Origin of the sequence: Limosilactobacillus pulli, assembly GCF_947381555.1 — a bacterium.
Lineage (GTDB): Bacteria > Bacillota > Bacilli > Lactobacillales > Lactobacillaceae > Limosilactobacillus > Limosilactobacillus pulli.
Map to the genome: position 1 here is coordinate 1 of NZ_CANCWQ010000004.1, position 55,813 is coordinate 55,813.

The window sequence follows — 55,813 nt, forward strand, 5'->3', positions numbered from 1 at the left end:
ACTGGCGAACTCCAATTGAGATCTTCTTGCTTAATCTGCGTCATTAAATTTGTTCAAGTTATTTATTGCAATCTGCCCCTCTTAAAAGATTGTCTTGTTGATTAGTCGAACCGAATTATAGCCGCTTGACATAATAAAGCAATAGCAATCTGGTAAAAAACGTGTAAATTTATTGGCAATGAATCTAATCAACAGAGCTTGTCGTGATCAACGGCTGGATTGAAGAGCTCCTCATCCTTGCCACGCTGACATTCGGCTTGCAGCGTGGTATGGCTGATTTGATACTTGTCATGTAGAATTTTTTCAACCTGTAGATAGATCTTTTCAACTTCGCTAAGCATCATATCATGGCAGTTTAAGTGAGCCGAAAAAACGATGCGGTGCTCATCGATTGTCCAGGCATGCACGTGATGAACGCCAACGACTCCAGGAACCTGCAGCAGATCGTGCTTGATGGCGTCATAATCCAGATCAGGTGATGACTGCATCAGAATGTTTAAAGTCTGCTTAATGATTGGCAAGGCTTCTTTGGCGATGTAGAGTGCAACTAGGATCGTCAGGGTTGGATCAAGCCAGGTGACGTTGAAAAACATTAAAATAATCCCGCCAAAAATTACGGCAATTGAAGATAAGGCATCACTTAAGACGTGCAGATAGGTTGCCTTGACGTTTAAGCTGTCGTGACTGCCACTGTGCAAAAGCAATGCCGAAACCAGGTTGGCAGTCAAACCGATAATAGCCACGATCAGCATGATGCGGCCGTTGATGTGTTCAGGATGGCTGAAACGCTTAACGGCTTCTACGATCAGAGCAATCGAAACCACCACTAAAAAGATGCTGTTGGCCATGGCAGAGAGAATTTCAGCGCGGCGATAGCCATAAGTACGATGTTGATTTTCAGGCCGACTAGAGATGGCCTGTGCAAAATAACCCAATACGATTGAAATTGAATCACCCAAGTTGTGAAAGGCATCTGATAAGAGGGCCAGACTGCCTGATACCAGTCCACCGATGATTTCAACAACGGTAATCAATACATTGAGTAGCGTGACGATCAAGAAACGCTGCTTGGAAACGTTTGGTCGTTCCATAAATTATTCCCCCACCTTAAAAAAACAGCTAAAAATAGATTTAGGTATTCCAAATTGCATTTTTATGATATGTTATAATCTAATTAGTTTCAATATGGAAAAATACATGGTTAAATGCTCAACGACACTTACTGCCGCTGATTTTTAGGAGGAAGCTGCACAAAACATGACCCCGATGAAAGAAGACTATCTAAAGATTATTTTTGAGCTGGGTGGAGGCTATAAAAAGGTTTCCAACAAGGAAATTTCACTGGGATTGGGCATCGCAGCCGGTTCAGTTACAGAAATGATCACCAAGCTGACGGAAGAAGGGCTGGTATCTCATGAACCATATGATGGGATCGCTCTGACGCCGGAAGGGATTAAGCATGCGGCTGAATTGGTTAGAAAGCACCGACTTTGGGAAACGTTTCTGGTTGATGATCTGCACTACAGCATGACCGACGTTCACCCCGAAGCTGAGGTTTTGGAACATAATACCAGTGATCGCTTGGCAACGGCATTGGATGCCTTTTTAAATCATCCCAAGTACTGTCCACATGGGGGCGTAATCCCAGCAGCCAATGGCAAGTTTGACAATGTCAGCCATCGACTGTTAGCCGACGCCAAGGATGGTGAGACGGTTGTCATTGAGCGCTTCTTGGACAATCATGAGCTGCTGATTTACTTAAATGAAGTTGGCCTTAAGCTCCATGCCAAGGTAAAGGTCATCAAGCACGAGCCGTTTGAAGGGCCGATTTTGGTTGAGTGCCTGGATAACGGCAAACAGCTGAGTATCTCATATAAGGCTTCGCATAATATTTTCGTTAATCAGGAATTTTTGCAGAACTAGACAAAACGGATCTTTGAGTCTGGGTTTGATGCGGCAGTATCCGCATTGAACCCTTTTGTCATTTTATTCGTGATTATGCATCAAATCAGAAATGGATGGTTGAAAGTGGAAAGCAAGAATGAAAAAAATCTTGCCATTACTGCATGTCTGCTAGCGGGAAGGTTGTTGATCGAAAATGGCTCAAACATGGAGCGCGTCAATGACACGATGCGGCGAATGGCACAAAGCGCTGGCTTGAAAAAATTTGAGGCTTTTACAACGATGACGGCGATCGTTACCTGTGCTGAGCATCGGCCTAATACGCAGGTAATCGATATTCACCAGCGAAAATTGAATCTTAATAAGGTAGCGGCCGTCAACAGCTTATCAAGGCAATTTGCGGATCATAAAATTGATCTGATTGAGCTTTACGATGGCTTAAAAAAGGTTGATCACCAGCCACAGCAGACCTCAGATTTTATTCAATGCGTTGCGGCCGGTGTATTAAGTTGGGCCTTGACGATTGTTTATACCGGTAATGTTCATGATTCGCCATTTGCAGCACTGATCGGTTTTTTGAGCTATCTGGTCTATCTGATGTTGGGTAAGCATTCTAAGGCAAAGTTCGTCAACGAGTTTTGTACCTCATTGGTGATTGCGATTTTTGCCGTAGCCTTCGTTAAGCTGCATTGGGCCAATGATATCAACGACATTATCATTGGCTGCGTCATGCCGCTGGTTCCAGGCGTACCATTAACCAATGCAGCCCGCGATCTGATGTCGGGGGATCTGATCAGTGGCACGTCGCGAGCGGTTGAGGCCACTTTGACGGCAATTGCCATTGGCTGTGCGATTGTTTTGGTGCTGCGCTATGTTTAAGAGGTAGAATCAATCATGGAAAATTTTTGGATTCGATTGGTCTTTGAATTTGTCTTGGCCGATCTTTCGACGATCTGTTTTGGAATCTTGCTAAACGTTCCCAAACGAGCTTATCATTCTGCCGGTGCAATCGGTGGAGCCAGCTGGGCCTTTTATTGGATCATCTATTATCAGCTGCATCTTGGCCTGGCATTGAGCAATCTATTGGCAGCGATTATGATTGGTATCTTGAGTATGGCAGCAGCTCGCTGGCAAAAAATGCCGATGATCATCTTTAACGTTCCAGCACTGGTGCCATTGGTTCCTGGTGGCCAAGCCTATAAAATGGTGCGTTATTTTGTATTAGGCAGCAATTCAACAGCGTTGGTTTATCTTTATCAAGTGTTGGTGATTGCCGGTGCGATTACCTTGGGCTTTGGCCTGGGCGACCTGATCAACCGATTGATATTTTCGGAACGTCACTTAAGTAATCGCTAGAATGTGATATAATAAAATTTATTGTGGCTGATGCCATGACAAGATCCTACAAAGGGGCTTTAAAAATGCTGATAGGACAAGATCCGAATCGTTGGAAACGATTCATGGTAAGCTTTGTGTTATTTCTGATCATTGCTGGCATGGTAATGAGCAATTCGATGATCCTGCAGGTACTGGACTCGGTTTTTCAGGCCTTATTTGGACCCAACCCTAATCACACGCCGAATATGACCTATCACTTGATGGTTGTGGTGGCATTTTTGGGGAGTCCAAAGATGGATATTGTCTGGATGCTGATTATTACTTTCTTTTTGTGGGGATTTAAGTATAAGGTGCCGGCACTTTGGGCATGGATGACTTTAATTGTTGGTGATCTGTTGAGTTTGATCATCAAGTACGTGGTCAAAAGAGATCGTCCACTGCAGCATCTGAGCCATGACAAGGGTTATAGCTTTCCTAGTGGGCATGTCGTGAGCTTTTTTTTGATAGCAGCAGTGCTGTTTTTGATTGTGGTGCCATTGATCAAAAAATCTGCGGTGCGGGTGATCTGCCAGCTTCTGCTGATTTTAGCCGTTTTTTTGGTGGCTGTTTCGCGCATCTATCTGTATGCCCACTATCCATTTGACACGGTGGGGGCAATGCTTTTGACTTATGCTTGGCTGCAGATTTCAGAAACGCTTTATCTGACGTTTGCTGGCGACGTTAAAAATCGCTGGAAAATGACGTCCAATTCGAAACTTTAAAATAAAAAACCCAGTGTCGTCCAAAATCGACACCGGGTTTTTTGATATATTTCCCAGGAAATGCTATTCAAAAAGATCATCGATCCATTCACAAGCCAGTTCAACCCAGTGAGCGACATGGGGTTGGTCAACATCATCATGATGGGCGACAATGGCATTGGCAATATCCATGCCGTGTGGTCCGTGCGCAAACACGTGCAGCTCTTGGGGAATCTGATGCTCTAGCAAGGCCTGACTATAATTGAGAGTATTTTGAACCGAAACGACTTGATCGGTAAAAGTCGTCCACATAAAGGTTGGGGCATTTTGCGCGTTAACATGCATCGAAGCGTTATAGTGTTCCGGCTCATCGGTCCATTGATTGCGAGTAGCTACGTCTTTGGGGAAATTGAGATTAAGATCAATAACTGGATAACCCAAAATAACGGCATTTGGTTTTAGAGTAGTACCGGGCATGTTGCTAGCTTTTCTCAGCCATTTTTCATGCCAGTAATCATTGTACAGTGCAGCAACGTGACCGCCGGCAGAAAATCCCATGATTGTCAGCTGATCGGCTTTGAGATGCCATTTTTCGGCATTATTTCTGATCATTGCCACAGCAAGTGCTAAATCAATCAAAGGATTTGGATAGACTGGCTGCCGTTCACTGGTGAAAGTATAGCGCAGAATGAATACTTGAAAACCGCTTGCTGAAAAACTCAGGGCAGTTTTTTCGGATTGCTCAACCGGAATGTGGGTCATTGAACCGCCTGGAACAAAGATCAGCGGCCGAAACTGCTGTACTGGCGACTTGGGAACCGGCGTCTGCAGATAGCCAGTTAGAGTCGCCTTGGTTTGATATTTATTGGTGCTTAGATTTTTTTGAATGATTTTCATTAAAAAAGACTCCTAAAAAGATCTTGGTAGGTGAAATTATAATGCAGAAACGATTACTTTGGTCAATTAAGACCCAACGTCTGCAAATTTATCAAGGTAGTAATGATGATTTGCAGGCAGTTTTAAAGCTGTTGAAAGATGATGAACTGGTTAGACTAAGCGGGCTGCAGCTGCCCAACGATCAGATGATACGCAGCTGGGCAGTCAGTAATTGGCTTAGTCAAAAGCAGCTTTTGCTGATTAACGATCAAAATAATCAATTAATTGGTTTGATTGGCTTATTCTCGATATATGCAGATGATGGTCAGCTGTGTTCAAAAATGGCAGCGCTGGGATATCTGCTGAAAAAAAGCTGCTGGGGAAATGAAATCATGACTGAGGCGTTGGCAAACGTCTTACCAGCATTGGCAAAAAATAGCGAGTTTAAGCTTTTGCATGCGGATGTGGCCAGCGAAAATATTCGCTCGCAATCTTTATTGAAAAAGCTCGGTTTCGATCAGGTCGGTAATGAAAACGGTTATTTAAAAATGGTTAAAGCTTTGTAATTACATGCATAAACTTGTTTAAATATTTACTTTAGTGTATAATCTTTTCGTTGTCGCAAATAAGCCAATTTGGGCAGATAGTCCAATCAATATGGTTTTTTTGCTTGAAATGCGCTAAAATGTTTAATCATGTTAAGTATACACACCTTATACTTTATCCATGAGAAATGTATAATAGGCGCTCGAAATTGTCATAGAGGAGGAATCCATTTACGATGAGTGGAGAGGCAAAGAAAGGCGGCGCGGAAAGTCAGACAATGCCTGGCAATTCCGGCCATATGAAACGGACGCTGCAGACTCGGCATCTGTCGATGATTGCCCTGGGTGGCTCGATTGGTACCGGGATGATGATTGCCAGTGGCTCGGCAATCTCAACGGCCGGACCTGGTGGGGCTCTGGTAGCCTACAGCATGATGGGGATCATGGTTTACTTTTTGATGACCAGCCTGGGTGAGATGGCTACCTACATTCCGCTGACGGGATCGTTTGCCACTTACTGTACCAAATTTGTTGATCCGGCGCTGGGTTTTGCCATGGGCTGGAACTATTGGCTGAACTGGGTGATTACGATTGCTGTTGATGCCGTTACTTCAGGGGTCATTATTCAGTTCTGGTGGCCTAAGTTTCCCGAGTGGATTTTTAGCGGCTCTGTTTTGCTGGTAATCTTTTTAATCAATTATCTGTCAGTACGCTCCTATGGTGAGACCGAGTATTGGCTGTCAATCATCAAGGTCGTAACGATTGTAGTCTTCTTGATCGTTGGTTTCATGATTATTTTTGGGATCATGGGCGGTCAAGGACCAATCGGCCTAAGGAACTTCCACTATAAGAAAGCGCCATTTGTCGGCGGCTTCCCAAGCATTCTGACCGTCTTCTTGGTGGCTGGGATGTCATTTCAAGGGACTGAGCTGGTTGGGATTACGGCTGGCGAGTCCGCAACGCCGGAAAAATCCGTGCCGAAAGCCATTCACTCGACTTTCTGGCGGATCTTGCTATTCTATATCCTGTCAATTTTTGTGATGGCCTGCATTTTGCCATATACTGACAAGAACCTGTTGAGCAGCAACGTTCAGGACGTGGCAATGTCGCCATTTACGATTGTCTTTAAGCGGGCAGGTTTAGCGGCTGCTGCCAGTGTGATGAATGCCGTTATTCTGACGGCCGTGATCTCGTCAGCCAACTCAGGCTTGTATGCTTCAACGCGGATGCTATTCTCACAAGCACGTGAAGGTTATGCTTGGAGAGGCTTTGGCTACGTTAATAAGCGGGGGATTCCAATCTACGCGCTGCTGGGGACGATGGCGGTTTCGTTGGCTATCTACCTGTTGCATTTTGTCAGTACCAACGCCTATAACTACCTGATCGATGCTTCCGGGCTATCTGGTTTTATTGCCTGGCTGGGAATTGCAATGGCTCACTATCGGTTCCGGCGGGCCTTTGTTGCCCAGGGACATCAACTGAGTGAATTAAAATACCATGCCACGCTGTTCCCGTTTGGGCCAATCTTTGCTTTCATATTTTGTATGATCGTCATCGTTGGCCAAAACATCCCAGCCTTCATCCATCTGGATTGGGATAACATTTTAATCACCTACATGGCAGTTCCGATCTTTTTGATTTTGTTCATCTACTACAAGGTTCGCTACAAGACGCGTCTGCTTTCGTTGCAGGAAGCTGATCTATCACGTAGTTCGCGTGGTGAAAAGTACATTACTGCTGACGGTAAGGAAATTAAATAGAAAAATTAAAACTTGCTTAAAATCAAAAGTGAGTTATAATCAATTAATATGTAAAAGAGAAGAGGTGCGAGTCTCATTAGTAGACTAGGCTGGATGCTTCAGAATCAATGCCTGGCTGAAAGGGTTGCTCGCCGAAACGCGCTTTGACTGAAGACCTTGCGCGTTGGGCCGTAGTCAAATAGATTACGGACTGTCGCAGAAAATTCTGCGGGGCGCTTCCATGATTGATTCAACAATTACGAAGTCAAGTTGAGTCGACAAGCAGGGAAGACCTTGCTTGCCGGCTCTTTTTGTTTGCCTTTCTCGCCAGTAAATTTGAGGAGGATTTTTTCATGAGTGAAAACGGTCATGAAGGCAATACGGGTCATATTCAGCGAACGCTGCAGACTCGGCATCTGTCAATGATTGCTCTTGGCGGTACGATTGGGACGGGGCTTTTTATTGCCAGTGGTTCGGCGATCTCAACAGCCGGGCCAGGTGGTGCATTGGCCGCCTATGCCATTATGGGGATCATGGTTTATTTTTTGATGACCAGTCTAGGAGAAATGGCCACCTACATTCCGGTATCAGGCTCATTTGCCACTTATTCAACTAAGTTCGTTGATCCGGCACTAGGCTTTGCTATGGGCTGGAACTACTGGTTTAACTGGGCAATTACGATTCCAGTTGACGTTACGACGGCTGGGCTGGTTTTCCAATACTGGCTGCCTCATTTCCCAAGTTGGCTGTTCAGTACGTTTGTCTTGATTGCTATTTTTCTGATCAACTATCTGTCGGTGCGCTCTTATGGTGAGACTGAGTATTGGCTGTCTTTGATCAAGGTCGTAACGGTCATGATTTTCTTGATCGTTGGGGTCTGCATCATCTTTGGAATTATGGGCGGTCAAGGACCAGTTGGTTTAAAGAATTTCCATTACAAGGATGCACCATTTGTTCATGGTTGGTCAGGCATTTTAAGCGTGTTCCTGGTGGCTGGTTTCTCATTTCAAGGGACTGAATTGATTGGGATCACGGCAGGTGAAGCCGCTACGCCAGAAAAGTCGGTCTCCAAGGCGATTCACTCAACTTTCTGGCGGATTTTGCTGTTCTACATCTTTGCCATCTTTGTGATTGCCTGCATTCTGCCATACACCAACAAGAACCTGTTGAACTCAGACGTACAAAACATTACGATGAGTCCATTTACGATTGTCTTTAAGCGAGCAGGGATGGCGGCTGCTGCCAGTGTTATGAACGCGGTTATTTTAACGGCTGTAACCTCAGCGGCCAATTCTGGTTTGTATGCCTCAACGCGGATGCTGTTCTCACAAGCACGAGAAGGTTACGCTTGGAAGATCTTTGGTTATGTTAATAAGCGGGGAATCCCGATCTATGCACTGCTTGGTACCATGGTTGTTTCTTGTCTGGCTTATCTGACACAGTTTATCGGACCAGAAGCTTATAACTACCTGATTGGTGCTTCTGGGCTGTGCGGCTTTATTGCCTGGCTGGGGATTGCTATTTCGCATCTGCGGTTCCGGCGTGCTTTCATCGCACAAGGCCACAAGGTCAGTGAGCTGAAGTATCATGCCACGCTGTTTCCATTTGGCCCGATCTTTGCGTTGATTTTGTGTGTGATCGTTATGTGTGGTCAAAACATCGATGCCTTTATCAAGATGGACTGGTCAAATATTGCCATTACCTACATGGCTGTACCACTGTTTTTGATCTTGTTTATCTACTACAAGGTTCGCTATAAAACACACGTGATTCCGCTCAAAGATGTTGATTTATCGCGGAGCAACAATAGCGAATCATTTGTTCCTGAATCTGAAAACGAAGCTAAGTAGTCAAAAAATCCTCGTCAAATTGGCGAGGATTTTTATACGTTGCTTTAAAAAATATTTTATAGAGTAAAATCCTTGATCAGATTGCTTTTACGATGCAGGACAACATTAATGATAGTTTGTTGAAAAATATTTTACTCACGATTACGGTCCAAAGATGATACAATGTAGCTCGTGTCTTTTTAGAAAAACAAAGCAAAGGGGTAAATGGAATGATTGTACTGGCGGGAACCATTGGTGCAGGTAAGACCAGCTTGACGCGGATGCTGGCTGACCATTTAGGAAGTCAGGCTTTTTATGAGTCGGTTGATGACAACGAGATTTTACCGCTTTTTTATAAAGATCCTAAAAAATATGGCTTTTTGCTGCAGATCTACTTTTTAAACAAACGGCTGGCCGAGATTAAGAATTCGTTTGATAATGACTTAAACGTCTTGGATCGCTCCATCTTTGAGGATGCCTTGATGTTTCGATTGAATGCGGATCTTGGCCGGGCCACTCAGACCGAGGCCGATATCTATGCCTCATTGTTGAATAATATGATGGAAGAGCTGCCGCAAGAAGTGCATACCAAGGCGCCAAGTCTTTTGATTGGGATTCAGGTATCGTTTGAGACGATGCTTAAACGGATTAAGAAGCGCGGTCGTTCGTTTGAACAGCTCGAAAATGATCCTAGTCTGTATGAATACTATCGTGAGTTGAATCAACGCTATGTTGACTGGTATGCCAGTTATGACGAAAGTCCCAAGATGCTGATTGATGGTGATCAGCTTGATTTTGTTGAGGATCCCAAGGCTGCTGAACAGGTTTTGACGATGGTTGACGACAAGCTGGCGGAGCTGCAGCTAAAATAAAGCAGCTTGACAAAGCTAAGTTGGACATATATAATAACTTTGTTAGTTATATGTCTGGCATGGAGGATTAGCTCAGTTGGGAGAGCATCTGCCTTACAAGCAGAGGGTCACAGGTTCGAGCCCTGTATCCTCCATTTTTTATGCTTTACTTGCGGATGTGGCGGAATTGGCAGACGCGCAAGATTTAGGTTCTTGTATCTTATGATGTAAGGGTTCGAGTCCCTTCATCCGCATTATTATCAAACGGCTGTCCCGAAGCAAGGTACAGTCGTTTTTTGATTTATTTTGCATCTAATCGCTGATATAGTTGTTCTTAGAAGTTTTAATCGGGAAAGGAAGCCATAAAAATGATCACGTTTGGTCGTTATCGCCTTTCATTCTCAAAAGCCTTGACGTTTGGGTTCTTGATCGTGATTGCGATCGGTACGCTGCTTTTGATGCTGCCGATTGCCGTCAAGCCTGGCGAGGATTCATCGTTTATGACGGCATTTTTTACCGCAACCAGTGCAACCTGCGTGACTGGTTTGACGCTGGTTGATACGGCGACTCATTGGTCCTTATTTGGTCAACTGGTAATTACAGCTTTGATTGAGATTGGCGGATTGGGTTTTATGACGTTTGCGATCATGATGTTTTTGTTTGCACGTCAAAAGATTAGGCTTTCAGCACGTCTGTTGGCTCAAGAATCACTGAACTTGCAGTCGCCAGCACAGATTACTATTGTAAATCTAATCGTTGGCCTTTCACTGATTATTCAGGTTTTAGGCGCGCTATTGCTGTGGCCTGATTTTGGTCGTCGGTTTGGCTTGGTCAAAGGGTTATGGTACAGTATCTTTCATTCAATCTCAGCTTTTTGTAACGCTGGTTTTGATCTGTTTGGCAACAGCCTGGCATTATTTGCTGATGATACCTATGTCTTATTTATCATGGCAGTTTTGATTATTGCCGGCTCATTTGGTTTTTTAGTTTGGCGAGATCTATTGCTTTATCGAAAAAAGCATCGGTTGTCGCTGCATACTTCACTGGCATTGTCGACTGGCGTAATTATCCTAATATTATCGCTGATGAGCTATCTTTTAACTGAAGATAATCTGGCGGCCCAGTTTCCGCACATGTCGGTTGAGTACCGTTTTATTAATACTATTTTTATGGCAATCACACCGCGGACAGCTGGTCTGACGACTTTTTCCTATCGAAATCTTTCACCAGCTGGCATTGCGGTCACGGTGATTCTGATGTTTATTGGCGGTACGCCTGGTTCAACGGCTGGCGGGATCAAAACGACTACGGTTGGGCTATTGACGCTGCAGAGCATTGCCACTTTAAAAGGTCAGCGCGATACGGTTTTTGGTAGACGACGCTTTAAAGAAGAAAATATTTTTCGGGCACTGACGCTGGTTTTTGTTGCTTTTGCAATTCTTGCCGCGGCCATCTTATTGTTGTGTCTGACGCAGCATTTGCCAGCTGATTTTACTTTGGAAGACATTATTTTTGAAGTTATGGCTGCTTTTGGAACGACAGGTATCAGCATGGGGGTCACGCCACATTTGAATTTATTTGGCAAACTGATCATTATGGCATTGATGTTTATCGGTCGGGTTGGAATTTATACCGTAATGTTTACGATTTTAAATGCTCATCCAAAGCAAAAGAACTATCGCTATCCGGAAGAAGGGGTTTTGATTGGCTAATAAAAACAACTATGCAGTAATTGGCATCGGCCAGTTCGGCAGTTCGGTCTGTGAAACTTTGGCCGAGGCACATCAGGACATTTTGGCAATTGATAAAAACGAAGATGTCGTGAATGAATATGCCAATATGGTAACGCGAGCAGTCATTGCCGATGCTCAAGATGAAGAAGCGATGCGCGAGCTTGATCTGGGCAGTTTTGACAACGTCTATATTTCAGTAGGCAATATCCAGGCCAGTATCATGGCAACCTTGATTGTTAAGGAATTAGGTGCCAGAAACATTATCTGCAAGGCTGAAAATGAAAATCACGCGCGGGTGCTGGAAAAAATCGGCGCTGACTATGTCGTACGGCCAGAGCGTGATATGGCCAGACGAATGGTGTTTCATCAGTTGCATTTAAATATTGCCAACTATTTGATCTTGAATCATGAGCTGACGCTGGCTGAAATCGAAGTTAAAAGCAGTGATTTTTGCGATCATACGCTAAAAGAGCTCAATTTGCGCGATACGTATCAAGTCAACGTGATTGCCATTGTCAGTGGTGAGCAGGTCAACAAACTGCCACAAGCCGACGACATGCTTCGTTATGGCGATCATATCTCAGTCGTTGGGGATGTCGGAGCAATTCAAAAGCTCAGTTCGGTAATCGCTGATGAATAATCAAATCATAAAAATAGCGTTGCGAAGGCTTTATAGTCCAACACAACGCTGTTTTTTGATATTAATCATCAATACCGGATATTCCGTGACGAGCTTTTAATGCCCAAAGAATCGAAACGGTATCGATCACTTCTTGCAGCATTGCCCCAATAAAGGCAGGAATGATGCCAAATGCGGCAATCAGCATCAGGGTTGTACAAATACCGATACCGATCAAGACGGCCTGTTGAGCGATACGCATGGTTTCTTGTGAGATCGTAACGGCAATGGCAACCCGGTTCAAGTCATCTTTAACGATTACCAGATCCGCTGATTCACTGGCTGCAGTAGATCCGTGAGCACCCATGGCGATCCCAACATCGGCAGTTGCCAGCGCGGGTGCATCATTGACGCCATCACCGACCATTACGACAGGACGACGATCTTCAGGAACGTTTTTTAAAGCGGCAATTTTTTGTTCGGGCAATAGGTCAGCTTTCACCTCATGGATACCGACCAGCTTAGCAACATGCTGAGCAATAGCTTTTTGATCGCCAGTCAGCATAACCAGGTGCTTAACGCCTAGCTGACGCAGCTGTTCCATAGTACGTGGCGCTTCAGGACGAATCTGATCTTGGAAAATTACACAGCCCCAGTACTGATCATCTACACTAACATAGATTGCGGTCTGTGACAGCGGCTTGTGGGTCGTATCCGGGTCAGCAAAGAGCAGCTTGCCGACCTTGACTTGTCGGCCGTCAACGATTGCTGAGATACCGTTGCCGACGACTTCTTTTAGCTCACTGGCAGAACTAAGCGGAATCTGGTGTTCTTGGGCATAGGCAACGGTTGAACGGGCAAGGATATGTGGCGACTGTTCCTCGGCGCTGGCGGCAAAGTGCAACAGTTCCTTAATGTCGACTCCCTCGGCAGGCTCAAGATGATCAACGGTCAGCTGGCCGCTGGTAATCGTACCGGTTTTGTCAAAGGCCATTGTTTTTGGATGCGCCATTTTTTCCAGGACGCTGCCAGTTTTGATGATGATCCCGCTGCGTGAGGCCCGACTCATCCCCGAAACGATGGCAACCGGAGCAGCTAAAATCAGCGGGCATGGTGAGGCGACAACCATTACTTGAGCAAAACGGCTGGGATCTTTGCTGATGATCCAAGCAATGCCGCCAATTACAAGTGCTGCCGCAGTAAAGGGAACGGCATAGCGGTCTGCCAAACGGACAAAGTGAGCAGGGGTGTTCTCCGCTTCTTTAACCAGGGCCACCAGCTTTTGATACTGACTGTCACGCGCTAATTTAACTGCTTTAATGACGATTGCCTGATCGCCGTTTAGCGAGCCTGACATTACCTGATCGCCAACCTGCTTATCGATTGGCTTTGATTCACCGGTCAGCGATGATTCGTTGACTTGTGTATTGCCTTTAATGATCTCACCATCAATTGGCACCAGCTCGCCAGGCTTAACGATGATCGTATCGCCAACCTTAACCTGGTCGACATGCACGTCTTCGATCTGCTCGTTTATCAGCCGGTGAGCAGACTGCGGTGAGTTGTCAAGCAATGCCTTAAGCTCAGAGTTGGCCTTACGAGAGGCATAGTCTTCCAAAGCATCGCCGCCGACCAGCATTACTAATATCACCATGGCGGCCCAATACTCACCAACGCTTAGGGTGGAGACAACGGCAATGATTGCCAGCAGGTCAACGCCATAGCGACCATTTTTGAGAGTGTGGATCATCTCAATCAGCATCGAAAGCGCGATCCCCGCCCCCACGATGGTTACCAAAATCTGGGCAGCAAGCGCCTGCTTAAAAACGTATTGCAGGAGAACTGCTACTAAGGCGACAGCTAAAATCATGAACAATTTCTGTCGATGCGAAAATTTTTTCATAATTTTCAGCTCCTTTCTCCAAATTTTGTCTTAATTATAACGCTGTTTAGTAATCGCTTCCAGATGTCAGCCTGAGTGAATATGCTGAATTGGTTTCATAAAAGAAGGAATTAATAAATATCGGAATAATTAACGAAAATATCAAATTAGTATTGACATTAAACGTTTTTATCGGTAATATATATAACTGTTGATACGATATCAGCAAAATTAAACAGCAGTTGCGGAAGTAGTTCAGTGGTAGAACATCACCTTGCCATGGTGGGGGTCGCGGGTTCGAATCCCGTCTTCCGCTTGATTCCATTATTTTTATGCACCCATAGCGCAATTGGATAGAGTGTCTGACTACGAATCAGAAGGTTGAAGGTTCGACTCCTTCTGGGTGCATTGATCGGGAATTAGCTCAGCTTGGTAGAGCGCTTCGTTCGGGACGAAGAGGTCGCAAGTTCAAATCTTGTATTCCCGATTCATATAAACATTATGCGGAAGTAGTTCAGTGGTAGAACATCACCTTGCCATGGTGGGGGTCGCGGGTTCGAATCCCGTCTTCCGCTTGAATTGAATATTCATTATGCACCCATAGCGCAATTGGATAGAGTGTCTGACTACGAATCAGAAGGTTGAAGGTTCGACTCCTTCTGGGTGCATCTCTTGCGGAAGTAGTTCAGTGGTAGAACATCACCTTGCCATGGTGGGGGTCGCGGGTTCGAATCCCGTCTTCCGCTTTTTTTGTTGCGTGAAATAAAAACTCCAGTCTCAAGGCATGAGATTGGAGTTTTTTCTCACTCTTTTTTGTGTTTTGAGTCAAGAAACTATTACTCGAGATCGTTTGAATTGGTAATCAATTGTCAAAGTAAAGTGGACTCAAACAAGATGATGGTGTTAGTCATTATTACGGTAGACACACTGACCCTTAAACCAGGTTTCTTTTGCACGGACTTGAGTCAGCTCGTCTGCTGGTACGGTAAAGATATCCTTGTTGAGAATGACGAAATCAGCCGACTTGCCAACCTCCAGTGTTCCATTATGAGTAAAGCCGCCAATCTCAGCTGCCCATTTGGTATAACCAAGAATGGCCTGAGGGACACTGATTGCTTCTGCTTCATTAACCACGTCATCATTGGCTGCGCGGCGTGTCACAGCTGCGTAGATACTGTAAAACGGGCTGTCTGGTTCAGCCCATGGCGTACATGGCGCATCGGAACTTAACGTCGTCAGTGCATTGGAATTAAGCATCGATTTGATTCGATAGGCCTGCTTGAACTGCTCGGGAGTCAGGTAGGTACGATATGACTCGTCTTCAGCAAAGAAAAAGATTGGCTGCGTAGAAAGTCCATAGTGCATCTTAGCGTGATTGATTTGATCAAACATCTGATCGCTCAGCAACGAGGCATGTTCGATTCGAATCGAAGGCATGTCATCCAGCCATGGCTCCATATTGCAGGTTGTATCCAAAACCAGCTGAATTGCTGCATCGCCCATTGCATGAATGGCCGCCTGCAGATGATGCTTTTTGGCAAATTCAACCGCAGTTTTTAGCTTCGCCTGATTGGTCAACAAGACACCGCGCTTGCCGGATGGGTAAGGAATCGAATTATCTGCAGTCTCACCAGAGATGCTGCCATCCATAAAGATCTTGATACCGGCGACTCTTAGCTGATCGTTGCCAACTGGTTCCAGACTTTGACCTGGATCCAGCTCATCATATACATAATAAATCGAAGCGCGTGGAGTAAAACCTCGTTTAACGGCATCTTGATAAAGCTGCAGCGTGGTGTATGGCTTTAAGCGTCCCATCATCTCACCGATGGCTACAATGCCGTTTTTAAGATAGTGCGTTGAACTGTTGACCATATTTTGGACATCGCCGGCATAGCTTTGAGCCGATTTGGCACGAATCAGCAGCTGACTGGCAGCTACCTCGCGCATAAAACCATTGGGACGCCCATCGGCAAAGTGCTCAATCTTACCACCCTTGGGATCCGGCGTATCTTTATCAATGCCAGCTAGTTCCAAGGCTTTAGAATTGCCGACCGATGAGTGACAATCAGACCGATAGATGAAAATTGGCTGTTCAGTCGTAACCTGATCAAGATCATCAACGGTTGGTGAGCAGTGCTCAGCTAATTTGGTTTCATCAAATCCCCAGCCTTCGATCCAGACATCGGGTCCTTGACCAAGCTGTGGCGACTGTTTGAGTGCAGTGATCATTTCTTTGATGCTGTTGACATTGGGTGGCGTGCAGGCCGTACCATGAAGAGCATCGGCAATATATTTTGGATGGGTATGACAGTCAATTAAGCCTGGCAAAACGGTCTGCTGATGCAGATCAATGGCGTCTGGATCATCAATCTGATCAGTCTGGCCAATCCAACTGATGCGGCCGTCTTTGACTTTAAAGGCAGTAGTAAAATCAGTCTCGCTGGTACCGACAAAGATCTTGCCGTTGACAAAGGTTTGTTCCATGATTGTTTCCTCCGTATCATTTTTGGTAGCGGTAACATTATAATAATCCGCTTATTGAACTGAGACAACCAACGAAAATTAAAACTGGATATTAATGGTAATTATGTCTATAAAATCAATCGTAGCATCTTGCCGATTTATACTTTTTAACCATCTTGAAAGCCTTTGCTTATTTTTGATAAGTGTATATCTGCACAAATCAAAAATAATTTTGAAAGTGCTTTAGGTAGCTGTAAACGCCTTGATTACGCCTAAATAGCCACTTTCTAATTAAATGGTCTAGTTTAAATGTGCAAACATTCACTTTCCAAATGGAGCTGAATCTGCTAAGATAGTGGCTGTAAAGGAAATCTAATGATTGCAAAGGAGATTTTGCTCTATGAAAGCTGCTGTTATTCGTGAAAACTGTGATGGTTTCGTTGACGTCAAGGATGTAACGCTGCGTGACCTGAAGCCAGGTGAAGCACTGGTTGACATGGAATACTGTGGTCTTTGCCACACTGACCTGCACGTTGCTGCTGGTGACTTTGGCAAGAAGCCTGGTACGATCATCGGTCACGAAGGTGTTGGCCGTGTATCCAAGGTTGCTCCTGGCGTTACCAGCCTGAAAGTCGGCGACCGGGTATCCATCGCTTGGTTCTTCAAGGGCTGTGGTCACTGTGAATACTGTCTGACTGGCCGTGAAACGCTTTGCCGCAACGTTCTGAACGCCGGCTACACTGCTGATGGTGCCATGGCTGAACAATGCATCGTACCTGCTGACTATGCAGTTAAGGTACCAGAAGGCCTGGACCCAGTAGAGGCTACTTCTCTGACTTGTGCCGGTGTTACGATGTACAAGGCTCTGAAGGTTTCCGGCATCAAGCCAGGTCAATGGGTATCAATCGTTGGTGCTGGTGGTCTGGGTAACCTGGGTATCCAATTTGCTCACAACGTATTTGGTGCTCACGTTGTTGCCGTTGACGGTAACCCTGACAAGCTGGAAGCTGCCAAGAAGGAAGGCGCTGAAGTCCTGATCAACCGTCACGACGGCAATGTTGACGAACAGATCCAAGAAAAGGTTGGCGGCGTTCACGCAGCTGTTGTTACGGCCGTTACGCCAGCTGCCTTTGACCAAGCTGTTGACTCTCTGCGTCCAGATGGCAAGCTGGTTGCCGTTGCCCTGCCAAAGGGTGACATGCAATTGAACATTGCTAAGACGGTTCTGGATGGGATCGTAGTTGCCGGTTCTCTGGTTGGTACTCGTCAAGACTTGGCTGAATGTTTCCAATTCGGTGCTGAAGGCAAGGTTCACCCAATCGTTAAGACTCGCAAGCTGGAAGAAATCAACGATATGATTCAAGAACTGAAGGACAACAAAGTGGTTGGCCGGAACGTCGTTGACTTCGTTCACAACAAGTAATCGAATAATGGCTGGGATAAGCAGTTCCTGGCAATCCTAAAAATAAGGTTCACCGCTGTTTTAATAGCGGTGGACTTTTTTGATTCTTTCGCCCAGATATTTTCAAGTATATATGGTAGAATTAAGGTCAATATTAGTCAGATGAAGAACGAGGGGGCGAAACTTTGGAAGACCGCAGTATATCAGATGTTATTGAGGCATACCTCAAAGAGATTCTTGGTAACTCAGAACAGATTGAAATTCGTCGCTCGGAGGTTGCCAATCATTTTGACGTGGTACCTTCACAGATCAATTATGTAATTAAGACTCGCTTTACTCTGCAGAATGGCTATCTGGTGCAAAGCAAGCGTGGCGGTGGCGGCTATATCCGGATTGAGCGCATTAATCTACTGGATGATGTTGACGTCTTGGATATGCTGATCAATGCGATTGGTGATTCGATCAGTGAACGCGATGCCTTCGATGTCATTAGAACCTTATATGAAGAAAAAGTCGTTACACGACGCGAGGGTGATCTGATGATGGTGATGGTTGCCAAACAGACCTTGAAACTGGATAGTCGGGTTAAGGAAAATCAGCTGCGGGCTCGGGTCCTAACCTCGCTGCTGAACCGACTGCGTTTTGAAAGCTAGAGAGAAAGAGACGGTGATTTAATGGACAATAATTCATACACCCGAAGTGCACAAAACGTTTTGCAGATTGCCCAAGAACAGGCACATTACTTTAAGCATCAGGCCGTGGGGACCGAACATCTGCTGCTGGCTTTGAGTATGGTTTCCAATAGTATTGCCGGCCGTGTTTTAAGTCAATTCAACATTACCAGTGATGACATCAGAGAAGAAATTGAAAGTCTGACCGGCTATGGCACGATGCAAGAAGTTGATCGCGATACCTACCTGCCGGACTCACCCAAGCTGCGCAGTATTCTGGCACTGGCTAGCCAGATGGCACAACGACTGCAGGCTCCTCAGATTGGCACTGAGCATTTATTGCTGGCACTTTTGAGTGATGACGCAATTTTGTCGTCACGAATTTTGAACAATCTAGACGTCAACCCTAAGCAGGCGCGGCGGATTCTGTTAAGACGATTGGGAATTGCTGAAAATCAGCAGCGACGTGCGCCAAGGCGACGTCCAAGTGAAGACGATAGCAGTGATGGTGAGGTTCAGGGGACGCCAACGCTGGATAAGCTGGCGCGCGATCTTACTCAGATTGCGCGTGGTGGCGGCATGGATCCGGTAGTTGGCCGTGATCGTGAAATTAAACGAGTCATTCAGATTCTCAGTCGGCGAACCAAAAACAACCCAGTTCTGATTGGTGAGCCTGGGGTTGGTAAAACAGCGATTGTTGAAGGCCTTGCTGAACGGATCGTAGCCGGTCGGGTTCCCGAAGAGCTGGCTGATAAACGACTGATGATGCTGGATATGGGATCTTTGGTTGCCGGTACCAAGTATCGTGGTGAGTTTGAGGATCGCCTGAAAAAAATCATTAACGAGATTTACCATGATGGTCATGTGATTTTATTCATCGATGAACTGCATACCTTGGTTGGAGCTGGTGGTGCCGAAGGGGCAATTGATGCCTCAAACATCTTAAAGCCAGCCCTGGCCCGTGGTGAACTGCAGACGATCGGGGCTACGACGCTTGATGAGTATCAAAAATACATTGAATCAGACGCAGCCTTAGAACGACGTTTTGCTACGGTTCAAGTCGAAGAGCCGACTGCAGAAGATGCATTAAAGATTCTAAAAGGTCTGCGGCCAAAATATGAGGAGCATCATCATGTCAAAGTTGACGATGAGGCACTTGAAGCAGCCGTTAAACTGTCGACGCGCTATCTGACGAGTCGTTTTCTACCGGACAAGGCCATTGATTTAATGGACGAGGCGGCAGCCATGGTCCGGATTGAGGCTGAAGAAAAGACGTCGCCCCTGGCAGGTGAGCAAGCCAAGCTGCGTCAGTTGGGTGAAGAAAAAGAACAGGCCATCGAGCAGCAAAACTTTGATCGAGCGGCTCAACTCAGGCAGGCCGAATTAACCATCAAGGCCCGGTTGGCTGAGGAAGAAAAGCGACGTCAAGAGCAGGCTGACCAATATCAGCTGCATGTTGGCGCCGAAGACATCGCTAAGGTAGTTGCGGAATGGACGGGTGTGCCATTGACGCAACTGCAGAAATCAGAAAGCGACCGTTTGATCAATCTGGAACACGTGCTGCATCAGCGCGTGATTGGTCAAGACGAGGCCGTTTCTGCGATTGCACGCTCAATTCGACGGGCACGCAGCGGGCTTAAGGATCCCAACCGTCCCATTGGTTCATTTATGTTCCTTGGTCCTACTGGTGTCGGCAAGACTGAATTGGCTAAGGCATTGGCAGAAGCGATGTTTGGTTCGGAAAACAACATGATTCGCGTTGACATGTCTGAATATATGGAAAAATACAGCGTCAGTCGTTTGATTGGCGCAGCACCTGGCTATGTCGGCTATGATGAGGGTGGCCAGTTGACAGAAAAGGTTCGTCAGCATCCATACAGTGTCGTATTGCTTGATGAGGCCGAAAAAGCTCATCCAGACGTATTCAATCTGTTGCTGCAGGTTTTAGATGACGGCTATCTGACGGATTCTAAAGGGCGGCGCGTAGATTTCCGCAATACGATTTTGATTATGACTTCCAACCTGGGGGCAACACAGCTGCAAGACGAAAAGCAGGTTGGCTTTGGTGCTTCGGATATGGCTCATGATTATCAGGCAATGTCGTCTGCCATCAAACAGCAGTTGAAGCTGCATTTTAGACCCGAATTCTTGAACCGAATCGATGAAACGGTAATCTTCCATTCATTGAATGAAAAAGAACTGCACCAGATTGTCAAGCTTTTGGCCGGTAAGGTCACGAAACGGATTGCTGAACGTGATATTAAGCTGCGCTTTACGCCGGGGGCAATTGACGTGATTGCCAAAGCTGGCTATGATCCCGAATACGGAGCACGTCCATTGCGGCGCGCCTTGCAAAATCTGGTTGAAGATCCGCTTAGTGAGGCTCTGCTGGCCGGCTCGGTTCAAGGCGGCGATGAGGTTGTGATTGGATCGCATCAAGGCAAGATTACCCTTAAGGATAAGCGCGGGGATGCCAAACCGGAATTGATTGCGTTGCCTTAAAAAACGTTGTTCTCGATAAATAACCTGATAGACAAATCTTAAAAGTCATTAAATCACCATTTACCAAAATGGGATTTGGTGACTTTTATTTTAGCGAATTGGTAACCCAAACTTGCAAGAACTGGCTTTTCGTGTGAGAATTACTTTGACTAATATGGGAAACCAATAAGGGAGAATTTATTGAAATGAAACGTGCAGAACAACTGGCAAAAACGCGCCAGGCAATCTTAAAAACCGCTACGACTCTGTTTTTGCAAAAGGGCTTTTCTGGCGCTTCAACCAGAGATATTGCCAAACAGATTGGGATTACGCAACCAGCCTTATACCATCACTTTAATAATAAAGAAGTGCTGTACCTGGCCGTTTTAACCAACCTTTGCGGCAAGGTGCGCCAAGACATCAATAAGGTAATGCGTAAGCAACAGATCGCTCCAGAAGAACGACTATATGGCATCACCGAAGTTTTGAAAAAGCATCACCCACTCAACGTCTATGATCAGTATCAAGAAGCCAAAAGAGAGATTTCCGAAAGTGCTCAGCGCAAATTAGACATGCTGTTTATGATGGACTACATTGAACCGATTGCTGATTTCTTCAAACTGCCAGAAGTCAATCTGCGGCCAGAATTGTTGCCAAGAGAAGCTGCTGAGCTGTTCTTGGCTGATCTGGCACCGATTTTTGATTCGTTCCGGCCAATTGGCGGCCATGCTATTTCCGAAGAGCAGCGTACCAAACTGATTTTGGACTGCATTTTACGCGGCTTGACGGTTGCTGAACCAGCCAGTGAAAAATAAGAACTAAATATTGACATTGGATAAGCAAACGCGTATGATGACCAGTGTATGTAATTGCGAGTTCATTTGAGTTCCGTGATCTCTTGTCCATGGGATTCTTTATAAAAACCAAAGACAGCTGCCAGCTGTTTTTGGATTTTTTTTGCCCAAAAGCAGGAATTTTGACTAATTGTAATCAAAATGTAATATTACAAATTCAACTGAACTTGCCCAACAAATTTGAGAGGTGAATAGTTTGGCCGGACATTTAGTAAAATACGGTAAGCACCGTACGCGTCGCAGTTACTCCCGTATCAAGGAAGTACTGGACCTGCCTAACTTGATTGAAATCCAGACCGATTCCTATAACTGGTTTATGGAAAAAGGTCTGCGGGAAATGTTTAACGACATCATGCCAATCGATGACTTCCAAGGCAAACTGTCGTTGGAATTCGTCGACTACCAACTGCTTGAACCTAAGTACACGGTTGATGAAGCCCGGGAACACGATGCAAACTACTCTGCACCATTGCACGTTACCCTGCGCCTGACGAACCACGAAACTGGCGAAATCAAGTCCCAAGACGTGTTCTTCGGTGACTTCCCACTGATGACGGACCAAGGTACCTTCATTATTAATGGTGCCGAGCGAGTAATCGTTTCTCAACTGGTCCGCTCACCTGGTGTCTACTACAATGAAGAAGACGACAAGAACGGCCGGCCAAGCTATGGCGCTACCTTTATTCCAAACCGTGGTGCCTGGCTGGAATACGAAACCGATGCCAAGGGAATCTCTTACGTGCGGGTTGACCGGACGCGGAAGCTGCCCCTGACTGAAATGGTCCGTGCACTGGGTTTTGGCTCTGATGACGAAATTATCGATATGCTGGGTGGCAACAGCGAAGGCTTGTCAGCTACGATCGACAAGGATGTGCACAAGAACCCCGAAGACTCCCGTGTTGAAGAAGCCTTAAAGGACATTTACGAACGGCTGCGTCCTGGTGAGCCAAAGACGGCCGATTCTGCTCGCAACCTGCTGACAGCGCGCTTCTTTGATCCAAAGCGCTACGACATGGCACCGGTTGGCCGTTACAAGACCAATAAGAAGCTGATGATGAAGTACCGTCTGCTGGGTCAAACGCTGGCCGAAACGCTGGCTGATCCGGAAACAGGTGAAATCTTAGCCAACAAGGGCGACGTAGTTACCAAAGAAGTTCTGAAGACTCTGGAACCAGCCCTGGATAACGATGACTTCAAGATGGTTACCTACACGCCATCTGATGAAGCCGTAGTTACGGCACCAGTCAAGCTGCAAAAGATCCTGGTCTACTCCAAGAACGATCCAGATCGCGTAGTACCAATCGTTGCCAACGGTCACATTCCATTGGAGCTTAAGCACATTCAACCAGCCGATATCATCGCATCGATCAACTACTTCTTCAACCTGCAAGAAGGTATTGGTACGACTGATGACATCGACCACCTTGGCAACCGACGGATTCGTTCCGTTGGTGAGCTGCTGCAAAACCAATTCCGGATCGGCTTGGCTCGGATGGAACGTGTGGTTCGTGAACGGATGTCAATCCAAGACATCAACACGGTTACGCCACAGCAATTGATCAACATTCGTCCAGTTGTGGCCTCAATCAAAGAATTCTTTGGTTCATCTCAGCTGTCTCAGTTCATGGACCAAACCAACCCACTGGGTGAACTTTCCCATAAGCGTCGTCTGTCTGCGCTGGGGCCTGGTGGTCTGACTCGTGACCGGGCCGGCTATGAAGTCCGGGACGTTCACTATACTCACTACGGTCGGATGTGCCCAATTGAAACGCCAGAAGGCCCTAACATCGGCCTGATCAACTCACTGTCATCCTATGCACGGATCAACGAATATGGCTTTATCGAAACGCCATACCACCGTGTTTCATGGGATACGCACAAGGTTACCGATAAGATCGACTACCTGACTGCCGATGAAGAAGATAACTACATCATTGCTCAGGCCAACACCAAGCTTAATGATGATGGCTCATTTGCTGATGAAGAAATTATGTGCCGCCATAAAGATGATTATGTGGAAACGACGCCTGAAAACGTCGACTACATGGACATCTCGCCTAAGCAAGTTGTTTCCGTCGCTTCTGCATGTATTCCTTTCTTGGAAAACGATGACTCCAACCGGGCCTTGATGGGTGCCAACATGCAGCGTCAGGCAGTTCCTTTGATCAACCCACACGCACCACTGATTGGTACTGGGATTGAATACAAGGCTGCTCACGACTCTGGGGTAGCTTTAGTTGCCAAAAAGTCCGGTACGGTTGAATACGTAGATGCTCGCGAAATTCGTGTTCGTGAAGAAGACGGTACGCTTGACACCTACAAGCTGATGAAGTTCCGTCGTTCCAACGGTGGTAAGAACTACAACCAACGCCCCATCGTCAAGGTCGGTGAACATATCGATGCTGATGATGTTCTGGCTGACGGTCCATCAATGGAACAAGGCGAATTGGCACTGGGTCAAAACCCACTGATTGCCTTTATGACTTGGCAAGGTTACAACTTCGAAGATGCCATTGCCATCAACGAGCGGCTGATCAAAGAAGACGTCTACACGTCAATTCACATTGAGTCATATGAGTCCGAAGCTCGTGAAACCAAGCTTGGGCCTGAAGAAATGACCAGCGAGATTCCTAATGTTGGTGCCGATGCACTGAAGAACCTGGATGAAACCGGTGTGATTCGCGTTGGTGCCGAAGTCAACGATGGCGACATTCTGGTTGGTAAGGTTACGCCAAAGGGCATGACTGAGCTTTCAGCTGAAGAACGGCTGCTGCACGCCATCTTTGGTGAAAAGTCTCGTGAGGTTCGTGATACTTCACTGCGGGTACCTCACGGCGGTGGCGGTATCGTTCAAGATGTCAAGGTTTTCACGCGTGAAAACGGTGATGAATTGGCTCCTGGCGTCAACAAGATGGTTCGGGTCTACATTGCTCAAAAGCGTAAGATCCAAGTTGGTGACAAGATGGCCGGTCGTCACGGTAATAAGGGTACGGTTTCGATCGTGGTTCCAGAAGAAGATATGCCATACATGCCAGATGGTACGCCAATCGACATTATGCTGAGTCCAATGGGTGTGCCTTCCCGTATGAACATTGGTCAGGTTATCGAACTGCACTTGGGGATGGCTGCTCGTAAGCTGGGCATCCACATTGCTACGCCAGTCTTTGATGGGGCAACCGATGAAGACGTTTGGGAAGCAGTTAAGGAAGCTGGCCTGCCATCAGACGGCAAGACGATCCTTTACGATGGTCGGACCGGTGAACCATTTGAACAGCGCGTTTCTGTTGGTGTCATGCACTATCTGAAGCTGGCGCACATGGTTGACGACAAGATCCATGCTCGTTCAATCGGACCTTACTCGCTGGTTACGCAACAGCCACTGGGTGGTAAGGCACAATTTGGTGGTCAGCGTTTCGGTGAAATGGAAGTTTGGGCTCTCGAAGCCTATGGTGCTGCCTACACGCTGCAAGAAATCCTGACCTACAAGTCTGATGACGTTGTTGGTCGTGTCAACACCTACGAAGCAATCATCAACGGTGACCCAATTCCAAAGCCAGGTGTTCCGGAATCATTCCGTGTGCTGGTTAAGGAACTGCAGTCACTTGGTCTGGACATGAAGGTTCTTGATGGTCAAAACGAAGAAGTTCAACTCAAGAACATGGATGAAGGCGTGGCCGACATCCGCAAGCTGGCTCGCGATGGCAGCGACAAGCAAGAAGAAGTCAAAGACGAAGCAAAACAAGACTAGTTTGCCTGAATTGAAATAAGGAGGATCATCCTTTGATTGACGTCAATAAATTTGAAAGCATGCAGATCGGTCTGGCATCACCACAAAAGATCCGCAGCTGGTCGTACGGGGAAGTTAAAAAACCTGAAACGATCAACTACCGGACGCTGAAGCCAGAAAAAGACGGTCTGTTTGACGAACGAATCTTTGGTCCAACCAAGGATTATGAATGTGCCTGTGGCAAATACAAGCGCATTCGCTTCAAGGGCCGCGTTTGTGACCGCTGTGGGGTTGAGGTAACCAGCTCCAAGGTACGTCGCGAACGGATGGGGCACATTGAACTGGCCGCCCCAGTTTCTCACATCTGGTACTTCAAGGGTATTCCTAGTCGAATGGGCCTGGTCTTGGACATGAGCCCACGTGCCCTAGAAGAAGTCATTTACTTTGCTTCCTACGTTGTTTTGGATGCCGGTGACACGCCACTGGAAAAGAAGCAGCTGCTTTCTGAAGCGGAATACCGTGAAAAGAAAGAAGAATACGGTGACCGCTTCACTGCTGAAATGGGTGCGGAAGCCATTCAAAAACTGTTGGCTGACGTTGACCTGGAAAAGGAAGCTACTGAATTAAAGGCGGTCTTAAAGGAAGCTACCGGACAAAAGCGGACGCGCGCCGTTCGCCGTCTGGACATTTTGGAAGCTTTCTTAAAGTCTGGCAACAAGCCAGAATGGATGGTTATGGACGTTATTCCAGTTATGCCGCCTGATCTGCGACCAATGGTACAACTGGAAGGTGGTCGTTTCGCAACTTCTGATTTGAACGATCTGTATCGTCGGGTTATCAACCGTAACAACCGTTTGAAGCGGCTGTTGGAACTGAATGCGCCTGGCATCATCGTTCAAAATGAAAAGCGAATGCTGCAGGAAGCCGTTGATGCCTTGATTGATAACGGTCGTCGTGGTCGTCCAGTTGCCGGTCCTGGTAACCGTCCACTGAAGTCACTGTCACACCTGCTGAAAGGTAAGCAAGGTCGTTTCCGTCAGAACCTGTTGGGTAAGCGTGTTGACTACTCTGGTCGTTCGGTTATCGATGTTGGTCCTAACTTGAAGATGAATCAAATGGGGCTGCCGGTTCCAATGGCAATGGAACTGTTTAAGCCATTCATCATGCATGAATTAACCAAGCGTGGTTTGGCTACCAACGTTAAGGCCGCTAAGCGTTTGATCGACAAGCGCGACAACAAGGTCTTTGATGTGCTGGAAGACGTTATTACTGAACACCCGGTACTGCTTAACCGAGCACCTACCTTGCACCGTCTGGGGATTCAAGCTTTTGAACCAGTGCTGGTATCTGGTAAGGCTATGCGTCTGCACCCATTGGTATGTGCGGCCTACAACGCCGACTTTGACGGTGACCAAATGGCTATCCACGTACCATTGTCTGATGAGGCCCAAGCTGAGGCTCGTTTGCTGATGCTGGCAGCCCACCATATTCTGTCGCCTCGTGACGGTGAACCAATCGTGGCCCCTTCACAAGACATGGTTATCGGTAACTACTACATGACCACCGAAGACAAGGCTCGTGAAGGTGAAGGCATGATCTTTAAGGATGCCAACGAAGCCTACATGGCCTACAAGGATGGTTTTGTTGCTCTGCAAACGCGAGTTGGGGTTCAGGTCTCCTCAATGCCAAAGAAGCCATTTACTGACAAGCAGCGCAGCCAGATCATGGTTACCAGTGTCGGTAAGCTGATTTTCAACGGCATCATGCCAGAAGACTACTACTACATCAATGAGCCAACCAATGACAACCTGCTGAATGGGGTGCCTGACAAGTACTTCCTGGACAAGGGTGAAGATATTCATGCTTACTTGGAAAATGCACCATTGGTACCACCATTCAAGAAGGGCTTCTTGTCAGACATCATCGCTGAGGTCTACAAGAAGTACAAGGTTACGATCACGTCACAGTTCCTTGACCGCATCAAGGACCTGGGTTACTACGAATCAACGATCTCTGGTGTTACCGTGGGGATTGCCGACATCACCGACTTAAAGGAAAAGCCTGAAATCATTGCCAATGCCCACAAGCAAGTGGCACTGGTTACCAAGCAGTTCCGTCGTGGTCTGATCACTGATGATGAGCGCTACGATCGTGTTATCGGCATCTGGAATGACGCCAAAGACGAGGTTCAAAACAAGCTGATTGAACACATGGATATCCACAACCCAATCAACATGATGTCTGACTCGGGTGCTCGTGGTAACATTTCCAACTTTACTCAGCTGGCCGGTATGCGTGGTCTGATGGCTGCTCCTAACGGTAAGATCATGGAACTGCCTGTCCTTTCAAACTTCCGTGAGGGTCTGTCAGTTCTGGAAATGTTCCTTTCTTCACACGGTGCTCGTAAGGGTATGACTGATACGGCCCTTAAGACGGCCAACTCAGGTTACTTGACCCGTCGTCTGGTTGACGTTGCTCAAGACGTTGTTGTTCGTGAAAAAGATTGTGGCACTGATCGTGGTCTGGAAGTTGCTGCCATCACTGAAGGCAATGAAATGATCGAACCACTTTACGACCGGATTCTTGGTCGCTACACGATGAAGTCCGTCTTTGATCCAGAGACTGGCGAAAAGATCTGCGACAAGAACGTGCTGGTTGACGAAGAAATGGCTCAAAAGATCGTTGATGCCGGTATTAAGAAGGTTACGATCCGCTCTGCCTTTACTTGCAACACTGAACACGGTGTCTGCGAACGCTGCTACGGCCGTAACGCTGCTACTGGTGACAAGGTTGAAGCCGGTGAAGCTGTTGGTACGGTTGCCGCTCAGTCAATCGGTGAACCAGGTACTCAATTGACGCTGCGGAACTTCCACACTGGTGGTGTTGCCGGCAATGACGATATCACGCAAGGTCTTCCTCGTGTGCAAGAAATCGTTGAAGCCCGGAACCCTAAAGGTAAGGCAACAATCTCTGAGGTTACCGGCGAGGTTCAATCAATCGAAGAAAACCCAGCCGAACGGACCAAGGACATTACCATTGCTGGTGAAAATGATACGCGGACTTACACGCTGCCAATTACGGCACGGCTTAAGGTTGAAGAAGGCGACTACATTCACCGTGGCATGCAGTTGAATGAAGGTTCCATCGATCCTAAGGAATTGATTCGCGTGCGTGACGTTCTGTCTACGGAAACCTACCTGCTGGCTGAAGTTCAGAAGGTTTACCGGATGCAGGGTATCGATCTGTTGGACAAGCACGTTGAAATCATGATTCGTCAAATGATGCGTAAGGTTCGCGTCATGGATCCTGGTGACACTGATCTGCTGCCAGGCGAATTGATGGACATCAGCCAATTCCGCGATGCCAACCGTGAAACGCTGATTACTGGTAACATTCCAGCTACGTCACGTCCAGTTATCCTGGGGATCACTAAGGCTGCCCTGGAGACAAACAGTTTCCTGTCAGCCGCATCATTCCAGGAAACGACTCGTGTCTTGACGGATGCTGCTATTCGTGGCAAGAACGATCCACTGGTTGGTCTGAAAGAAAACGTTATTATCGGGAAGTTGATTCCAGCCGGCACTGGTATGAGCAACTACCGCAACATCAAGCCAAAAGAAGTTGCCGTAGCTGCCGAGTCACCAATGAAGTCAACTCGCGATATTGAAGCCGAAATGAAGAAGCAAAACTAGTCTGAATGCTTTTTCGATAATTTAGCTGATAACAGGTGGGGCCTGGTATTTGGTTTAGTCCAGATACTAGGCCTCATTGTTATTTTTGGGATTCTAACTATGAAAAAATATCGAATTGATTTGCCCACTAAAGCAGTAGAACAGTTGGAACTGGATGAGGATGCCTTACTGCTGCTAATGGTTGATAACAAGTCGCTGACAATCCGGCCGAACCGTACCTTTGAGTTACTGCCGCAGATTATGATGCGCTGGTATCTGATTCCAGCTGCGATTGCTGCCGTTGCGTTTTTCTACCTTAACTGGATCAATCATCATTGGCTGATTCCGTTGACCGGTAACTGGTCAATCGGTTTTGCATCACTTTATCTGGGAACGTTTAGTGGTCTGGTTGCTTTTGCCGTGATGTTTGTAATACAAAAAAGACATCATAGCGGCCCAGCAATGGGGTTGCATTGGCGCAGCTTGCCGACGTTGCTGATTGCGTTTGGCACTATTTTGGCGTTTTCGGTTATGATCGTTTTTTGGTTGGCGGGGAAAATGTTTGCTGGCGCCAAGTTTGATGTCTATACGTCAACACTGTTTATCTTTTTGATTGTAGCTGCAATAACCTATGTGATGATCAATTTAGCGATGACGATATCTGAGTCTATCATTACCAACTCAATGATGATCATGATTATTGGCGGCATGCTGCTTTCGATGCTGACCAATTCAAATCGTGATTGGTGGCATTACAACTTTAGCTATCTCGGGACGCATCAAAACGCTACTTATTGGCGATTCAACATTACCTTGATTTTCTCAGCACTTTTGATGGCAACGCTGGTTGATTATTTGTTTTTTAACCTACAGAAAAAATATCCAGATCGAGGAGTCAGTATTTTGCGATTGCTTTTATATCGCCGTTTGTAAAATTAAGTTAGAAAAATAAAAAAGCCATTTGTGATAGACTTTTGAATAACCACAAACAAAAGTAAAGGAACATCACAAATGACTTATAAACATCTTACCACACGTGAACTAACCCTCATAGCTAATTTTTGGCACCAAGGTACGAAGGCTTATCAAGCTGCTAAACTGCTTAAACGAAGCCAAGAAACTATTTACCGAGTCTATCGATTTCTTGATAGCGGTAAGACCATTGCACAGTATCTTAAGGCTTACCAACGGAATAAGCAGCGTTGTGGTCGTAAGCAGGCTCAGCTAGCCAAGGATGAGATCAGCTACATCAATGAGCAGGTTAAAGCGGGCTGGACACCTGATACGATCATTGGTCGAGCAGAACGGACAATTAGCTGTAGTATGCGGACACTTTATCGGATGTTTGCTCGTGGACAGTACAATTTTGCCGTCCAGCAATTACCGATGAAAGGCAAGCGACACCCCAATGGCTATGTCGAACGACGTGGTAAGGCGGGGCATCTCGGTCGGAGTATTTACCAGCGATACCATGATTTTCCTCACTACCAACACGAGTTTGGTCACTTTGAAGCTGATACTGTTCAAGGAAAAGCTCATCGTGGTGCGGTCATGACCTTGGTGGAACGTCAATCTAAGGTGATGATTGTGCTTAACGTTCATCGTAAAACTGATGAAGCAGTTAACTATCACTTGGATAAATGGCTTTCTAAAATACCTCGTCATTTCGTTAAGTCGATTACCTTTGATAATGGTAAGGAATTCGCGGGCTGGCGTGAGATTGCCAATAAACATGATCTTCATACTTATTTTGCGGAGGTTGGAGCGCCCAATCAACGCGGCCTGAATGAAAACAATAATGGTATCTTACGTCGTGACGGTCTCAGTAAACGATTAGACTTCCGTAATTTACCAGATGAACTAATCACCCAGCTGATGCACAAACGAAATACTATTCCACGGAAGTCACTTCACTACCGCACACCACTTGAAGTATTCCTAAGTCACGTCACAGATGAACAGCTTTCAACATTTTTCTAATTTAAATTGACATTTCGGGTATGCTGAAGCCGCATGTTTGGGTGGAATCGGCTGCTTTCCCAATAATCTGCAGTATCACGTTTTGCATGATCGAATCTCAATGTGGCTTGTTTACATCATGATTTTGATCATTGTTTTATTGAAATGGCTAATGCCAAAATTATCTCAACAGTTTTTGAAGATTTCTTATATTATTGGCGCGATCATGGCACTTGATTGGCTGATCTTCAAATTGACCGACTATCTTTCACTGACCGCATTTGAGCTGCTGGAATTTGGTCTGTCGTTTTCATGGCTGCTTTTATTGTTTCAAAATTTGGAGTATCTTGCTCGTATCGGTGATCAGATTTTTCCAGTTCAGATCATCAAAAGTGAAGATGAGCAATAGTGTCAGGATGCCGTGTTTAATTGACTATATCAGGTTAAGCGTTAAGGCCGCGACAATACCAAGACTTAGATAAGGGACAAAGGGTAGTGACTCATTTTGATTTTGCAGCTTGATGATTCCTAGGCCGGCAGCAATCAAAATCGTTGTCGCAACAAAATATAATGAAGTTGTCAACTGCAGCATGGCGATAAACTCAATGTCACCAATTCCAATTCCGTTGCCGGTTAAGTAGCTCAACATTAATAAACCTATCATGATGGCAATGGCTGCCACTAAACGCAGCCATTGCCATTTTTGATTCAAAAGTAAGAACAGACCAAATAAACCAAGCAGCCAGATTGGTTGGATCCATTTATTAAAATAATCAGTGGCTGAACAGATTAGCAAAGAGATTGATAAGACCAATAAGGCGGCAATTTTTAGCGGATTAAAGATAAACATTGTATACCAAAGCCATCCATTAACCAGTTCGCTGACAGCAGAATAGCAATTGATAGGAGAGTGACAAAAATGACAGCGTCCTTTTTGGAGCAGCCAGCCGATTACCGGCAGCAGTTGCCACCAGCAAAGAATGCGATGGCAGCTTTCACAGTAGGATCGCTTGGGACTGAATAAGGAAACATTGTTGAGCATACGCCAGCTGATTGCTGTAATAAAAGAAGCCAGGCAGGCTCCCCAGATGGCAGCAAGGATTCTTAAAATAAGCATCTTGTGATTTTCCTCCTTCAATATAGCTATATGCGAAAATTCCTATTAGATATTAAAAAAGAAAAATCTGATGCTCGTTGACATTTTGAGGGATGCATGATAGGGTATTTAAGGTGCTTTTTTTAGCAACGGATTGTGTCTGTCGTTGGGGCAGATGACATGCGTCGGCGAAGGCACATAAAAGAATATCATCTGGGAATTTTTTTATACTCAAAAAAGAATCACCTGGATGTGTGGACTTAAAACAAGAAAGGGGTATAACTACATGCCAACCATTAACCAATTGGTACGTAAGGGCCGTAAGAGCCACAAGGGCAAGTCAAAGTCACCTGCTCTGGGTTACGTTTACAACAGTTTCAAGAAGGAAGAAATCGCTGCACCATCTCCACAAAAGCGTGGGGTTGCAACTCGTGTCGGTACGATGACGCCTAAGAAGCCTAACTCTGCTTTGCGGAAGTACGCTCGTGTTCGTTTGTCCAACCTGATCGAAGTTACTGCCTACATTCCAGGTGTTGGCCACAACCTTCAAGAACACTCAGTTGTTTTGATCCGTGGTGGTCGTGTAAAGGACCTTCCTGGGGTTCGTTACCACATCATCCGTGGTACTCTTGATACTGCCGGTGTGGAAGGCCGTATGCAAGGTCGTTCCAAGTACGGTGCCAAGAAGCCTAAGAAATAATTAAAGGAGGGGTAAATCAATGCCACGTAAAGGACATGTTGTAAAACCAGAAGTATTGCCAGATCCAATTTACAACTCAAAGCTGGTTACTAGTCTGATCAACCACTTGATGATCGACGGTAAGCGGGGTACTGCTACTAAGATTCTGTACGCTGCATTTGACCGTATCAAGGAACAAACTGGCAACGATCCAGTAGAAGTTTTCCAACAAGCTATGGACAACGTTGAACCAGTTCTGGAAGTTAAGGCTCGCCGTATCGGTGGTTCTAACTACCAAGTTCCAATCGAAGTTCGTCCAGAACGTCGAGTAACGCTGGGCCTGCGTTGGATTGTTCAATACGCTCGTCTTCGTGGTGAACACACCATGGTTGAACGTCTGGCAGGCGAAATCATTGATGCATCCAACAACACTGGTGCTTCAATCAAGAAGAAGGAAGATACTCACCGTATGGCTGAAGCCAACCGTGCTTTTGCTCACTACCGGTGGTAAGCTTCATCGGTTGATGGCTGCTTAGTCATCAGCTATGATGAGAGGGGTGACGCGGATATCGGATCGAACGTCACCCCTTTTTCTAAAATTAATTTAAACTCGATTCTTTTATTTGGAAGGAGAAAACTTTTAAGATGGCTAACAAACGTGAATACCCTCTTGAAAAGACCCGTAACATTGGGATCATGGCCCACATCGACGCTGGTAAGACCACGGCCACTGAACGGATTCTTTACTATACTGGTAAGATTCACAAAATTGGTGAAACCCATGATGGTGCTTCCCAAATGGACTGGATGGATGAAGAAAAGGAACGTGGTATTACGATCACGTCCGCTGCCACTACGGCCGTTTGGAAAGACTACCGGATCAACATCATCGACACCCCAGGTCACGTTGACTTCACTGTCGAAGTTGAACGTTCGCTGCGTGTCCTTGATGGTGCCGTAACGGTTTTGGATGCTCAAGCCGGTGTTGAACCTCAAACTGAAACCGTTTGGCGTCAAGCCGACGACTTTGATGTTCCACGAATCGTCTTTGCCAACAAGATGGACAAGATGGGTGCCGACTTTGACTACTCTGTTCAAACGATCAAGGACCGTCTGAACGTTACGCCACTGCCAATCCAAATGCCAATTGGTGCGGAAGACGACTTCATCGGTGTTATCGACCTGGTTAAGATGGTTGCTTACGTTTACGATGAAGATGCTGAAGGTAAGAACTGGGATACGGTTGAAATTCCTGCTGACCTGAAGGATGAAGCAGAATCTCGTCATGATGCTCTGCTGGAAACGCTGGCTGACGTTGATGACAACATCATGGAAAAGTACCTTGGTGGTGAAGAACTTTCTGTTGAAGAAATCAAGGCTGCTATCCGTAAGGCTACTCTGTCTGAAGAACTGTTCCCGGTTCTGGCAGGTTCTGCCTACAAGGATAAGGGTATCCAAATGATGCTGGACGCGGTTATCGACTACCTGCCATCTCCACTGGATGTTAAGCCATTCGAAGCTACTGATGAAAATGGTGAAAAGGTTGAACTGACTGCCGGTGACGACAAGCCATTTGCCGCTTTGGCATTTAAGATCGCTACTGACCCATTTGTTGGTCGTCTGACGTTCCTGCGTGTCTACACTGGTTCTCTGCAATCCGGTTCCTACGTTCTGAACGCAACCAAGGGCAAGCGTGAACGTGTTGGTCGTCTGCTGCAAATGCACTCCAACCAACAACACGAAATTCCTGAAGTGTTCTCAGGTGATATCGCAGCTGCTATCGGTCTGAAGAACACCACTACTGGTGACTCACTGACTGATCCAGATCACCCACTGCAACTTGAATCCATGGACTTTCCAGAACCAGTTATCCAGGTTTCTGTTGAACCTAAGTCCAAGGCTGACCAAGACAAGATGGACAAGGGTCTGCAAAAGCTGGCTGAAGAAGACCCAACCTTCAAGGCTGAAACCAACCCTGAAACTGGTGAAACGCTGATTGCCGGGATGGGTGAATTGCACCTGGACATCATTGTTGAACGTCTGCGTCGTGAATTCCACGCCGAAGTTACTGTTGGTAAGCCACAAGTTTCCTACCGTGAAGCATTTACGACGCCAGCTTCTGCGCAAGGTAAGTTCGTTCGTCAATCCGGTGGTAAGGGTCAATACGGTGACGTTTGGATCGAATTTACGCCACTTGAAGAAGGTGCCGGCTTCGAATTCGAAGATGCCATTGTCGGTGGTGTTGTTCCTCGCGAATACATTCCAGCCGTTGAACAAGGTCTGAAGGAAGCTATGCAAAACGGTGTGCTGGCCGGTTACCCACTGGTTGACTTGAAGGCTAAGCTTTATGATGGTAGTTACCACGAAGTCGACTCTTCTGAAGCCGCATTTAAGGTTGCCGCTTCTCTGGCTCTTAAGAACGCTGCTAAGAAGGCCAACCCAGTTATCCTTGAACCAATCATGAAGGTTGACATTGTTGTTCCACAAGACAACATGGGTGACGTTATGGGTCAAGTAACTGCTCGTCGTGGTACGATCGATGGTATGGAAGAACGTGGCAATGCCCAAGAAATCCACTCCTTCGTTCCACTGTCAGAAATGTTTGGTTACGCAACGGCTCTGCGTTCCGCAACGCAAGGTCGTGGTACCTTCACGATGACGTTCGACCACTACTCTGCAGTTCCAAAGAGCGTGCAAGAAGACATCATCAAGAAGAACGGTAAGGAATAGTTAACCTATTCAAAGCCTAAAAGCTCATCTGCTTTAAGCAGATGGGCTTTTTTACGATTTAAAGATTTTTTCTTCTATTATGTAATAGTCAAAGGTAATCGTCTTGTCATGAATTAGAATTATTTTGGCGATTGAGAGGGTAACGCCAGAAAAAATTGAGATTTTTTCGAAAAAGACTCGACAAGCCTTAAAAGACGTGGGATAATACTCGGCAGACTGTTGCCATTCAGTCGTTCACTGTTTGTCGTCACTACAACATTTCGACTGAATTTTTGCGCCGCATTTGCGTCAAAAGATTTTTCAGGAATGTTACAAATCTGATCATCAAGAATAAATTCAAAAAAAACCTTGATACGACGGCAATTCTTTAGTATTATGGATAAGTGCTTGAGCTTAGAAACAGGGATTTTAAAGCCCTGGGGTTCAGCCAATCAGTGAAAGCTGTGATGTGGAAGGTTGCGACACACCCGGCCGCTTTGCCATAGGGCGTGGCGGTAATTTCCACGGAGCTAGTCAAATTTTAAATCTGACGAAGGAGGGAATAAAATGGCAAAACAAAAGATTCGCATTCGTTTAAAGGCTTACGAACACCGCGTACTTGACGAATCTGCAGACAAGATCGTTAACACCGCTAAGCGGACCGGTGCTCAGGTTTCAGGCCCAATTCCGTTGCCAACTGAACGGACTCTGTACACGGTGATTCGTTCACCACACAAGTTCAAGAAGTCTCGGGAACAATTCGAAATGCGTACGCACAAGCGTCTGATCGACATCATCGACCCAACCCCTAAGACGGTTGACTCTCTGATGAAGCTTGATCTGCCAAGTGGCGTTGACATTGAAATTAAACTGTAATTAAACAAAAATAAAAACAAATAAATTGGAGGTGTACTCATGACCAAAGGAATCTTAGGCAAGAAGGTCGGGATGACGCAAGTTTTCGCTGACAACGGTGAATTGGTTCCAGTTACGGTAATCGACGTAACGCCAAACGTTGTTATGCAAGTTAAGACCGTTGAAAACGATGGCTACAGTGCCGTTCAACTTGGTTTTGACGACAAGCGCGAAATCTTAAGCAACAAGCCCGAACAAGGTCATGCAGCAAAAGCAAACACGACCCCTAAGCGCTTCATCGGTGAAATCCGCGACGCTGAACTGGGGGACGACATTAAAGTCGGTGACGAAGTTAAGGCAGACATTTTCGCGGAAGGCGAAACTGTTGATGTAACGGGTATCACTAAGGGTCATGGTTACCAAGGTAACATCCACAAGGACGGCCAACGTCGTGGACCTATGGCTCACGGTTCTCGTTACCACCGTCGTCCAGGTTCGTTGGGTGCCATCATCAACCACGTCTTCAAGGGTAAGGCATTGCCAGGCCGCATGGGTGGCAACACGGTTACTATGCAACACCTGAAGGTTGTTAAGGTTGACTTGGAAAACAACGTACTGCTGATCAAGGGTAACGTTCCAGGTGCCAACAAGTCCTACGTTACGATTAAGAACTCTGTGAAGGCCAACACCAAGAAGAGCCTGAGCAAGCAACACAACTAATCAGAAGGGAGGAAGAAAGTAAATGACAAGCGTTGCATTATTTAAGCAAGACGGTAGCCAAAACGGCACCATCGAATTGAACGCAGACATCTTCGGTATTGAACCAAACGAAAATGCTGAATACGAAGCCATCCTGCGTCAACGCGCATCCATGCGTCAAGGTACTCACGCCGTTAAGAACCGTTCCGCAGTTCGCGGTGGTGGTAAGAAGCCATGGCGTCAAAAGGGTACGGGTCGTGCTCGGCAAGGCTCCATCCGTGCACCACAATTCCGTGGTGGTGGTATCGTCTTCGGACCTACTCCACGTTCCTACAACTTCAACCTGCCACGCAAGGTTCGTCAACTGGCTATCAAGTCAGCTCTGTCCCAAAAGGTTGCTGATGAAAAGTTTGTCGTAGTTGAATCCATCAACTTCGACGCACCAAAGACGAAGGAATTTGCCAGCGTTATGAACAACCTGAAGGTTTCTGAAAAAGTCCTGGTCGTTGTTTCTGACGAAGACAAGAACGCTGCTCTGTCTGGTCGCAACCTGGTTAACACCACGGTCGTAACTCCAGCCGGCGTTAACATTCTGAACGTCGTTGACAGTCAAAAGATTGTCATCACGAAGTCAGCCCTTTCTCAAGTAGAGGAGGTGCTCGCATAATGGAAGCACGCGATATCATTTTGCGCCCAGTTATCACTGAAGCATCAACCGCAGTGATGGACGAAAAGCGCTACACGTTTGACGTTGACTTGCGCGCTACTAAGACGCAAGTTAAGAACGCCGTAGAAGAAATTTTTGACGTTAAGGTCGTTAAGGTTAACATCATGAACCTGAAGGGCAAGAAGAAGCGTCAAGGCCGTTACGTTGGCTACACTAAGCGTCGCCGCAAGGCCATCGTTACTCTGTCAGCTGATTCCAAGGAAATCAAGCTGTTCGGTGACGACAACGAATAAATTCTAGATAGGAGGAAAACACAGTGGGAATTCGCAAATACAAGGGTACCACTAATGGTCGCCGTAATATGACCGGATTCGACTTCGCTGAAATCACGAAGACGACCCCGGAAAAGTCTTTGCTGGCACCATTAAAGCACACCGCTGGTCGTAACAACTACGGTCATATGACTGTTCGTCACCGTGGTGGCGGTACGAAGCGTCAATACCGGATCATCGACTTCAAGCGGATCAAGGACAACGTTCCTGCAACCGTTAAGGCTATCGAATATGATCCAAACCGTACTGCTAACATCGCTCTGCTGGTTTATGCAGATGGTGTTAAGTCATACATCCTGGCTCCTAAGGGCTTGAAGGTTGGTATGCAAGTTCAATCTGGTCCAGATGCCGACATCAAGGTTGGTAACGCACTGCCATTGAAGAACATTCCAGTTGGTACTGTTATTCACAACATCGAACTGAAGCCAGGCAAGGGTGGTCAAATCGCCCGTTCTGCAGGTGCTTCCGCACAACTGCTTGGTAAGGAAAGTGACAAGTACGTTCTGGTTCGTCTGGCTTCTGGTGAAGTTCGTATGATCCTGGCTGCTTGCCGTGCTACGATCGGTGTTGTCGGTAACGACGAACACGCCCTGATCATCAAAGGTAAGGCTGGTCGTACTCGTTACGCAGGTCAACGTCCACACGTTCGTGGTTCTGTTATGAACCCTAACGATCACCCACATGGTGGTGGTGAAGGTAAGGCTCCAGTTGGTTTGCCATCTCCTCTGTCTCCATGGGGTAAGAAGACTGTTGGTAAGAAGACTCGCTCACACAAGGCTCGTTCGAACAAGTTCATCGTTCGCGGTCGCAAGCGTGGTCCACACACTCGTTAATGAGTAACAAATAGCTAATTACCCGAGAGGAGGTACAACAATGGGTCGTAGTTTAAAGAAGGGACCTTTCGCCGACGCTTCTTTGTTGAAGAAGGTTGACGCACAAAAGGATAACGAAAAGAAGACGGTTATTAAGACCTGGTCACGCCGTTCCACGATTTACCCAAGCTTCATTGGTTACACTTTCGCAGTTTACGATGGTCGTAAGCACGTACCAGTTTACGTACAAGAAGACATGGTAGGCCACAAGCTGGGTGAATTCGTACCAACGCGGACTTTCCGTGGTCACGCCGGTGATGACAAGAAGACGGGCAAGAAGTAAGGAGGAAATTTGATCAATGGCTGAAAACATTACGTCAGCTAAGGCAACGGCCAAGATGGTCCGGGTTTCCGCTCGCAAGGTTCGTCTGGTTCTTGACACCATTCGCAACAAGAGCGTTGCCGAAGCATTTGCTATTCTGAAGTTCACTCCAAATGGTGCTGCTTCAGACGTCGAAAAAGTATTGAAATCTGCAGTTGCTAACGCCGAAAACAACTTTGACTTGGATCGGGCTTCATTGGTAGTTAGCGAAGCCTTTGCAAACGAAGGACCAACCCTGAAGCGGTTCCGTCCACGTGCCAAAGGTTCAGCTTCTCCAATCAACAAGCGGACCAGCCACATTACGGTTGTTGTAACTGAAAAGTAGGAGGGATAATAGTGGGTCAAAAGATTAATCCTAATGGTTTCCGTGTTGGGGTCATTCGCGACTGGACTGCTAAGTGGTACGCAGAAAAAGACTACGCTGCTTACCTGAGCGAAGACCTTCGGATCCGTAAGTACATTGAAAAGCGACTTGCTGACGCCTCTGTTTCAACTATCGAAATTGAACGTGCTGCTAACCGCGTAAACGTATCAATTCACACTGCCAAGCCAGGTATGGTTATCGGTAAGGGTGGTTCTGAAGTTGAAGCACTCCGCAAGGAACTTAACGCCTTGACTGGCAAGCGCGTCCACATCAACGTGGTTGAAATCAAGAAGCCAGACCTGGACGCACACCTGGTTGGCGTAAGCGTCGCAGAACAGCTTGAAGCTCGTGTTGCCTTCCGTCGTGCTATGCGTGGTGCCATCCAACGTGCTATGCGTGCCGGCGCAAAGGGTATCAAGGTTCAAGTTGCTGGTCGTTTGAATGGTGCCGACATGTCTCGGATCGAATCATACTCCGAAGGCACTGTTCCACTGCACACTCTGCGTGCCGACATCGACTACTCATGGGATGAAGCACGGACTACGTACGGTGCGCTGGGTATCAAGACTTGGATCTACCGTGGCGAAGTTTTGCCAGAGAAGCAAGCAAACAAAAACACTAAGTAAGGAGGGGAAATAAAACATGCTAGTACCTAAGCGAGTAAAGCACCGCAAGGTTCAACGTGGCCACATGCGTGGTGAAGCCAAGGGTGGCAAGAACGTAACGTTTGGTGAATTTGGTCTGAAGGCTCTGGATTCCCACTGGATCTCCAACCGTCAAATTGAAGCCGGCCGTATTGCTATTACGCGTCACATGAAGCGTGGTGGTAAGGTTTGGATCAAGATTTTCCCTCACCTTTCCTACACTAGCAAAGGTGTTGGTGTCCGGATGGGTAATGGTAAGGGTGCTCCTGAAGGCTGGGTAGCCCCAGTTAAGCGCGGCAAGATTCTGTACGAGGTTGCCGGCGTGCCTGAAGACGTTGCCCGCGAAGCCCTGCGCTTGGCCGGCAGCAAGATGCCAGTTCGCACTAAGATCGTAAAGCGTGAGGAAGGTGGACAATCTAATGAAGACTAAAGATTATGTTCAAGAACTGAATGGATTAACCACTGAGCAATTGCTTGACCGTGAAAAGGAATTGAAGGAACAATTGTTTAACTTACGTTTCCAATTAGCAACCGGCCAGTTGGAAAACACTGCAAGCCTTAAGAGCGTTCGCAAGAACATTGCACGGGTTAAGACAGTTCTTCGTCAACAAGAATTAAACAAATAAGAATACGAAAAGGAGGATTAGCGCATGAGTGATGAACGTAATGCACGTAAGGTCTACCAAGGCCGCGTTGTTTCCGACAAGATGGACAAGACCATCACTGTCGTAATCGACACTTACAAGAGTGCCCCAGTTTACGGCAAGCGTGTACGGTACTCAAAGAAGTACTACGCTCACGATGAAAACAACGAAGCAAAGTCCGGCGATACGGTTGAAATCATGGAAACTCGGCCTCTGTCTGCTAAGAAGCGTTTCCGTCTGGTTAAGATCGTTAAGAAAGCTGATTAATCCCGCTTTGTGATGATTTCGTATTCTTAATTATTCTTACTTACTGATGGAAGGAGGACACTAACAGTGATTCAACAGGAAAGTCGGTTGAAGGTCGCTGACAACTCAGGTGCCCGCGAAATCTTGGTTATCAAGATCTTGGGTGGTTCCCGTGTTAAGACCGGTAATATTGGTGACATTATTGTCGCTACTGTAAAACAAGCAACACCAGGTGGCGTTGTCAAAAAGGGTGACGTTGTAAAGGCCGTCGTTGTACGGACTAAGCATGGTCTGCACCGTAAGGACGGTTCATACATCAAGTTTGACGAAAACGCTGCTGTCCTGATCAACAACGACAAGAGCCCTAAGGGTACCCGTATTTTTGGCCCAATCGCTCGTGAGCTGCGTGACGATGACTTCATGAAGATCATCTCCCTGGCTCCAGAAGTTCTGTAAGATTAACCGAAAATAAGGAGGTGCACACCACATGTTTTTAAAGACAGGTGACAAGGTTCGCGTCATCGCCGGTAAGGACAAGGGCAAGGAAGGTACCATCAAGAAGGTCCTGGTCAAGGAAAACCGTGTGATCGTTGAAGGCGTTAACCAAATCAAGAAACATCAAAAGCCAAACAACGCTAACCCAAACGGTGGGATTATTGATGCAGAAGCACCAATCCAAGCATCTAACGTTATGCTGATTGACCCATCTACCAACGAACCTACTCGTGTTGGTTTCAAGGTCGTTGACGGCAAAAAAGTTCGTGTTGCCAAGAAGTCTGGCAAGACGATCGACTAAAAATTAGGGAAAGGAGGAATTATTGCTCATGGAAAATCGTTTAAAAGCAAAGTACGAAAGTGAAGTACGTCCAGCATTGACTGACAAGTTCAACTACACTTCTGTAATGGCTGTTCCTAAGATCGACAAGATCGTTCTGAACATGGGTGTCGGTGACGCTACCCAAAACTCCAAGCTGTTGGATGAAGCCGTTGAAGAACTGGGTCTGATTGCTGGTCAAAAGCCACTGATCACCAAGGCAAAGAAGTCCATCGCCGGCTTCCGTCTGCGTGAAGGGATGTCCATCGGTGCCAAGGTTACGCTGCGTGGCACTCGCATGTACGACTTCCTGGACAAGCTGATCAATGTTTCACTGCCACGTGTTCGTGACTTCCATGGTGTATCAAACAAGTCATTTGATGGTCACGGTAACTACACGCTGGGTGTTCGCGAACAATTGATCTTCCCAGAAATCGACTATGACAAGGTTAACCACGTTCGTGGTCTGGATATTGTTATCGTTACGACTGCCAACTCTGATGAAGAAGGTCATGAATTGCTTGCTCAAATGGGCATGCCATTCGCTAAGTAATTAAGGAGGTCCACAAATTGGCTAAAAAATCAATGATCGCTAAGTGCAACCGCCCAGCCAAGTACTCCACGCGTGCCTACACGCGCTGTGTTCGTTGTGGCCGTCCGCACTCCGTTTACCGTAAGTTCCACCTATGCCGGATTTGCTTGCGTCAACTTGCCCATGAAGGACAAATTCCTGGTATGAAGAAGGCTAGCTGGTAAACAAATCACCGACAAAGGAGGAAAATATCGATGTCTATGAGTGATCCAATTGCAGATTTTCTGACTCGGATTCGCAATGCCAACATGGCACACCACGATTCTGTAGAAGTACCTGCATCAAAGATGAAAAAGGACATCGCTGAAATCTTGAAGCAAGAAGGTTTCATTCGCGATGTTGAATACGTTGAAGACAACAAGCAAGGCATCATCCGCGTATTCCTGAAGTACGGCAAGGATGGCGAACGTGTCATTTCTGGTCTGAAGCGGATTTCAAAGCCTGGTCTGCGTTCCTACGTTAAGGCCGACGCTGTGCCAAAGGTTCTCAATGGTTTGGGTATTGCCATCATCTCAACTTCTGAAGGAGTTGTGACTGACAAGGTTGCTCGTGCCAAGAAAATCGGTGGCGAAGTTATCGCCTACATTTGGTAATAAATAAAATAAGATCGGAGGTGTACACATGAGTCGTATTGGTTACAAGGCAATCGAACTGCCACAAGGCGTAGAGGTTTCTCAATCGGGCAACGTCGTAACTGTTAAGGGTCCTAAGGGTACTCTGAGTCGCGAAATCTCCCCACTGATCAAGATGAACGTTACCGACAGTGAAGTAACGTTTGAACGGGAAAACGACGACAAGAAGGCCAAGATGGTCCACGGTACTACGCGTGCCAACGTTAACAACATGATCGAAGGTGTTGTCAACGGATTTAAGAAGACTCTGAAGCTGGTCGGTGTTGGTTACCGTGCTCAAGCTAAGGGTAGCAAGCTGATCCTGACTGTTGGTTACTCCAACCCAGTTGAAATGGACAAGCCAGAAGATCTGGAAGTTAACGTTCCAGACAACACGACGATTGAAATCAGCGGTATCAACAAAGAACACGTTGGCCAATTTGCTGCCGAAGTTCGTGCCGTTCGTTCACCAGAACCTTACAAAGGTAAGGGTATTCGTTACGAGGATGAATACATCCTGCGTAAGGAAGGTAAGACTGGTAAATAATCGTCTAGCAGCCTAGCTGTAGAATAAATTAAAACTAAAATTATAAGAATCAAGAGGTGACAGTTGTGATTTCTAAACCAGATAAGAACAAGATCCGTCAACGCCGTCACATGCGCGTTCGCGGCAAGATCTCTGGTACTGCAGAGCGCCCACGTTTAAGTGTTTACCGTTCCAACAAAAACATTTACGCTCAATTGATTGATGACGTAAAGGGTGTGACGCTCGCAAGTGCCTCAACTCTCGACAGTGAAGTCAGTGGCAACACTAAGACGGAACAAGCTGCCGGCGTTGGTGCTCTGATCGCTAAGCGCGGTGTAGAAAAGAACATCAGCAGCGTTGTTTTTGACCGTGGTGGCTACCTGTACCATGGTCGTGTACAAGCCCTGGCTGAAGCAGCTCGTGAAAACGGTCTGCAATTCTAAGAAAAAGGAGGAATAACCTGTATGGCATCACAATCTTACATTGACCCATCCAAGCTGGATCTGGAAGATCAAGTCGTTTCGATCAACCGGGTTACCAAGGTTGTTAAGGGTGGTCGTCGTCTGCGCTTTGCCGCTTTGGTAATTGTCGGCGACAAGAAGGGTCACGTTGGTTTTGGTACTGGTAAGGCTCAAGAAGTTCCAGAAGCTATCCGTAAGGCTTCAGCTGCTGCTCAAAAGAACCTGATTGAAGTTCCAATCGTTGGTACGACCATTCCTCACGAAGTTATCGGTACTTACGGTGGTGGCAAGATCATGCTCAAGCCAGCCGTTGAAGGTTCCGGGGTTGCTGCCGGTGGTGCGGTTCGTAACGTTATGGAACTGGCCGGCGTTGCCGACGTTACTTCCAAGCGTTTGGGCTCCAACACGCCAATCAACGTTGTTCGTGCAACGTTTGAAGGTCTGAAGGCTCTGAAGAGTGCCGAAGAAGTTTCTCAACTTCGTGGCGTCTCCGTTGATCACCTGGCAGAATAAGGAGGACATAGATCATGGCTAAAGTTAAAGTTACTTTGATCCACAGTGTTGCCCACCGTAAGCCAACTCAACGTCGTACGGTTAAGGCATTGGGTCTGGGCAAGATCGGCAGCTCCAATGTCCTGCCAGACAACGCGGCAACGCGTGGTGCAATCTTTAAGGTTGCTCACTTGGTTTCCATCGAAGAAGTCAAGTAATTAAAAATCTACAATAAGGAGGTGCCTACCTAATGAAATTAAACGAATTGAAGCCAGCTGCTGGTTCCCGTTTCAAGCGTCTGCGTAAGGGTCGTGGTCTGTCATCTGGTCACGGTTTTACTTCTGGTCGTGGTACTAAGGGTCAAAAGGCTCATGGTAAGACTCGTCTGGGCTTTGAAGGGGGCCAAATGCCTCTGTACCGTCAAATGCCAAAGCGTGGTTTCAGCAACATCAACCGTAAGGAATACGCTATCGTAAACCTGACGACGCTGAACCGTTTTGACGATGGTGCCGAAGTTACGCCAGCAGTTCTGCTGGAAAACGGCGTGATCAAGAATGTTAAGAGCGGTGTTAAGATTCTGGGCAATGGTAAGTTGACCAAGAAGCTGACCGTTAAAGCCAACAAGTTTTCTGCTTCAGCTGTCAAGGCTATCGAAGCTGCCGGTGGTAAAACTGAGGTGATGTAATTGTTCACAACCGTCAAAAATGCATTCAAGGTTAAGGATATTCGTAAGAAGATCCTGTTCACCTTGTTTGTACTGATTGTTTACCGGTTAGGTGCCTCAATCACGGTACCCGGTGTGAATGCTGCGGCTTTAGAGCAGATTTCTAGTACCGGTTTGGCATCTATTTTGAACACTTTCAGTGGTGGCGGTTTGGATAACTACTCATTATTTGCGATGGGGGTTTCCCCGTACATCACGGCTCAAATCGTGGTTCAACTTCTTCAGATGGACATTGTGCCTAAGTTTGTTGAATGGAGCAAACAGGGGGAAGTTGGTCGACGGAAGCTTAATCAGGCTACGCGGTGGCTTACAATCGTGCTTGGATTTATCCAGTCGATTGGGATTACCGCGGGCTTCAATGCATTAAGCACTGTTAAACTGGTTAACAATCCGGGGGTGGAAACCTACATCACGATTGGTCTGATCTTAACTGCAGGTACTATGTTTGCTACTTGGCTAGGGGACATGATTACCGAACGTGGTCTTGGTAACGGTGTCTCAATGCTGATCTTTGCTGGGATCATCGCTGAAATGCCAAACGGGATCAAACAGTTATGGAATGATCAAATCGCTGGTGAATCCGGCGCAAACCTCTGGATGGGAATTGGCTTTATTGCCCTAGTGGTTGTAGCGATTCTGGCAATTGTGACGTTCGTTACCTGGTTCCAGCAGGCTGAACGGCGTTTGCCGATTCAATACACGCGGCGAACAACTACTTCGCCGTCGAATAGTTATCTTCCATTGAAGATCAACGTTTCTGGGGTGATTCCAGTGATCTTTGCCGGCTCGTTTATCTCAACGCCGCAAACGATCTTAATGGCCTTTCAGCAAAATCATAGTCAAGATACCTGGTATCAGGTTATGACAACGATTTTTAATATGCAGTCTGGTCCAGGCATTGCGCTGTATGTATTTTTGATTGTTGTATTTACCTTTTTCTACGCCTTTGTTCAAGTTAATCCAGAAAAACTCGCGGAAAACTTGCAAAAGCAAGGCAGCTACATCTCTGGCGTTTGGCCAGGCAAAGGCACACAGGACTTTGTATCAGGACTGTTGATGCGTTTGTCAACGGTTGGATCGTTATTCTTGGGATTGATCTCATTGATCCCACTGCTGGCAAGCAACATCTGGAACCTGAGTCAATCAATTGGCTTAGGCGGTACCAGTTTGTTGATCGTCGTTCAGATTGCTCTGGACGTTGTGCGGCAGATGCGCAGTTTAACGATGAAACGTGAGTATATTGGATTTATCCGCGAATAAATATAGGAGGAATTGGCAAATGAGTACGATGAACCTCGTTTTAATGGGTCTGCCTGGTGCCGGTAAAGGTACACAAGCCCAAGAAATCGTCAAGGACTTTGATATCCCACACATCTCAACTGGGGATATCTTCCGGGCAGCAATCAAGAACGAAACGCCAATGGGTCTGGAAGCCAAGAAATATATCGATAAAGGCGAATTAGTTCCTGACGAAGTTACGAACGGCATTGTGAAGGAACGTTTGGCTCAAGATGACACCAAGCACGGTTTCATGTTGGATGGTTTTCCTCGCAATCTGGCGCAAGCCGAAGCCCTCAACAAAATGTTGGCTGATGATGGCCGTAAGCTGGATGCTGTAATCGACATTGATGTTAACCCTGAAGGGCTGGTTAAGCGTCTGAGTAGCCGGATCATCTGCCGGAAGTGTGGCACAACCTACAACACGCTTTCCAACCCACCAAAGGTTGAAGGTACTTGCGATGTCTGTGGTTCCCACGACTTCTACCAACGTGATGATGATAAGCCCGCAACCGTTAAGAACCGGTTAGACGTCAACATTAAACTGAACACGCCACTGATCGACTTTTACAAGCAAATGGGGATTCTCCATGAGATCGATGGCGAACAAGACATCGATAAGGTTTATCAAGCCGTTAAGGAAGTTCTGACTAGCCTTTAAGACTCATTGTTAGTTGAATCCTTGCGTAATCGCCTGCTCTGTGGTATACTACGCAAGGTTTATCTAGCTTGCAGTGGAAGGTGTACGCCGCTTTCCACCGTTTTTACGTAATTTTACCGGCAAGGAGGAACCGTTCAGTGGCAAAGGCCGATGTTATCGAAGTCGAAGGTAAGGTTACCGAAACCCTGCCTAACGCAATGTTTAAAGTTGAATTGGAAAATGGGGTTGAGATCCTGGCACACGTTTCTGGCAAAATCCGGATGCACTACATCAAGATTCTGCCTGGTGACCGCGTCAAGGTTGAAATGTCTCCATATGATCTGACCAAAGGCCGGATTACTTTCCGCTTCAAATAAGTCTTTAGTCTAAAATCATTTTTAGGAGGATTATTTACAATGAAAGTACGACCATCAGTAAAGCGGATGTGCGAAAAGTGCAAGATCGTCAAGCGTAATGGTCGGGTTATGGTAATTTGCCCTAACCCAAAGCACAAGCAACGCCAAGGCAAGTAATTATATTTTAGAATTGGAGGTGTAACTCAATGGCTCGTATCGCAGGTGTCGACTTACCTCGTGACAAGCGAATCGTAATCGGCTTAACTTACATTTATGGTATTGGTAACACGACTGCTAAGAAGGTTCTGGCTGCTGCCGGTGTTTCTGAAGACATTCGTGTCAAGGACCTGACGCCAGAACAAGAAGAAAAGATCCGTGGTCAAGTAGACCAACTTAAGGTTGAAGGTGACCTTCGTCGTGAAGTTTCCCTGAACATCAAGCGTCTGCAAGAAATCGGCTCTTACCGTGGCATGCGTCACCGTCGTGGTCTGCCAGTTCGTGGTCAACACACTAAGAACAACGCACGGACTCGCAAGGGCAAGGCTGTCGCTATCGCCAACAAGAAGAAGTAATCAATACTATAAAGGAGGTTAGTTAGTTTTATGGCAACCAAAAAAGGTTCACGCAAGCGTCGTGCAAAAAAGAATGTTGAAACTGGTGTTGCACACATTCACTCAACTTTCAACAACACGTTGATCATGATCACTGATGTGCAAGGCAATGCCGTTGCTTGGTCCTCAGCCGGTGTGCTGGGCTTCAAAGGCTCTCGTAAGTCTACTCCATTTGCCGCTCAAATGGCTTCTGAAGCTGCTGCCAAGCAAGCAATGGAACACGGTATGAAGACGGTTGAAGTTGAAGTTAAGGGCCCTGGTTCGGGTCGTGAATCAGCTATCCGTGCTCTGCAAGCAACTGGTCTTGAAGTTACTGCCATCCGGGACGTAACTCCAGTGCCACACAATGGTTCTCGTCCTCCAAAGCGTCGTCGTGTCTAATCGCATCAACGGCGAAATTATCATTGGCCAGGTGCTTTTAAACAATCTACGGACCACGTTTTGAAAGGGGAAACAGAGTAGAATGATCGAATTTGAAAAACCAAACATTCACAAAGTCGAAGAAACTGACAACTACGGTAAGTTTGTTGTCGAACCACTGGAGCGTGGCTACGGGACCACTCTGGGGAATTCTCTTCGTCGTGTAATGATGGCTTCTCTGCCAGGTGCCGCAATTACCAGTATCCAAATCGACGGTGTGCTTCATGAGTTCAGTACCGTTCAAGGCGTTACAGAAGACGTTACGCAGATCATCTTGAATCTCAAGAAGGTTTCTTTGAAGATTGAAGATGAAGATGCCAAGGATTTGGAATTGGATGTCAAGGGTCCTGCAGAAGTAACTGCCGGTGACATCCAAGGTGATGGCGACGTTACGATCTTGAACCCTGACTTGCATATTGCAACGGTCGCTGATGGAGCTGAACTGCACATCATGATGACGGCTGATAAGGGTCGTGGCTATGTACCAGCCGATCAAAACAAGCTGCGTTTGAGCGGTCTTGAAATTGGGACTTTGCCAATTGACTCCATCTACACCCCTATCGAACGGGTCAACTACACCGTAGAAAACACGCGGGTCGGCCAAAGCAACGACTTTGACAAGTTGACGTTGGATGTCTGGACGGATGGTTCATTGACCCCAACGGCTGCCATTAGTCTTGCTGCCAAGATCTTGACTGAACACTTGGAGATGTTTGTCAACCTGACTGAAGAAGCAAAAGATGCCAAAGTGATGGTTGAACGCGAAGAAACTCACCAAGAAAAGGTACTCGACAAGACGATTGAAGAACTGGATCTGTCGGTTCGTTCTTACAACTGCTTGAAGCGTGCTGATATTCAAACTGTTAAGGACCTGACTGAGCGGACTGAAGCTGATATGATGAAGGTTCGCAACCTGGGTCAAAAGTCCTTAGAAGAAATCAAGCTGAAGCTGGCCGACTTGGGCGTAGGCTTCCGCCAAGAAGACTAATTAAAACAATTAAAAGGAGGGAACCACTTCATGAGTTACCGTAAATTAGGACGTACTAGTTCACAACGTAAGGCTTTATTACGTGATTTGACCACTGACCTGATCGTCAACGGCAGCATCAAGACTACCGAAGCTCGCGCTAAGGAAGTTCGCAAGACTGCTGACAAGATGATTACGCTGGCAAAGCGTGGCGACTTGGCTTCTCGTCGTCAAGCAGCCGCTTTCCTGCGCAATGTCGTTGCTGACGTTAAGGAAGACGGCGACAACGTTCGCGTACAATCAGCTCTGCAATACCTGTTTGAAGAGCTGGCACCAAAGTTTGCCGACCGTAAAGGTGGTTACACGCGGATTCTGAAGACCATGCCTCGTCGTGGTGACGGCGCACAAATGGTTGTTCTGGAATTTGTCGACTAATCATTTTCGTCAATTCAATACGTAATAAAGAATCACTACAGCTGGTGGTATAGAGCGCTACGATGGTGGAATCGTTATTCCTAGTCTAGCTCGAATGCGGGGACGTAAAGTCTTTCGTGCACCCCAGTTGTAAGTGATTTTTTTGTATATGGCAGATTGTAAAATTTAAGTTGAACATTTTAGTGGACAGAAAAACCCATAAAGGTCTTTAATGGTGTCGTCACAACATTCCATTAGAAAGAAGGACCTTTATGGGCACCACTATTTTATCATTTGAAGACCGCATTGTCATCGAAACGCTTCGTCATGAAAAGCGATCTCTTCGATATATCGCTGATTACCTGGGCTTTAGTAAGACTACTATCTTTAATGAAATTCACCGGTTAAAGGGTGAATACCATGCGACTAGTGCGCAAGCCGACCACGAAACTAAACTTAGTTATCGTGGCCGGAAATGCTCATTAACGGTTAACCTCAAACGACTAATCGAAGACAAGATCAAGATTCAGAAATGGTCAATTGAACAAGTAGCCCATGTGGTTAGGATCGCCTACAAGACTATCTATAACTGGGTCGATCAAGGACTTCTAGATATTCGGATGACTGATTTACCTGACCATGGTATTCGTCGTAAGCGGGCTAAAGAAACCCGTGGGACTTTCAGTCATGGTCGTTCGATTGAAGATCGTCCAGCTGAAGCTTCTGATCGTAATATTGCAGGCCATTTTGAAGTTGATACAGTTTTATCTGGCAAGCGCAAAGGTCAAGCAGTAGCCACGTTTGTCGAACGCAAGAGTCGCCTTACTATCGTTAAACGGCTTGATGGACGAGATAGCACTTCAATGACTAAGGCTATCCTTGAGTTAGCTAATCAATTAGGAACTAATCTCAAGACACTGACGGTTGATCACGGGAAAGAGTTCGCCAACTACCAATCAATTGAGAAAAATACCGGCGTGCCGTTGTACTTTGCACATGCTTATTCTCCGCATGAACGTGGTAGTAATGAGAATCGTAATCGAGTGTTACGGCGATTTATTCCTAAGGGTCAGCCAATTGAAGAGATTAGTGATGATGAATTGATTCAGATTAACTGGTATCTGAATTCACGGCCTCTCAAATGTTTGAACTGGCGAACTCCAATTGAGATCTTTTTGCTTAATCTGCGTCATTAAATTTGTTCAAGTTATTTCTTGCAATCTGCCATATCTTTATTTTTTCCGCTCCACTGTTAAAATAATAGGATAAGTTTAAAAAGAAATGGGTGACGTGATTGATTGATATTCAACACCTTTCGTTTAAATACCCCGATCATGCACAACCGGCACTAGATGATGTATCCATGCAGCTGCCGATGAAAAAATGGACTGCGGTAATTGGTCATAACGGTAGTGGCAAGAGTACCTTGGCCCGATTGATTGACGGGCTTTTGATACCAAGCAGCGGCACAATCACAATTGATGATCTGCCAGTTGACGAGGCACATTTGCAGCAGTTGCGTCAACAGATTGGTTTGGTGTTTCAAAATCCTGACAATCAGTTTGTAGGAACCACGGTTGCCGATGATGTTGCCTTTGGTCTGGAAAATCATCAAGTACCGCATGATCAGATGCAGCAGCGAATTGATGAGGCTTTAAAGGCAGTCGGCATGCAAGATTTTGCTGACAGTGAACCTTCACTGCTTTCAGGAGGGCAAAAACAACGGGTGGCCCTGGCCGGTATTTTAGCAATTGGTCCGCGTGTGATCATCTTAGACGAGGCAACCAGTATGCTGGATCCTAAGGGACGTCATGAGCTGCTGACGCTTTTAAAACAGTTGATCATTCAGCACGATATGACCGTCATCTCAATTACGCATGATCCGGTTGAGCTTTCGATGAGTGATTATGCAGTGGTGCTGGATCATGGCAAGGTCGCCATGCAAGGAGCAACGGCTGAATTACTCAAAGAACCAGCTAAACTGGCCCAAATGCATCTGGCGCTGCCATTTGCCCAACGTTTGCAGCTGCAGCTAAAGGAGCGGGGGATCAGCGTTCCAACACAATATCTAGATTCAGAACGGATGGTGGAGTGGCTATGTCAGCAATTGAATTCTTAAACGTCAACTATGCTTACCAAGCAGACACGCCCATGGCCACGTTGGCAGTCAAAGATTTTTCACTTAAGCTTGAGTCGGGCAGCTTTACGGCTATCGTTGGTCATACCGGTAGTGGCAAGTCAACTTTGATGGCTATGTTGGATGGGCTGCTGGTACCGACTCATGGCAGCTTGCGTGTTGGTGAGGTTACTATCGACAGTCATGCTGACAAAAAGACATTAGCTAAGCTGCGCAAAGGAGTTGGCTATGTTTTTCAGTTTCCAGAAAGTCAGCTGTTTGCTGAGACGGTTTTAAAAGACGTGATGTTTGGACCACTTAATATGGGTGTCTCACTAGAGCAGGCTAAAGAGCAGGCATTGACGGCTTTGCGATCATTAAAGCTGCCGGAAGATATTAATGATCGCTCGCCATTTGAGCTTTCTGGCGGCCAAATGCGGCGGGTCGCGATTGCTGGCGTCTTAGCCATGCACCCGCGTGTTTTAATTTTAGATGAACCGACTGCTGGACTGGATCCCCAGGCAAGTGAGGATCTTTTGAACTTAGTCAATCAATTGCATCAAAAGGGTACTACGATTTTGATGATTACGCATCAAATGGAACAGGCTGCTCGCTATGCAGATCACGTTTTGGTTATGAAGCAAGGTCAGCGGACAGCATTTATGACACCGCATGAATTGTTCGGCAAGCCGGATCTGCTTAAAGAGGCTGGGATTTTGCCGCCAGCAAGCGTTGATTTTGCCAATCAGCTGGTAGTACATGGCCTAAAATTGACCGATGAGGTACCGTTGACCATTGAGCAGCTGGCTGATCAACTTGCTGACCATCTTAAGCAAGGAGGACGAGCAAATGGGTAATGCCAAGGTAATACTAGGTGCCTACGTGCCAGGAAGCTCCTGGCTGCATCAACTGGATCCGCGCGTTAAGCTGTTTAGCTGTTTTTGGTACGTCGTGATCGTCTTTTTGGCCAATAATTGGCTGGGATATCTTTGGCTTTTTGTCGTATTAGGGATGCTGATTGCATTGAGTCGGCTGCCATTAAAGCTGTATTGGCGTGGCATCAAACCACTATTTTGGATCATCTTGTTTACCGTGGCGATCCAGCTGCTGTTTAGCAGTGGTGGGCACGTCTATTGGCAATGGGGCTGGCTGGCAATTACCAGTGGTGGCTTTTATCAATCGGCCATTATCTTGGCGCGGTTCATTTTGATCATCACCATCTCAACCGTATTAACGGCCACTACGCCAACGCTGCAGCTGGCAGCAGCCATGGAGGCCTTTATGAATCCGCTACGCTATTTACACGTACCGGTTAATCAAATTGCGGTCATGCTGATGATTGTACTGCGTTTTATTCCGACGATTATGGATGAAACGACCAAGGTAATGAATGCGCAGAGATCACGGGGCGTTAATTTTGATGAGGGCAGTTTGATTGAGCGAGCCAAGCGCTTAGAACCGCTTTTGATTCCCCTGTTTGTGGGCTCATTTAAGCGTGCTGAGGAGTTGGCAACGGCGATGGAGGCACGTGGTTATGATCCGGATGCACCGCGAACCAAGTATCGTGTCTTGCACTGGCACCATAACGACACGACAGCCATGGTTAGCTTAGCCGTTGCGACTTTGATTCTGCTGGTCACACGTTTTTTGCCAGTATGAATGATGTTTTGATTGAAAGGAAAACGATAAAGTGTATCGCTACAAAATAACTTTTGCCTATGATGGCACCAATTTTTCAGGCTTTCAGATTCAGCCAAATAAGCGGACGGTTGAGCAGACCTTGAAAAATGCCGTCAATAAGATTGCCAAGAATCCCAACCCGCCGCTATCGGTTATCGGTTCTGGACGGACGGATGCAGGAGTGCATGCGCTCAATCAGGTTGCACACTTTGATTGTCCATATAAATTGGGCAATGATTCGATGCGTAAAGCATTAAATAGCCTTTTACCCTTGGATATCATTGTCAAAAAAGCCGAACTGGTCAGCCCTGACTTTCACGCGCGCTTTAATGCCCATTCCAAGCACTACCGTTACCGCGTTGATCAAAGTGATTTCGTTAATCCATTTAAGCGTAACTATACCGCGCATTTTAAGTATCCAGTAGATGTGGCCAAAATGCAGCAGGCAGCTCAGGATCTAGTGGGGGAACATGACTTTACCAGCTTCGTCGCATCTGGCAGTCAAGCGCTGAGTAACGTCAGAACGATCTATCAGGCTGATGTGCATCGTGACGAGGCCAATAATGAAATCATTTTTGATTTTGTCGGCAATGGCTTTTTATATAATCAGGTTCGCATTATGGTGGCCTTTTTATTAGAGATCGGCAGCAATCAGCGGCCAGTTGACGATGTGCCGCGCGTGCTGGCTGCTAAGGATCGCAATCAAGCACGCATGACGGCACCAGCCAGTGGTCTTTATCTGGTCAGTGTTGATTATGGTGATCAAGCCAACAAAACCATTGACGAATCTGCATCTATCAAGTAAAATAACGAGTGGTATTTCTTTTCCATCTAATTACTCGGTACACAATTATTTGTAAAAGAAAGACAAAAATTGGAGGACTTAATCGTGAGAACGACATACATGGCAAAACCTGGTGAAGTTGACCGCAAATGGTACATTGTCGACGCCAAGGGTATCTCCCTGGGTCGTCTGGCATCCGTTGTTGCCTCTGTTCTGAAGGGCAAGAACAAGCCAACCTACACCCCACACGTTGACACTGGTGACAATGTCATCGTTATCAACGCTGCCGAAGTTAAGTTGACTGGTAAGAAGGCCGCTGACAAGATCTACTACCGTCACTCTGACTACCCTGGTGGTCTGAAGCAAAAGACGGCGGGCGAACGTCGCGCCAACGAACCAGAAAAGCTGGTGGAAGATTCCATCAAGGGCATGCTGCCACACACCCCTCTTGGTCGCAAGATGGGCATGAAGCTGCATGTTTATGCTGGTGAAGATCACAAGCACGTTGCTCAACAACCAGAAGTGCTTGACATCACGAACTTAATCTAAGGAGGGAACGGAATTGGCTCAACAAGTTCAATACAGTGGTACTGGTCGCCGCAAGGATGCTACCGCACGGGTTCGTCTGGTACCAGGTTCTGGTAACATTACGATGAACGGCAAGGCAATCGAAGAATACATTCCGTTTGCCAACCTGCGTGCTATCGTCAACCAACCATTTGCTGCAACGAAGACGGAAGGTCAATACGACGTTCTGGTCAACGTTTGCGGTGGTGGCTTCTCTGGTCAAGCCGGCGCAGTTCGTCACGGGATTGCTCGTGCCCTGCTGAGCGTCGACCCAGATTTCCGGGATGCTCTGAAGAAGGCCGGTCTGTTGACTCGTGACCCTCGGATGAAGGAACGGAAGAAGCCA

General features: G+C 46.6%; 63 protein-coding genes, 8 tRNA genes and 1 riboswitch (1 of these 72 cut by a window edge). Of the genes, 66 read left to right on the forward strand and 5 right to left on the reverse strand.

What is annotated here, in order from left to right; genetic code table 11:
- Positions 1-188: 188 nt before the first annotated feature.
- Complete coding sequence (locus QOS03_RS01950) at positions 189-1,091, reverse strand: cation diffusion facilitator family transporter (protein WP_283575180.1); 903 nt, start codon at positions 1,089-1,091, stop codon at positions 189-191.
- 166 nt (positions 1,092-1,257) lie between these two features.
- Here QOS03_RS01950 and QOS03_RS01955 point away from each other — a divergent pair, with 166 nt between their 5' ends.
- From QOS03_RS01955 to QOS03_RS01970, 4 genes are all read left to right on the forward strand, one after another.
- Positions 1,258-1,923: a metal-dependent transcriptional regulator gene (locus tag QOS03_RS01955; RefSeq protein ID WP_169462086.1), complete on the forward strand. Its 666-nt coding sequence runs from the start codon at positions 1,258-1,260 to the stop codon at positions 1,921-1,923.
- 75 nt (positions 1,924-1,998) lie between these two features.
- Positions 1,999-2,781, forward strand: coding sequence for a threonine/serine exporter family protein (locus tag QOS03_RS01960; RefSeq protein WP_408612057.1), 783 nt, complete (start codon positions 1,999-2,001; stop codon positions 2,779-2,781).
- A 15-nt stretch (positions 2,782-2,796) separates the two neighbouring features.
- The gene (locus QOS03_RS01965; protein ID WP_283575182.1) at positions 2,797-3,258 is read left to right on the forward strand and encodes a threonine/serine exporter family protein; all 462 of its coding nucleotides are present in this window, start codon (positions 2,797-2,799) and stop codon (positions 3,256-3,258) included.
- 65 nt (positions 3,259-3,323) lie between these two features.
- A complete protein-coding gene (locus tag QOS03_RS01970; RefSeq protein WP_283575183.1) occupies positions 3,324-4,001 on the forward strand; it encodes a phosphatase PAP2 family protein in 678 nt (225 codons plus the stop codon).
- Between the two features lie 63 nt (positions 4,002-4,064).
- On the opposite strand, the gene QOS03_RS01975 is transcribed toward QOS03_RS01970, so the two are convergent.
- A complete protein-coding gene (locus QOS03_RS01975) occupies positions 4,065-4,877 on the reverse strand; it encodes an alpha/beta hydrolase (protein ID WP_283575184.1) in 813 nt (270 codons plus the stop codon).
- Between the two features lie 41 nt (positions 4,878-4,918).
- Between QOS03_RS01975 and QOS03_RS01980 the strand changes: the two genes are divergently transcribed.
- The 8 genes from QOS03_RS01980 to QOS03_RS02015 all read left to right on the forward strand — a co-directional run bounded on the left by QOS03_RS01980 (position 4,919) and on the right by QOS03_RS02015 (position 12,193).
- Positions 4,919-5,422, forward strand: coding sequence for a GNAT family N-acetyltransferase (locus tag QOS03_RS01980; RefSeq protein ID WP_283575185.1), 504 nt, complete (start codon positions 4,919-4,921; stop codon positions 5,420-5,422).
- A gap of 257 nt (positions 5,423-5,679) precedes the next feature.
- Positions 5,680-7,161: an amino acid permease gene (locus QOS03_RS01985; RefSeq protein ID WP_283575228.1), complete on the forward strand. Its 1,482-nt coding sequence runs from the start codon at positions 5,680-5,682 to the stop codon at positions 7,159-7,161.
- 51 nt (positions 7,162-7,212) lie between these two features.
- Positions 7,213-7,387: riboswitch (Lysine riboswitch) on the forward strand.
- Positions 7,388-7,493: 106 nt separating this feature from the next.
- Positions 7,494-8,990, forward strand: coding sequence for an amino acid permease (locus QOS03_RS01990; protein ID WP_283575186.1), 1,497 nt, complete (start codon positions 7,494-7,496; stop codon positions 8,988-8,990).
- A 209-nt stretch (positions 8,991-9,199) separates the two neighbouring features.
- The gene (locus tag QOS03_RS01995) at positions 9,200-9,841 is read left to right on the forward strand and encodes a deoxynucleoside kinase (protein ID WP_272209500.1); all 642 of its coding nucleotides are present in this window, start codon (positions 9,200-9,202) and stop codon (positions 9,839-9,841) included.
- Positions 9,842-9,902: 61 nt separating this feature from the next.
- Positions 9,903-9,975: transfer RNA gene (locus QOS03_RS02000), tRNA-Val, on the forward strand.
- 17 nt (positions 9,976-9,992) lie between these two features.
- A tRNA-Leu gene (locus QOS03_RS02005) sits at positions 9,993-10,074 on the forward strand.
- Positions 10,075-10,188: 114 nt separating this feature from the next.
- On the forward strand, positions 10,189-11,532 hold the full coding sequence (locus QOS03_RS02010) for a TrkH family potassium uptake protein (protein ID WP_283575187.1): 1,344 nt from the start codon (positions 10,189-10,191) through the stop codon (positions 11,530-11,532).
- A complete protein-coding gene (locus tag QOS03_RS02015; RefSeq protein WP_283575188.1) occupies positions 11,525-12,193 on the forward strand; it encodes a potassium channel family protein in 669 nt (222 codons plus the stop codon). Before QOS03_RS02010 ends, QOS03_RS02015 begins: the two co-directional genes overlap by 8 nt.
- A gap of 61 nt (positions 12,194-12,254) precedes the next feature.
- On the opposite strand, the gene QOS03_RS02020 is transcribed toward QOS03_RS02015, so the two are convergent.
- Complete coding sequence (locus QOS03_RS02020) at positions 12,255-14,075, reverse strand: heavy metal translocating P-type ATPase (protein ID WP_283575189.1); 1,821 nt, start codon at positions 14,073-14,075, stop codon at positions 12,255-12,257.
- A gap of 223 nt (positions 14,076-14,298) precedes the next feature.
- Here QOS03_RS02020 and QOS03_RS02025 point away from each other — a divergent pair.
- From QOS03_RS02025 to QOS03_RS02050, 6 genes are all read left to right on the forward strand, one after another.
- A tRNA-Gly gene (locus tag QOS03_RS02025) sits at positions 14,299-14,370 on the forward strand.
- Between the two features lie 18 nt (positions 14,371-14,388).
- Positions 14,389-14,462: transfer RNA gene (locus tag QOS03_RS02030), tRNA-Arg, on the forward strand.
- Positions 14,463-14,467: 5 nt separating this feature from the next.
- Positions 14,468-14,541 (forward strand) — tRNA-Pro (locus QOS03_RS02035).
- A gap of 16 nt (positions 14,542-14,557) precedes the next feature.
- A tRNA-Gly gene (locus QOS03_RS02040) sits at positions 14,558-14,629 on the forward strand.
- Between the two features lie 19 nt (positions 14,630-14,648).
- Positions 14,649-14,722 (forward strand) — tRNA-Arg (locus tag QOS03_RS02045).
- A 6-nt stretch (positions 14,723-14,728) separates the two neighbouring features.
- Positions 14,729-14,800: transfer RNA gene (locus QOS03_RS02050), tRNA-Gly, on the forward strand.
- A 157-nt stretch (positions 14,801-14,957) separates the two neighbouring features.
- Here the strand turns inward: QOS03_RS02050 and QOS03_RS02055 are convergent.
- A complete protein-coding gene (locus tag QOS03_RS02055; RefSeq protein WP_283575190.1) occupies positions 14,958-16,541 on the reverse strand; it encodes an amidohydrolase in 1,584 nt (527 codons plus the stop codon).
- A 379-nt stretch (positions 16,542-16,920) separates the two neighbouring features.
- Between QOS03_RS02055 and adhP the strand changes: the two genes are divergently transcribed.
- From adhP to QOS03_RS02100, 9 genes are all read left to right on the forward strand, one after another.
- Positions 16,921-17,943: an alcohol dehydrogenase AdhP gene (gene adhP / locus QOS03_RS02060; protein ID WP_283575191.1), complete on the forward strand. Its 1,023-nt coding sequence runs from the start codon at positions 16,921-16,923 to the stop codon at positions 17,941-17,943.
- Positions 17,944-18,107: 164 nt separating this feature from the next.
- Complete coding sequence (locus QOS03_RS02065; protein ID WP_283575192.1) at positions 18,108-18,575, forward strand: CtsR family transcriptional regulator; 468 nt, start codon at positions 18,108-18,110, stop codon at positions 18,573-18,575.
- A gap of 21 nt (positions 18,576-18,596) precedes the next feature.
- Positions 18,597-21,095, forward strand: a complete 2,499-nt coding sequence (locus QOS03_RS02070) for an ATP-dependent Clp protease ATP-binding subunit (protein ID WP_283575193.1) — start codon at positions 18,597-18,599, stop codon at positions 21,093-21,095.
- A 185-nt stretch (positions 21,096-21,280) separates the two neighbouring features.
- Positions 21,281-21,889 carry a TetR/AcrR family transcriptional regulator gene (locus tag QOS03_RS02075; protein ID WP_283575194.1) on the forward strand — a complete coding sequence of 203 codons (609 nt, stop codon included), beginning with the start codon at positions 21,281-21,283 and terminating at the stop codon, positions 21,887-21,889.
- Positions 21,890-22,115: 226 nt separating this feature from the next.
- Positions 22,116-25,676: a DNA-directed RNA polymerase subunit beta gene (gene rpoB / locus QOS03_RS02080; protein WP_272209505.1), complete on the forward strand. Its 3,561-nt coding sequence runs from the start codon at positions 22,116-22,118 to the stop codon at positions 25,674-25,676.
- A 32-nt stretch (positions 25,677-25,708) separates the two neighbouring features.
- Positions 25,709-29,347: a DNA-directed RNA polymerase subunit beta' gene (rpoC, locus tag QOS03_RS02085; RefSeq protein WP_283575195.1), complete on the forward strand. Its 3,639-nt coding sequence runs from the start codon at positions 25,709-25,711 to the stop codon at positions 29,345-29,347.
- Positions 29,348-29,446: 99 nt separating this feature from the next.
- Positions 29,447-30,259, forward strand: a complete 813-nt coding sequence (locus QOS03_RS02090; protein WP_283575196.1) for a hypothetical protein — start codon at positions 29,447-29,449, stop codon at positions 30,257-30,259.
- Between the two features lie 78 nt (positions 30,260-30,337).
- Positions 30,338-31,306, forward strand: a complete 969-nt coding sequence (locus QOS03_RS02095) for an IS30 family transposase (protein WP_085720378.1) — start codon at positions 30,338-30,340, stop codon at positions 31,304-31,306.
- A gap of 37 nt (positions 31,307-31,343) precedes the next feature.
- Positions 31,344-31,694: a hypothetical protein gene (locus tag QOS03_RS02100; protein WP_283575197.1), complete on the forward strand. Its 351-nt coding sequence runs from the start codon at positions 31,344-31,346 to the stop codon at positions 31,692-31,694.
- Between the two features lie 24 nt (positions 31,695-31,718).
- Here QOS03_RS02100 and QOS03_RS02105 read toward each other — a convergent pair whose 3' ends face one another.
- The gene (locus QOS03_RS02105) at positions 31,719-32,402 is read right to left on the reverse strand and encodes a prepilin peptidase (protein WP_169462110.1); all 684 of its coding nucleotides are present in this window, start codon (positions 32,400-32,402) and stop codon (positions 31,719-31,721) included.
- 265 nt (positions 32,403-32,667) lie between these two features.
- On the opposite strand from QOS03_RS02105, the gene rpsL reads away from it, so the two are divergent.
- From rpsL to rpsI, 39 genes are all read left to right on the forward strand, one after another.
- Positions 32,668-33,081, forward strand: a complete 414-nt coding sequence (gene rpsL, locus QOS03_RS02110) for a 30S ribosomal protein S12 (protein WP_006500627.1) — start codon at positions 32,668-32,670, stop codon at positions 33,079-33,081.
- A gap of 19 nt (positions 33,082-33,100) precedes the next feature.
- Positions 33,101-33,571 carry a 30S ribosomal protein S7 gene (gene rpsG, locus QOS03_RS02115; protein WP_006500626.1) on the forward strand — a complete coding sequence of 157 codons (471 nt, stop codon included), beginning with the start codon at positions 33,101-33,103 and terminating at the stop codon, positions 33,569-33,571.
- A gap of 134 nt (positions 33,572-33,705) precedes the next feature.
- On the forward strand, positions 33,706-35,790 hold the full coding sequence (fusA, locus tag QOS03_RS02120; protein WP_272209507.1) for an elongation factor G: 2,085 nt from the start codon (positions 33,706-33,708) through the stop codon (positions 35,788-35,790).
- A gap of 546 nt (positions 35,791-36,336) precedes the next feature.
- On the forward strand, positions 36,337-36,645 hold the full coding sequence (gene rpsJ, locus QOS03_RS02125) for a 30S ribosomal protein S10 (RefSeq protein ID WP_033934655.1): 309 nt from the start codon (positions 36,337-36,339) through the stop codon (positions 36,643-36,645).
- 39 nt (positions 36,646-36,684) lie between these two features.
- On the forward strand, positions 36,685-37,344 hold the full coding sequence (gene rplC / locus QOS03_RS02130) for a 50S ribosomal protein L3 (RefSeq protein WP_006500623.1): 660 nt from the start codon (positions 36,685-36,687) through the stop codon (positions 37,342-37,344).
- A 22-nt stretch (positions 37,345-37,366) separates the two neighbouring features.
- Entirely contained in the window at positions 37,367-37,990 is a 624-nt protein-coding gene (gene rplD, locus QOS03_RS02135; RefSeq protein WP_039946070.1) for a 50S ribosomal protein L4, read from the forward strand.
- Entirely contained in the window at positions 37,990-38,283 is a 294-nt protein-coding gene (gene rplW / locus QOS03_RS02140; protein ID WP_006500620.1) for a 50S ribosomal protein L23, read from the forward strand. The genes rplD and rplW overlap by 1 nt, the downstream gene beginning before the upstream one ends.
- Positions 38,284-38,306: 23 nt before the next feature.
- A complete protein-coding gene (gene rplB / locus QOS03_RS02145; RefSeq protein WP_033934652.1) occupies positions 38,307-39,155 on the forward strand; it encodes a 50S ribosomal protein L2 in 849 nt (282 codons plus the stop codon).
- A gap of 40 nt (positions 39,156-39,195) precedes the next feature.
- Positions 39,196-39,477 (forward strand): 30S ribosomal protein S19, encoded by a 282-nt coding sequence (gene rpsS / locus QOS03_RS02150; RefSeq protein WP_033934651.1) that lies wholly within the window; start codon positions 39,196-39,198, stop codon positions 39,475-39,477.
- 16 nt (positions 39,478-39,493) lie between these two features.
- A complete protein-coding gene (gene rplV, locus QOS03_RS02155; protein WP_006500617.1) occupies positions 39,494-39,841 on the forward strand; it encodes a 50S ribosomal protein L22 in 348 nt (115 codons plus the stop codon).
- A gap of 11 nt (positions 39,842-39,852) precedes the next feature.
- A complete protein-coding gene (gene rpsC / locus QOS03_RS02160; RefSeq protein ID WP_283575198.1) occupies positions 39,853-40,506 on the forward strand; it encodes a 30S ribosomal protein S3 in 654 nt (217 codons plus the stop codon).
- A 16-nt stretch (positions 40,507-40,522) separates the two neighbouring features.
- Positions 40,523-40,954: a 50S ribosomal protein L16 gene (gene rplP / locus QOS03_RS02165; RefSeq protein WP_033934650.1), complete on the forward strand. Its 432-nt coding sequence runs from the start codon at positions 40,523-40,525 to the stop codon at positions 40,952-40,954.
- Entirely contained in the window at positions 40,944-41,150 is a 207-nt protein-coding gene (gene rpmC / locus QOS03_RS02170; protein WP_006500614.1) for a 50S ribosomal protein L29, read from the forward strand. The genes rplP and rpmC overlap by 11 nt, the downstream gene beginning before the upstream one ends.
- Positions 41,151-41,174: 24 nt before the next feature.
- Positions 41,175-41,435, forward strand: coding sequence for a 30S ribosomal protein S17 (gene rpsQ, locus QOS03_RS02175; RefSeq protein ID WP_006500613.1), 261 nt, complete (start codon positions 41,175-41,177; stop codon positions 41,433-41,435).
- A gap of 66 nt (positions 41,436-41,501) precedes the next feature.
- Entirely contained in the window at positions 41,502-41,870 is a 369-nt protein-coding gene (gene rplN, locus QOS03_RS02180) for a 50S ribosomal protein L14 (RefSeq protein WP_006500612.1), read from the forward strand.
- A 31-nt stretch (positions 41,871-41,901) separates the two neighbouring features.
- Positions 41,902-42,210: a 50S ribosomal protein L24 gene (gene rplX, locus QOS03_RS02185; protein WP_006500611.1), complete on the forward strand. Its 309-nt coding sequence runs from the start codon at positions 41,902-41,904 to the stop codon at positions 42,208-42,210.
- Positions 42,211-42,238: 28 nt separating this feature from the next.
- Positions 42,239-42,781: a 50S ribosomal protein L5 gene (gene rplE, locus QOS03_RS02190; protein ID WP_006500610.1), complete on the forward strand. Its 543-nt coding sequence runs from the start codon at positions 42,239-42,241 to the stop codon at positions 42,779-42,781.
- A 17-nt stretch (positions 42,782-42,798) separates the two neighbouring features.
- Positions 42,799-42,984: a type Z 30S ribosomal protein S14 gene (locus QOS03_RS02195; protein WP_074504970.1), complete on the forward strand. Its 186-nt coding sequence runs from the start codon at positions 42,799-42,801 to the stop codon at positions 42,982-42,984.
- Positions 42,985-43,014: 30 nt separating this feature from the next.
- Positions 43,015-43,413, forward strand: coding sequence for a 30S ribosomal protein S8 (rpsH, locus tag QOS03_RS02200; protein WP_033934649.1), 399 nt, complete (start codon positions 43,015-43,017; stop codon positions 43,411-43,413).
- Between the two features lie 28 nt (positions 43,414-43,441).
- Complete coding sequence (rplF, locus tag QOS03_RS02205; RefSeq protein ID WP_006500608.1) at positions 43,442-43,978, forward strand: 50S ribosomal protein L6; 537 nt, start codon at positions 43,442-43,444, stop codon at positions 43,976-43,978.
- Between the two features lie 56 nt (positions 43,979-44,034).
- Positions 44,035-44,400: a 50S ribosomal protein L18 gene (gene rplR, locus QOS03_RS02210; protein ID WP_033934647.1), complete on the forward strand. Its 366-nt coding sequence runs from the start codon at positions 44,035-44,037 to the stop codon at positions 44,398-44,400.
- Between the two features lie 21 nt (positions 44,401-44,421).
- Complete coding sequence (gene rpsE, locus QOS03_RS02215) at positions 44,422-44,931, forward strand: 30S ribosomal protein S5 (protein WP_006500606.1); 510 nt, start codon at positions 44,422-44,424, stop codon at positions 44,929-44,931.
- Between the two features lie 14 nt (positions 44,932-44,945).
- Positions 44,946-45,128, forward strand: coding sequence for a 50S ribosomal protein L30 (gene rpmD, locus QOS03_RS02220; protein WP_006500605.1), 183 nt, complete (start codon positions 44,946-44,948; stop codon positions 45,126-45,128).
- Positions 45,129-45,160: 32 nt separating this feature from the next.
- The gene (gene rplO / locus QOS03_RS02225; RefSeq protein ID WP_006500604.1) at positions 45,161-45,595 is read left to right on the forward strand and encodes a 50S ribosomal protein L15; all 435 of its coding nucleotides are present in this window, start codon (positions 45,161-45,163) and stop codon (positions 45,593-45,595) included.
- Complete coding sequence (gene secY / locus QOS03_RS02230; RefSeq protein ID WP_283575199.1) at positions 45,596-46,894, forward strand: preprotein translocase subunit SecY; 1,299 nt, start codon at positions 45,596-45,598, stop codon at positions 46,892-46,894. It begins immediately after the preceding gene.
- A gap of 28 nt (positions 46,895-46,922) precedes the next feature.
- The gene (locus tag QOS03_RS02235; protein WP_283575229.1) at positions 46,923-47,573 is read left to right on the forward strand and encodes an adenylate kinase; all 651 of its coding nucleotides are present in this window, start codon (positions 46,923-46,925) and stop codon (positions 47,571-47,573) included.
- 137 nt (positions 47,574-47,710) lie between these two features.
- Positions 47,711-47,929: a translation initiation factor IF-1 gene (gene infA, locus QOS03_RS02240; RefSeq protein ID WP_006500601.1), complete on the forward strand. Its 219-nt coding sequence runs from the start codon at positions 47,711-47,713 to the stop codon at positions 47,927-47,929.
- 39 nt (positions 47,930-47,968) lie between these two features.
- Positions 47,969-48,085 carry a 50S ribosomal protein L36 gene (gene rpmJ, locus QOS03_RS02245; RefSeq protein WP_006500600.1) on the forward strand — a complete coding sequence of 39 codons (117 nt, stop codon included), beginning with the start codon at positions 47,969-47,971 and terminating at the stop codon, positions 48,083-48,085.
- Positions 48,086-48,114: 29 nt separating this feature from the next.
- The gene (gene rpsM, locus QOS03_RS02250) at positions 48,115-48,480 is read left to right on the forward strand and encodes a 30S ribosomal protein S13 (RefSeq protein WP_006500599.1); all 366 of its coding nucleotides are present in this window, start codon (positions 48,115-48,117) and stop codon (positions 48,478-48,480) included.
- Between the two features lie 30 nt (positions 48,481-48,510).
- Positions 48,511-48,900 (forward strand): 30S ribosomal protein S11, encoded by a 390-nt coding sequence (gene rpsK / locus QOS03_RS02255; RefSeq protein ID WP_006500598.1) that lies wholly within the window; start codon positions 48,511-48,513, stop codon positions 48,898-48,900.
- Between the two features lie 82 nt (positions 48,901-48,982).
- Complete coding sequence (locus QOS03_RS02260; protein WP_283575200.1) at positions 48,983-49,927, forward strand: DNA-directed RNA polymerase subunit alpha; 945 nt, start codon at positions 48,983-48,985, stop codon at positions 49,925-49,927.
- A gap of 30 nt (positions 49,928-49,957) precedes the next feature.
- Positions 49,958-50,341, forward strand: coding sequence for a 50S ribosomal protein L17 (rplQ, locus tag QOS03_RS02265; RefSeq protein WP_033934643.1), 384 nt, complete (start codon positions 49,958-49,960; stop codon positions 50,339-50,341).
- Positions 50,342-50,592: 251 nt separating this feature from the next.
- Complete coding sequence (locus QOS03_RS02270; RefSeq protein WP_283575201.1) at positions 50,593-51,516, forward strand: IS30 family transposase; 924 nt, start codon at positions 50,593-50,595, stop codon at positions 51,514-51,516.
- A gap of 98 nt (positions 51,517-51,614) precedes the next feature.
- Positions 51,615-52,439 (forward strand): energy-coupling factor transporter ATPase, encoded by an 825-nt coding sequence (locus tag QOS03_RS02275; protein ID WP_039946062.1) that lies wholly within the window; start codon positions 51,615-51,617, stop codon positions 52,437-52,439.
- A complete protein-coding gene (locus QOS03_RS02280) occupies positions 52,418-53,293 on the forward strand; it encodes an energy-coupling factor transporter ATPase (protein ID WP_006500594.1) in 876 nt (291 codons plus the stop codon). Before QOS03_RS02275 ends, QOS03_RS02280 begins: the two co-directional genes overlap by 22 nt.
- On the forward strand, positions 53,286-54,095 hold the full coding sequence (locus tag QOS03_RS02285; RefSeq protein WP_074504975.1) for an energy-coupling factor transporter transmembrane component T family protein: 810 nt from the start codon (positions 53,286-53,288) through the stop codon (positions 54,093-54,095). The genes QOS03_RS02280 and QOS03_RS02285 overlap by 8 nt, the downstream gene beginning before the upstream one ends.
- A gap of 31 nt (positions 54,096-54,126) precedes the next feature.
- Positions 54,127-54,921, forward strand: coding sequence for a tRNA pseudouridine(38-40) synthase TruA (gene truA / locus QOS03_RS02290; RefSeq protein ID WP_074504976.1), 795 nt, complete (start codon positions 54,127-54,129; stop codon positions 54,919-54,921).
- Between the two features lie 84 nt (positions 54,922-55,005).
- Complete coding sequence (rplM, locus tag QOS03_RS02295; protein WP_283575202.1) at positions 55,006-55,449, forward strand: 50S ribosomal protein L13; 444 nt, start codon at positions 55,006-55,008, stop codon at positions 55,447-55,449.
- Positions 55,450-55,462: 13 nt separating this feature from the next.
- Positions 55,463-55,813, forward strand: the 5' portion of a protein-coding gene (gene rpsI / locus QOS03_RS02300; protein ID WP_283575203.1) for a 30S ribosomal protein S9. Its footprint extends 45 nt past the window's final position; the window shows 351 of its 396 coding nt (coding positions 1-351); the start codon lies at positions 55,463-55,465; its stop codon lies off the right edge, out of view.

What these genes read in the sequence shown, in the direction of transcription:
- QOS03_RS02235 (WP_283575229.1), top strand. Translation starts at nt 46,923, where the DNA reads ATGAACCTCGTTTTAATGGGTCTGCCTGGTGCCGGTAAAGGTACACAA.
- rplQ (WP_033934643.1), top strand. Translation starts at nt 49,958, where the DNA reads ATGAGTTACCGTAAATTAGGACGTACTAGTTCACAACGTAAGGCTTTA.
- rpsG (WP_006500626.1), top strand. Translation starts at nt 33,101, where the DNA reads ATGCCACGTAAAGGACATGTTGTAAAACCAGAAGTATTGCCAGATCCA.
- rplC (WP_006500623.1), top strand. Translation starts at nt 36,685, where the DNA reads ATGACCAAAGGAATCTTAGGCAAGAAGGTCGGGATGACGCAAGTTTTC.
- rpsK (WP_006500598.1), top strand. Translation starts at nt 48,511, where the DNA reads ATGGCAACCAAAAAAGGTTCACGCAAGCGTCGTGCAAAAAAGAATGTT.
- rpmJ (WP_006500600.1), top strand. Translation starts at nt 47,969, where the DNA reads ATGAAAGTACGACCATCAGTAAAGCGGATGTGCGAAAAGTGCAAGATC.
- QOS03_RS01965 (WP_283575182.1), top strand. Translation starts at nt 2,797, where the DNA reads ATGGAAAATTTTTGGATTCGATTGGTCTTTGAATTTGTCTTGGCCGAT.
- QOS03_RS02090 (WP_283575196.1), top strand. Translation starts at nt 29,447, where the DNA reads ATGAAAAAATATCGAATTGATTTGCCCACTAAAGCAGTAGAACAGTTG.
- QOS03_RS02010 (WP_283575187.1), top strand. Translation starts at nt 10,189, where the DNA reads ATGATCACGTTTGGTCGTTATCGCCTTTCATTCTCAAAAGCCTTGACG.
- QOS03_RS01995 (WP_272209500.1), top strand. Translation starts at nt 9,200, where the DNA reads ATGATTGTACTGGCGGGAACCATTGGTGCAGGTAAGACCAGCTTGACG.
- rpsL (WP_006500627.1), top strand. Translation starts at nt 32,668, where the DNA reads ATGCCAACCATTAACCAATTGGTACGTAAGGGCCGTAAGAGCCACAAG.
- QOS03_RS02260 (WP_283575200.1), top strand. Translation starts at nt 48,983, where the DNA reads ATGATCGAATTTGAAAAACCAAACATTCACAAAGTCGAAGAAACTGAC.
- rplV (WP_006500617.1), top strand. Translation starts at nt 39,494, where the DNA reads ATGGCTGAAAACATTACGTCAGCTAAGGCAACGGCCAAGATGGTCCGG.
- QOS03_RS02095 (WP_085720378.1), top strand. Translation starts at nt 30,338, where the DNA reads ATGACTTATAAACATCTTACCACACGTGAACTAACCCTCATAGCTAAT.
- rplD (WP_039946070.1), top strand. Translation starts at nt 37,367, where the DNA reads ATGACAAGCGTTGCATTATTTAAGCAAGACGGTAGCCAAAACGGCACC.
- QOS03_RS02055 (WP_283575190.1), bottom strand. Translation starts at nt 16,541, where the DNA reads ATGGAACAAACCTTTGTCAACGGCAAGATCTTTGTCGGTACCAGCGAG.
- rpsH (WP_033934649.1), top strand. Translation starts at nt 43,015, where the DNA reads ATGTCTATGAGTGATCCAATTGCAGATTTTCTGACTCGGATTCGCAAT.
- QOS03_RS01950 (WP_283575180.1), bottom strand. Translation starts at nt 1,091, where the DNA reads ATGGAACGACCAAACGTTTCCAAGCAGCGTTTCTTGATCGTCACGCTA.
- QOS03_RS02280 (WP_006500594.1), top strand. Translation starts at nt 52,418, where the DNA reads ATGTCAGCAATTGAATTCTTAAACGTCAACTATGCTTACCAAGCAGAC.
- QOS03_RS02285 (WP_074504975.1), top strand. Translation starts at nt 53,286, where the DNA reads ATGGGTAATGCCAAGGTAATACTAGGTGCCTACGTGCCAGGAAGCTCC.
- adhP (WP_283575191.1), top strand. Translation starts at nt 16,921, where the DNA reads ATGAAAGCTGCTGTTATTCGTGAAAACTGTGATGGTTTCGTTGACGTC.
- QOS03_RS02270 (WP_283575201.1), top strand. Translation starts at nt 50,593, where the DNA reads ATGGGCACCACTATTTTATCATTTGAAGACCGCATTGTCATCGAAACG.
- rplP (WP_033934650.1), top strand. Translation starts at nt 40,523, where the DNA reads ATGCTAGTACCTAAGCGAGTAAAGCACCGCAAGGTTCAACGTGGCCAC.
- QOS03_RS02105 (WP_169462110.1), bottom strand. Translation starts at nt 32,402, where the DNA reads ATGCTTATTTTAAGAATCCTTGCTGCCATCTGGGGAGCCTGCCTGGCT.
- rplO (WP_006500604.1), top strand. Translation starts at nt 45,161, where the DNA reads ATGAAATTAAACGAATTGAAGCCAGCTGCTGGTTCCCGTTTCAAGCGT.
- rpmC (WP_006500614.1), top strand. Translation starts at nt 40,944, where the DNA reads ATGAAGACTAAAGATTATGTTCAAGAACTGAATGGATTAACCACTGAG.
- rpsJ (WP_033934655.1), top strand. Translation starts at nt 36,337, where the DNA reads ATGGCAAAACAAAAGATTCGCATTCGTTTAAAGGCTTACGAACACCGC.
- rplE (WP_006500610.1), top strand. Translation starts at nt 42,239, where the DNA reads ATGGAAAATCGTTTAAAAGCAAAGTACGAAAGTGAAGTACGTCCAGCA.
- QOS03_RS01970 (WP_283575183.1), top strand. Translation starts at nt 3,324, where the DNA reads ATGCTGATAGGACAAGATCCGAATCGTTGGAAACGATTCATGGTAAGC.
- QOS03_RS01985 (WP_283575228.1), top strand. Translation starts at nt 5,680, where the DNA reads ATGCCTGGCAATTCCGGCCATATGAAACGGACGCTGCAGACTCGGCAT.
- rpsE (WP_006500606.1), top strand. Translation starts at nt 44,422, where the DNA reads ATGGCATCACAATCTTACATTGACCCATCCAAGCTGGATCTGGAAGAT.
- QOS03_RS02070 (WP_283575193.1), top strand. Translation starts at nt 18,597, where the DNA reads ATGGACAATAATTCATACACCCGAAGTGCACAAAACGTTTTGCAGATT.
- rpsS (WP_033934651.1), top strand. Translation starts at nt 39,196, where the DNA reads ATGGGTCGTAGTTTAAAGAAGGGACCTTTCGCCGACGCTTCTTTGTTG.
- QOS03_RS01980 (WP_283575185.1), top strand. Translation starts at nt 4,919, where the DNA reads ATGCAGAAACGATTACTTTGGTCAATTAAGACCCAACGTCTGCAAATT.
- QOS03_RS01960 (WP_408612057.1), top strand. Translation starts at nt 1,999, where the DNA reads ATGCATCAAATCAGAAATGGATGGTTGAAAGTGGAAAGCAAGAATGAA.
- rpsQ (WP_006500613.1), top strand. Translation starts at nt 41,175, where the DNA reads ATGAGTGATGAACGTAATGCACGTAAGGTCTACCAAGGCCGCGTTGTT.
- rpsM (WP_006500599.1), top strand. Translation starts at nt 48,115, where the DNA reads ATGGCTCGTATCGCAGGTGTCGACTTACCTCGTGACAAGCGAATCGTA.
- rplX (WP_006500611.1), top strand. Translation starts at nt 41,902, where the DNA reads ATGTTTTTAAAGACAGGTGACAAGGTTCGCGTCATCGCCGGTAAGGAC.
- rpmD (WP_006500605.1), top strand. Translation starts at nt 44,946, where the DNA reads ATGGCTAAAGTTAAAGTTACTTTGATCCACAGTGTTGCCCACCGTAAG.
- QOS03_RS01975 (WP_283575184.1), bottom strand. Translation starts at nt 4,877, where the DNA reads ATGAAAATCATTCAAAAAAATCTAAGCACCAATAAATATCAAACCAAG.
- rplW (WP_006500620.1), top strand. Translation starts at nt 37,990, where the DNA reads ATGGAAGCACGCGATATCATTTTGCGCCCAGTTATCACTGAAGCATCA.
- fusA (WP_272209507.1), top strand. Translation starts at nt 33,706, where the DNA reads ATGGCTAACAAACGTGAATACCCTCTTGAAAAGACCCGTAACATTGGG.
- rplF (WP_006500608.1), top strand. Translation starts at nt 43,442, where the DNA reads ATGAGTCGTATTGGTTACAAGGCAATCGAACTGCCACAAGGCGTAGAG.
- QOS03_RS01955 (WP_169462086.1), top strand. Translation starts at nt 1,258, where the DNA reads ATGACCCCGATGAAAGAAGACTATCTAAAGATTATTTTTGAGCTGGGT.
- QOS03_RS02075 (WP_283575194.1), top strand. Translation starts at nt 21,281, where the DNA reads ATGAAACGTGCAGAACAACTGGCAAAAACGCGCCAGGCAATCTTAAAA.
- QOS03_RS02020 (WP_283575189.1), bottom strand. Translation starts at nt 14,075, where the DNA reads ATGAAAAAATTTTCGCATCGACAGAAATTGTTCATGATTTTAGCTGTC.
- QOS03_RS01990 (WP_283575186.1), top strand. Translation starts at nt 7,494, where the DNA reads ATGAGTGAAAACGGTCATGAAGGCAATACGGGTCATATTCAGCGAACG.